Here is a 57,671-nt window from a genome sequence, read left to right on the forward strand (position 1 = left end):
GTGTGACCACAGTAGCATTCTTCTTCAGTGAGATAGCTCCTCCATATGCATCAGTTACCCACATATCCTCTGTCTTGAAGTATGGGCAGAATATGCCTGACTCCAGGGTATCTGTCTTGAGCCAGTACACTCCAGCATATGCACCGCATATGTATGTGCAGTAGTATTCAGCCTTTGGAGGTTTCTCTGTGAGCGGGCATGTAACCTTTCCTACCTCTGTCCTGTTCCCTATTGATGTGAATATGTAATCATAGCATCCTATGTGCTTTGTTACATTGAACTCCCATTTGTCTATCCCATATGAGCCATTGAATACGTACATCTGGTTTGGTTTTGCGAAGAAGTACGCGTTCACATTGCCCTTGAACCATGGAAGTGCATCTGCTGACCATATGTACGTCCAGCCATTTGAGTCTCCGGATACGTTGAATATACCCCAGGCTCCTGAAACAGGCGCTATTGTCTTGTTGAATCTGGCAGCAGCTGTCTTAGCGGCATCAGGATAGTGTGCGGATACTCCATTCTTTGCTGTTGGACCCCATAATGCCGTTATAGTGCTATCCGGTATCCCTCCTATCTCCATCGTTGTCGCGTTTGCCGTGAATTTTGTGGAATTAAAGGCTGCAATTATGACGCCAAATCCGGGAAGAGGTTTCCATAATCCGCTATCTATTGCAAAGTATGGAACTCCATAAACACACTCACTGTATTTAATGCCTCCTACATTCACTGTGCACTTAGTTCCAACATAAATATTGGGATCTCCTATCACTGTGACGTTACCATAGTCTCCATTATAATCCTCTCCTGTATATTCACTATTTGCTGTAATGTTAAGATATGCGACAACACTACCGCTGCTTGGATCTATCATTGTAAGCAGGGCGTAATTATGACTCTTATCGATCTTTACCATGTTTACATGCAGTTTAAATCCAAGCCAGGGTATGTTTATATCTCCCGTGGTATTTGAGAGCTCAACAGGATAGTACTGCAGGAAGAATCCTTTTCCAGAAAGTCTGTCTCCTGTCCCAGCATAGAGAGCAAGATCTCTGTGGAGGCTAGTGACATTCTCACCTAGTATATAGTGGAATGAAGCCGGGTATACCGACATCCAGTCAAGGGGCATTATTACATAATCGTAGCCTGCTTTTCCTACATCAGGGTTGCAGTGTATAACAGTTGTATCCTTTACTATTAACCCAGGTCCTGCCCTGAAGAACATGCCTGGTTTAGCATTTACTTTGGATCCTTCCTTCTCCGTTGTTGTATTCCACACAAAAGGCGTTCCATCGGTTGCATTAAGGATTAGGAACTTTGACCAAGCTATACTATAGCTGTCCACCTTAAGCCCACCATAGTACAGTGTGATTCCATGTGCTGCAGCATCCTCAACATCCACATATGGTGCATTAGTGTAGTACAGATGGGATCCAATCTTCATTGCAAGCATTGCAGCCCCTATCATGTCCACTGAAGCAGCCTTGTCGCCTATTATTATTGCCATTGTCGCCTTTCCATCTGCTGTGTATATTGTGCCCGCCTTAACAAAGGGCTCCGGGAACATGGATATCGGAGTTGCGGCAGCTGGCAGAGCCCCCACAAGAAGGGCCACCAGCAACAACATCGCTGCCTTCCTCATTTTCTCACCTTTTTGAGATGCCCTTTCGGGCACCCGATGCTGGCTGAAACAGTATATAAATGTTGTTGATGAAACGTTTCTGAAACGTTTTCAAGACAAAAGAATGTACTACCTGAATGAATCTAATGCATATATTTAAATTTTTTATATTTTCCTTTAAATTTATTATTATGATGTTGGATATTATATAATGCTAAAAATATTTATATAGGGCTAAGGGATAGATGATGAATCTACATTAAACGACAGATCCCAAGAAGAATAGTAACAGCCTTGATCTCAACGGCCCTTGAGTTGAAGGCCTACTCCAAGGATGAGCACTGAGGTATTTGGATAAAAAAAGTAAAACATAGAAAATAAAAACTTTTTTATCTAAAATGAAAAGCGTTGTTTTCCTGTTGTTGATCCTCCAGCTCTCCTTCCTCAGCCTTTGTACAGATCAGCTCTTCTCCATAAATCAGCAGCTCGACAGATCAACCGGAGGGTAATTGGAGGAAAGGAGGTCACTGTCTCAGTGGACTACAGGGTGATAATGGGGGCAAAGAAGACGAAGTACTGCGGATTGAACAACATACCGCCTCCATTTGACACTGATAACCAGATATCCCAGTGGAGGGCAGGCTTTTCAGTGAACAGGAGATGCCTATATCAATCATATAAAGAGCCCTCCGATCCTACATTTAGTTCTTCTAAAAGTCCTCTTATGCCTCTATCTGAATATCTTGAGGATGGCAACAGCAACAAGGAGGACAATTAGTAAGGGTATGAAGACAGGAACCTCACTGACCATTTCCCTTGATGTTCCGTTCTCTGATGTCTCATTCGTTGGCTCATTCTCCTCCAATGCCCTGACAGTCCTGTCAAGCCAAACCTTCTTGACCCATGGATGGCCAGCTATCCTCTCTATCTTCCCAGCTGGGGCTGTTCCGGCAACCGCATTTATTATCTTATAAACATGTGTCACATTCATCCCATCCCCTTTCAGCACCTCTATCTGCTCATTAGTAGGCCTCTCAAAGAGCTCAACTATTATCCTGACCTCAGATGATGGATTTTCCCTTATTAAACCAAGAAGGGCTGGATCTATCTTGTCCGACTGGGCTGCCAGGACAGTTAAAGGAATGAGGAGGATAAACAACGATACATACTCAACCTTCACAAGAAAACTTACATTTCAAGTATAAAAAGCTTGTGAAAGATCCTTCATTAGTAAATTTTATCTACTATTAAATCTTAAAGATACAAAACAATAAAAAAGAGGATTGGGAATTTTAAGTCATTCCTTGTATGTTGCAGGGAAGTAAACCCAGTACCAGCAGCCATCAACTCCATAATACATCCTGTTCTTTGAGTATCCTGCTTTCCACTGCTTTATTTGTTCATCGATGCTGTAGGCAGGGGGCATGTTTTCCAATCCACAGTAGCCAGTCTTCTCATATTTTATTATCGTCCTGTAGTCCACCACCACCTCAACAGTCTTTCCCTCGATCACCTTCCTGTAGACCACTGTTTTTCCAGTTAAATTGCCAAGATGATCCATGAAATACTGAATTGGAGGTATTTTTGGAATTACATTCAGAGTGTACACAGCCTCCCTCTTTAACCCTCCCCCTTCTGCCTCTATTTTAATTGTGTATGTCCCTGGTGGAGTAGATTCTGATGTTGATATCGTGAGTATGCTTGTGAACGTCGGATATCCCGATGAAGGGCTAAATTCCCCACTTGCTCCAGGCGGTATTCCCGTAGCTTTGAGGCTTACCAGCTCAGGTGAGCCACTTACAAGGTTTACTGTTATTTTTACCTGCTTGCTCACGCCCTGCTGAGCAGCATCTGATAAAGGGCTTATCTCAAGCGTGAAGTTGAATGGAGCAGCTGCTGCAGGCACAACAACAACTGCTGGTGATGGTGCACTAAGACGAACATCGACTCTTATTGTCCCCTCTCCTGTTGCTGAGGCAGTTCCAGAATATCCTCCCTTCGATGCCATCACCGTGACCGTTACAGGAATGCTCGACACTGTGAGGACAACGTGATACTGTCCGCTGCTGTCAGTTGTTGTGATTGCTGTGTCCCCCCCTCCTGATACTGTCACAGATGCTCCTGCTGCTGGACTTCCATCTGGCATGTACACATATCCATATACTCCAACAGGGATTCCCTGTGCCGAAGCTGAGACTGCAGAGATCGATAGGAGAAGGATTAAAAAAATTGGGAGAAGTTTTTGTCTCATTTTATCCCTCCTAGCCCTCGACCTCCACATACCTCTGCGGTGAGGTGAGGTGGATGAAGTAGCCGTAGCCCTGCGAGAACAGGAAGTCCTCCTCAGGCTTGCTCACCCCAGGAATGTACCCGAAGAACCTCTGCTTTCCTGTATCCCATCCAGCTATCAGTGTCACGGAGGGGCCTATTGCCCTCGCCACATCGGATGCCCTGTAGCTGGAAGGCACTGGGAGGAATGGGGCAATCAGATTGTACCTGTTGCTTAAAGTCCTGACGTAGAACCTCTTGTAGACCCATGGGCCTGATCCCGATGAGGTGAACGCCCTTATCCCTATCGTATGCATCCCATCGCTGTACGAGGTGCCGTTTATCGCTATCTCCACCGTGGTCGCCGTTACATTCCCAACTGGCACTGCTCCGGTTATGTTCCCATCGACTGAGTACTGTATCTGTGTTATCGGGGAGGTGCACTCCGCATACACTGCCATCTTTATGACGCCCTTATCGACGTAAGCACCCGCTATCTCCGCCATCGGAACTGATGGAAGTGCTGAGCGGATGTAGAACCCTCTCAGCACAGTGAAGCTCGATATCGTCTTGTTGTCGGTGAAGTTCACCCTTATGGAGACGTAGTTGCCCTCAGAGATGTTCTTCAGCAGGAACTTATAGTCTAATATGGATCCATACAATGTATTTATCCTTATGAGCTGTGTCTGAACTGTGCTCCATGTCTTGCCATCATCCAGCGAGTACTCCACCGATTTCACATTGAATGGGTATATGGGCCCTGAAACTAGGTGCCCTGTTACATTGCCCGGAGCATGAGAGTTGTTCATGTCAAGCCCCTCTATGTAGGGGATTATATCAAGCAATTTCCACCATCCCTCGCCCTTTGATATGTTGAACTTGGTGCTCATGTACGCATATCCAGAGAGCCTCATAAGACTCTCTCCTCTTAGATCAATCTCTATTTCTGCAGGAGGACTTATGCTAAGAGAAGTCCGTATCAGTCCCCATGTGCTTCTGTTATAGATTACCGTTCCATTTCTCTTCACGACGAGATTCAGCAGAGCTGACCCTAAGGGCTCATATTTATAGTATATCTCTCCTTTTGATGTATTGAGGTATGGACTCTCAAATACCCCAAGTACATCTAAGTAATCTCCGTACACCCCGAGTCGTAGGGCAGGACGCAGAGGATGTGCATTTGATGCTATCGAATATGTTCCCGGAATCGGGTATCCTTCCTCAGCCCAATAGCTGAAGTAGGGTGTTATAACACCGGGCTGATCGTTTCTCTTGTCATAGCCTGTCCAGTACATTCCGGGTGTGATGTACTCAGTCACCTGCCTTGGAGAGCTTATGGCCCATGAGAGGCTCGGCATCCCGAACGGATAGGTCCATCCTGAGCCCTTGTCCGTAAGTATGAGCACATAGTCCCTGTGCATCAAAGCACCTATCGATGGGGTGAGAGCAGTCCTATATTCCTTGATCACCTTCGCTAGATCCGCCTCATTGTATGTCAGCATCTCGTCTTTTGTCACATTCGTCTTGGAGAAGGCAATAGCATACAGTTCGGGTGAGATTAAAGTGCTCGGATCCACCACATTGATGTACTTCCTGTCGTAATACTGGTAGTAGAGGCCTAGCGTGAGATCTGTCTGCGTTACGTATATGTCCGTGACAGAGGGATAGTACCACCAGTTCCAGAATGCATAAGCAATACCCCGCATGCATGTCCTGTTTACATAGTAATAGAATAGACCATCGGAGAGCGAGGCTATCACATGGCCTGGAGGCGAGTACGACAGTTTATGGGCATTTCTCAGATCCAGTGTCACGCTCATGTCCCCTGTCACATTGGTCTTGTTGACAGCATAGGCATCGGCATAGTACTGTTTATACCAGTCGGCACCAATGATATAGTATGTGCCGGACCAAGGCAGGTTCAAATCTATCGCACCATTTTCATCCGTTATTCCCCATGTCCACCTTGCCGTCCCCCTTTCCATCTCCTCACAGGATGGATACGCCTTGAATGCACCGACAAATGCATTACCCAATGGGTTTCCATCGAGGCCGAGGAACCTGACATGCACCACGTTCATCCTCAAGAGGCCGAATATCACATGGACATCAGAGCCCTCAACCGTGTAGTTAGTCACAACAACACCACTATACAGGCCTGATGGCAAAGATGTTGCATTTATCTCCACATTGACTGCTTTTTGTCCACCTGCAGGGATATTCAGCTCAGTTGAGTTCAGGGACACCTTATCTGTCATATCATAGCCATAAAAGACCTCCTTTAGGCTTGGGCTCAGTGTTATGTTTATCCAGCTAGTTCCAGTGTTCCTGAAGGTTATGTTGAAGTTGTATACACCACCTGCAACTCCTCCCAAGCTGAACGTAGCAGGATCAGGTATAAGCTGTGTTTCCATGGCAGCTGGAACGTTTATCCTCCCTCCTCCCTGTGTGTAAACGTCGTATCCCAGATCCTTCGACGTGCTTATCAGCACGTTCTTCACCGTATTCGGATCAAATCCCCTCGCCTGCTTTATAAGTGCAGCCGCCCCAGAGACATGAGGAGTAGCCATGCTCGTCCCGCTGAGCCTTACGTAGTCATAGACTCCATCTCCATCGACATCTATTGCCGGAATCCGTCCGTTCATTGCCCATTTTTCAATCATCGATCCCCTAGCTAAAGCAGCCCATATTCTGTAGCCTGGAGCCACCACATCGGGCTTTATCCTGAAGTCCCTTGTGGAGCCCCTGCTGCTGAACCCTGCAATTTCATCCTGTTTTGTGCTCGCACCAACTGTTATGGCCTTCTTGGATGCAGCAGGAATTCCAACTGTGAAGTATCCAGCAACATTTCCGGCAGCGACAACAACTATCCTTCCAAGATCTACAGCTCTATCGCATGCAAGGGATAGGGGATCAGTCCCATCGCTCCAGTAAGATGCACCAAGGCTCATGCTTATTATGTCTGCCTCATCCCCCGTGTTTGCTTTTCCATCAGGACCCAGTGCTGCATATTCTATGCCACTAATTACCCAATCTTCATAACCCACCCCGTACCTGTTGAGCACTTTCACGTTCCACAGCGTGGCGCCAGGTGCAACTCCTCTGAATATAGGGATGGTTAAGAGGAAGATATCATTCTCTAAGTCGGAATTTATCCAGTTTTGAGCTGTTATGCAGAACTTGCCCAGATTTGCCGCATAAACAATAGAGGGAACAGCCAAATATTTGCCGGGTGTAAGTATCCTTGGCTGTGACCAAGTGTTATTTTGATACACCATGTACCATATGGTGTATGTTATGTTTCTAGCTAGATCATCGCCCTCAAACACCAGCATCATTGTGCCATCAGGTAATACAGCTGCTGATGGATTAACAAACCCTGACCCGCTGGCCAAGAGCCCTCCTGACCATGTTGTACCCATATCTGTTGAAACGTTGTAATATATTTGAGTAATTCCACCTATGTTGGTGGTGAAGTTAAAATGATATATGTCGTATATAAATGCCCAGATCCTTCCATCGGGAGATTGGACAATTGAGCTTGAGTATAACCACATTGTTGAGTTAGCGCTCGTTAGCCTTCTGTTGCTTACCCAGTTTAATGTATTACTGCTATCAAGATTTAAGATAGCGAACCATACATCCTCATTTGATGAGGCATTAGAGGTATATGTAATGGCTATTGAGCCATTTGACAGCTGAGTAACAGGAGAATATACATGCCAATCGGGACCTGTTGTCAAATGTTTATCTTGGCTCCACACTCCATTATCGTAGACCTTGTACCAGATTTGGTAATTTCCTGTTCTGTTTGAGGCCCATAAAACTAATATCCTCCCATCCTTTAGGAATGTGACAAAGGGATATACGTCAAGGTTTCCATCTGTTGTTAGTTGTTGTGGGGATGCCCAGTTATGCCCATCATACAATGAAAACCAGATATCCCAGTTACCAGAATAATAGGAATACCAAACCATGGCTATGTGTGTTCCATTGGTGGATATTCTAGCAAACCTGTCATCGTAAGATCTTGATATTGCAGATTGAATTTCTGAAACCATAGGTGTGATGATCGACTTCTCTCCTGTACCGGCAGCTATGCTTGCAACATGGGTTCCGTGGCCAAAGTGGTCAAATGTATCGTAATCATCCGTGAAATCCACCTCTACCTTTATTTTGCTCGTCCCGTTCGGGAAGAAGAAGTCCTCATGGTTCTTGTCTATGCCTGTGTCAAGTATCGCTATCTTAACCCCGCTTCCATTATACAGGCTCCAGACGGATGGGGCACCTATAAGCGGGACGCTTTCATTTAAATGCACATGAACCTTCCTGTCAAGCCATATCTTCTCCATATATGCATTGGAAACAAGATCCTTTACCACGTCCCTCGCTTTATTCACAGGTATCTTTGCAGCTGAGGCTGGAACAAGCCTGTAGACAGGGGCTATTTCCCCTCCTCTCTCGGCAATAAGAGAGCTTATAGAGGGATACCCCTCCCTTTTCATCTGTATTATCACAGGTATCTCGCTCTGGTTCCAGTATCCCTCCTCCACAAGATATTCCACGTTGAATAGCTCTATGTCGAACTTCCTGAGGTCCACATTGCTTGGTATCACGTAAAGACCTTTTCCATCCCTGAATACCCTGAACCCCTTGTTCAGCTCTGTTGGATCTACCGGCATTATTGCAAGGACCTGTAATGTCTTGTTCACCAGCCCTACCTTCACAACATCGCCGGTTATGAGCTTCACGTCATATGTCTTCTCTATTGTCCTCTGATTTACTGAGCTTCCCTGAAGTCCCCCTGTTCTATCTCCCTGTGTATATAGTGGAGTTGCTGTCTGAAACAGAAGAAGAGAGACCAGGACAAGGATACAGACCTTTCCCACTCCATTTCTGGACATCGTATCACCGCCCTTTAAGGGCGGGCAATCAGTTAACTTTTTTTTTTAAAAACTTTTCTGTCAGATAAGAAGCAAATACAGAGATCCTTTTCTTGAAAAAAGATTAAAAAGCAGGAATAATCTTTTCTCTTCCTCCTTAAAGATGGAAGTAGGCTGGAAACGCCGATATTTTGTAAATAAACCCGGATTTTATCCTATTTTCTTCGTCTTATGTCGATAAGAAAACCGATTTATAAAGGTTACTACTTTTCTCTTGAGTTTTAAACTTAAAGATTTCCTACATCTTGCACACATGCCGATTATTGGGATCAGTACACCGGAGATTATGCCTTTCAGGTCTCCTTGTGGGGTTTCACTCCTCAGCTTCTTGCCACATGCACGCTTTAAAGTTGAGCAAGGGTTTTCCCACACTTAGGACATAGAAATCTATCTCCATCTTCAGATGGTACTGGAGCCATCCACTCATAGCAAAAGGGACATAAAACTATCTCATCAGTTCTTAAAAGCTTGGCAATGGCATAAGCCATGGAGAAGAGGGAAAATCGGAGCTTTCCCATCATCTTGAGGAGATAATCCACCTTTTTGTCAATCTCGCTCTGAAGCTCTGCCAATTCGCTGAGCTGTTTCTCGATTCCACCGCCTAGGACTTGGGAGATTTCCCTGAATGAGACTCTCAGAGCTTTTGCTATCTCTCTTGTGCTTTTTCCCTCGGAATAGAGCCTTTTTATCTCCTCTATCTTCTCCTCAGTTAAGGGCATCGAGGAAAAGAGAGGAAGGAAAATAAAAGCCTTCTCTGTTTTTGTTTTGATCTGATATCATCCTGTTACTAGGTAATGTTGCCCCTGTTATTGCTTGCTTCCCTCTGTTACCATCTGATACCCTGCTATCAAAGAAAAGGGAGATCCCTGTAATATATGCTCTATTCCTAATATTCCCCAATATCTCCTGCTTTCCCCCATTACTTCCAAGAGTATTCGGTTGCACGCATAAAGATGCTAGAGCATTATTTTTAGCTAGGATGGGTCAAGCTTATGCCTGTATAGATCTCATAGTAACCTGTATCGATCGGATTTGCTTTATTGAACGTGAAGTAGGATGCAGCTAATTCATATGCACATGCGGATATAGTCAGATCTGCATATAGCTTTTAAGCGCACACAGGGAATGATGAATCCAGACAACCTTTCGCTTCTCAGGTAATCCCTTATCTTCCTCAGGTATCTGAGGAGGACAGACCTAAAAGGGATGACCTAGGTCTGACCTTCGGAATCGTCAGCTGACTCCTGCCCTGAGCAGCAAAGATATGGATATGTATTTCAAACATAGGACACTACAGAACATGCAGAAGTCAGCCATTATTAACCCTCATAGAAGCCAAAGTTATATAGGAGAAATAATAATAGCCGAAATCCGTATGTTCCGTAGAGCTATATGTTGACATTACTCTAATCCTGTAAATCCTCTTAGGTGATCAGGTAGCTTATCCCTCAGGATCTTTATCCCCTTATAGTATCTCTTACCTCTGTCAGCATAGCTGGTATGTTTTAGCCCAGCCATCCTCTCTGTGAACTTCCTCCTAGAAAGGCTATCGATCTCCTCATTATTACAGAACCTCAGATAGAGATCATAAAGGAAAGAAGCCTCTTCTCTGACTCCCTCTTCCTCAGCTAGCCATCCCTCTTCCTTTCCTGTCTCTATAAAGTTGAAAACCGAGTCGGATCTCCTCATCCACTTCCTCTTAGCATCTTGAGGTGTGTCCTGAAAACTGAATTTTCCCTCGATGTAGGCATTTCTTATTGCTAATAGACTAAAGGCTAATAGCTTAGGTGCTTCTTTTGGTAAAAGATCATCAATAATTGCTTTTTTAATCCCCTCATTTCTCTCAAATTTGTTCGGGAATTCCAGACAGACAGCCCTAGACCAGAAGGCATTGTCGGCATTCTCCACGATTGGCGGATTATTACACAGAAATATCAGTTTAGCATAGTTGTAGAAGTAGATCGGATCTCTGAATTTCCTCTCACCTTTAATTAGGCTCTCTCCTGTCATCTCCTTTATCCATCCTGTCTCATGAACAATTTTGTTGGGAAGGTCATCGCATATATTAGCTAACTTGTGATACAACTCTATTCTGGAAAATCTCATAGAACCTGAAGCTAAATCCTGAATTGGTGTGCTTGCTATGTTATCTTTTCCTAAAAGAGAGATTAAAAGCTGAGAAAATGTTGTTTTTCCTGAATCCCTGTCGCCCCAGATCACAAAAAGACTTTTTAACGGGTATTTTCCTGCTAAGAGGGGATATCCTGTTAATTCAAGGAGAAGCGGATACTTATCTCCTGCCCAATCCTCATAATATTTTGATATAGTGCATTCATTTCTAAAACCTTCTAGGACCTCATCATAGCTCTTATCACTATAGTTCACCAGAGTTTCCAGATCAATTTTGTGTGGTATTTTGTGGAATACATAGAGATCTGGGGACGGGAAGAAAGCATAGCTACTGAGGGAATCACTATGATAGAAGAAGGCTTCCCAATCGAGGACCATGTCCTCATAAAGAATAAGCTTCTCATTGAAATCCGCTTCGGTATATGTTGAATCCCTCAGTATGCTCATAAAGTCCGTTTTATATCCTACATATCTCCTACTTCTGTTCTCCATGCCCAGAAGAAACATAACCTTAGAGAAAAGCCTCTCTAGATCCTTCTCTCCCTCTCTGTAAATCCCCCTATCGTAGATAAAAAATCCCTATAACCCTGTCCTTAACGACAAAAGTCCGTATAGGAATGTATTCCTTGAGCTTCTCCGTTAAGACTCTAGCAAATTTATGAGGGGGAGGTGCTTTATTCTCAGTCAGCTCTTCCATCAGCTCATCTCTCAAATAATAGGCTATCTCCTCAGCTATCTGATCAAAATCTTTATATTCTTCTTCAGGCTTTTTATTATTGAGTTGTGTGGTCTCCATCGGAGATCACCTTACTTTCTTTTTTCCTCTCCCTGATGCTCACCTCCCCTTCCTTGCAAACCTACTAAGGCTCTCGACAATTTCTTCTTTTCTTCTGTAACACATTTCATTTAAACAACTTATGAGGGAGTTCAAAACGCTCCTGTATGGCTCTATTGCCCTTGAAACAGCGTAATCGAAGAACTCATGATAAAGAGTTTCAATCGCTTTTTCTTCATCCTCCTCATAGACATAGATTTTCTTCCCCTTAACCTCACCTGAGAGCTTGTTATCCTGAGGCATCCAAACTACATCAAGCTCAAATCCAAGCCCTGTATCTCTTTTGAGCCTTTCTAGCTCATGTCTAAGCCTTTCTTCTATGGGAAAATTTGGATATCCTGATCCCTTCTCACTCTGTCTCTCTTTACCCGCATTTTTACTCATACTCTTCCTCTGTAAGCTATTTTGATTATCTTCTATCATCGGGAAAAATAGGACTTTATGGCTTATAAGCCTTTATTCTTATATTTTAAGGCAAAACTTTTTATTTACAAGCTTAAATAAAAGTTTTTATTTGAGTTATAATATTTGATATTCAATATTATGCAGTTCTTTTTATCACTATTTTCCCTGATGGAAGTATCGTGTATATGTCCCATCCCTCCCTCAGGTATTTCTCTAAATCCTCCTCCCTCACTATCTTCTTCGGATCTCCAGATCCCTCCCTAATCTTCTTCATCTCGTTCTCTATAAGCATCAGCTCTTCCTCCTCCGTTAGCTTTCTACCAAGCTCCCTCTCCTTCTCTATCCTTATTCTCATTGGATCTATTCCCATCATCACTGCAAACCTCCTTATTGCCTCTATAACAGCCTCATTCTTTATCTTCTCTGGGCTCTCAGTCTTGTATATCGTTAGGAAAGGTTCAGCTTTCTTCCATTCTTCTATTAGCTCTGGCTCTGATGGTCTAAAGTAGCTCAGATCAAGTCCTGTAACCTGTCCCATCCAGAGGCTTATCGTTGTCCTTGATACCCCTGCTCTCTCAAGCTGAGTCCTGTAGAACTTCCTTAAGGAGTGAATATGAAGTTGGTATCCCCCGCTGCTGTCCCTGTAGTCCATTCCAACCTTCTTTATCGCTGAATACCAGTACTGCTGGGCATGGATTTTCCTGAGAAATTTATCGGGATCTCCCCTCCTAGGCCAGAGCCATTCACTTCTTACACCTTTCCTCTCTCTATCTTTTAGATATTCTTTTAATATCTCCACACACTCCTTTGTGAGGTAAACCTTCCTCACAATACCAGTCTTTGCGGTCCTTACGTCCACATATGGGGGATCTGATTCCATGTGGAGATCCGATACCTTGAGCTGAAGGCATTCAATTAGCCTCATCCCAGTCGATGCTAATGTTAAAAACAACGCCTTATTTCTTAACCCCATGACGCTGAGTATCTTCCTCAGCTCATCGACAGTTGGAGCCCTATCTGCTCTGACAGCTTTCGCAGGAGGAAGCATAATTCTATACCTCAGAATATCAGATCTTATCTCTGCACCTGCCATTCTCAGCATCCTTATTAGAAGGTGAAGGTAGAACTTCAGGGTCTTTGGCGCAAGTTTCTCCTCCTGTATCTTGGCAAGAAAGCTCCTTATTGTCTCATATGCATCCATCTTCCCCTTTACAATATCCGTTATTGCTTCTTTGTATCCCTTTCCCGTCACATCCTCCAAGATCCTCAGGACCTTCCTAACAGCGTATATCCTCCTGTCCCCTGTTGAAGCTATCGACTCCACTATCGAGTCAATATTTAAATAGCCTGAGCTCTTCCTCCTGTTGACCCTCCTCCTCGCCATATCTATCCTAGGTAGTAGGGGAGGAGAGTCAATATAAAGTTGAGCTACGTTGGGCCCGTAGCTCAGCAAGGATAGAGCGACGGCCTTCTAAGCCGTAGGTCGCGGGTTCAAGTCCCGCCGGGCCCGTTTTCTCAAAAACAATGTTAATTTAGGAAAAAATCCAAGATTAATTATTGGGACATAAAACCGGAGATCATAGGTTTTAGAGTTTTCTAGTGGGAATAGGCATAGAGTAACTGACAATAAGGAGCTATATAATGACGGCATAGTCAGGATAATTAGCTGAATGCTAATCGAAGGAAAAGCAGCGAATATAAAAATGCAAAGAGCCTAATTGGAGCCTTAGAGCTAATCAGCGAAAACGCCATTATCAGCGCCTTAGTAGTTTTACTATCTCCGAGGGATCTCCTGTTACAGGAACTCTCGCTACTCTTTCCATGCTAAGTTTTCCAAGCCATGGTATGCCGAACTGCTTCCCACTGTTGGGATCAACTATCACAAGATACTCCCTCTTTGGATCAAGTCCCAAGTTTATGTTCTTCGATAGCTCTAGCAGAAGCCTGTCAACTGCAGCAGCAATACCCTCGGATGAGTTGGCTGATACAACCATTTTTCTTCCGCTGAACTCCACTTTCTCCTCACCAGAGACAAAAATCAGATATAGATCTGCATTCTCCAGAGTGCTGCTCATGTTGACAACTGTCACATTCCTCAAATTACCCTTGCTGAGGATCGTAGTCAAATAGATTACCGATGTCTCCCCCTGTATCATGTAGTTTCCCGTGTCAGGCCTGTATAAGTGCTGATCAAATGCAACACAAAGCAATATCCCCTGCTGTTTGGGGGGATTTGATTGTTTTATAGATATACTGCCAGCTATTATGAGAACCAGCAGAATTACCACAGCAGCCAAAATTGCCGGAACATACCTCCTCAAAGGATCACCTCGCAGATTAGATGTTTACCTCCTCCTGAACCCCTTCTTCTCGAATTTAAGCTTGGGGATCCTCTCACTCCTTATCTTATATGACCTGTAGATCCTGAGCACAGCTATAGCTGCTATTATCAGAACAACAATTGATATTATTATCATTGCAAATGTGGACATTACCATGTCTACATAGGTCATTGCTGATAACCTATACTCATCAAGAAATCTCCCCATGTTGTCCTTGTATGAGAGCTCCGACTTCACATAGGTCTTGAGATCTAGTGATGGATATAAGTCTGAGGCCTTCGCTGCTACATATACTTTTATTGAGTTCATGGGGCTCAGGTTTCCTACGTACAGATGCACTGATCCATCCGGATCAACTCTTCCTCCTTTAGCTGAGAGGGAGATCCCCTCACCCGGAACAAACTTTATCTCAATATCCCTTGCCTCTGCATTTCCCGTGTTCTCAATCCTGAACGTCATGTTTCTCAGGGCACCCCACTCCATCCTCACCTGCTGATCTTCAGGTATGAGCGAGATCAAGGGCCTCGTTATGTTCACCTTTATCTGGGATTCTGTTGATCCAGTGGAGCCCAGTGCCTTAACATACTCTATTGATGTTGTAGATAGATTATTCACTCCTGGAGGTGGAGATGATGCCTTCACAGTATAAATGAAGGTAATCCTCTGCCATGGATCCATTTTCTCAAGGAAGTAGAAGCCCTTCTGCTGTGTTTGCACGACTATGGCTGTTCCATTGTCCTTTCCAATGACATCAAATCCAGCTCCAAGCCTCTCAGCTATCTTCACCTGAACCGCTGGAATATCTCCCTGGTTCTCAATTGCTAGTACAACTAAAGCAGTGTCCTTCAGGCTCATCGATTGCCTGTCAACTTTCTTCTGCACTATCGCTATATTTGCATCCCTCAAAACCCTTACTACGATTATTTTTGTGTAGAGGAACTCCTTTGTTAGGGGATCTATCAATGTCAGCCTTATCCTTGAGTCCCTAGGCTGCTGGAGCTTTGGAGGTGTCTTAAACTGAAGCTCAACTGAGCTGGATGAGCCGGGATTAATGCTCATGTCAAGGGATGCCTTACCGGTTATTGGATCTGATGGATCACTTAAAAGTTTCAGCTTCATTTCTCTCTCGAGGTTGTTCTTCACCAGAACCTGCAGTTTCAGGGTGGAGTTCTCAACTGTTTTATTTTCAGATATGAAGCCTGAGAGAGCTGAGACCATAACAGTTATGGATGAGGATCTAAGCCATGCCTCGAAGAACCTAAGCACATCGTAGGTCTCCTGGCATCTAGTCCATATGAATGGGGTATATCCATAAGGGGGAAGCCCATCCTTATTTACAGCTCTCGCTATGCTCACAGCTATGCCTGAGAAGCTGCTAAGCACATCCTCTGTATCAAGTATTCCAGCAGATGCCAGCCTGAGAAGGCCTCCAAACACGACTGCATTGTCTATTGTTGGAGCCGGGTTGCTCGTTATGTGCTGCTTAAGCTCGGATGCCACCTTGGAGAGCAGATTCTGATCAACATCAAAGCCGAGCATCTCAGCCTCTATCAGGGATGAGACTATTATCGAATCCTTGACCGGATCCAGCCATCCAGTTGATGAAGCCTTCTGCTCAAGGTAGGTTATCGCACTCCTTATATTATCATCCACATTTACATCATAGAGCTTTCTTACAGCAATTAAAGCTGATAGAACATATGATGTGGTGAGAGGATCAGGCTCTCTCTGGTAGTAGGACTCGGGCTGTGGGGCCCATCCTCCGCTTTTATCCTGAAGCTTCACTAAGGAGTATGCAGCGTTTTTTATCTCATTCTCTGCATCTATTATCCCAAGTGCTTGGGCATTTGAAAGGAGGAGCAGGACATTTGAACTAAATTTAACATCTATATAGTAACCTGATGCCTCGGATGTCCATAAGTTCCTTGTCCTCTTGCTGAGAAAGTAATCAACTATTCCCTTTATTTTCGCACTTAAATTTCCCTCATTAAAAGAGACAAATCCCTTGTGAAGGAGAGCTTCCGACATTATCAAGCCGGCATAAAGGTTTGAATAGTCATCTGGGACCGCTGAAAAGGCATATGGCTGATATGTGAATATTATGCCTCCAACCCATCCGAAGGCCTTGACATCTGCTATGTTGCTGTAAGATGGTATTGACAGGAAGTAGTGGGCCGAGAGCCTTATTCCCTCAGCTGAAAGGGCTAATGGATCCTGTTGTGCTAGAGCTGGCTCTAAAGGAAGGAGAAGGAACATGAGAGGTATGAGAAACAATCTGAATTTCATTGCCATATGGGGGATCAGCTGAGAAGCTATAAAAAGCAATCATAGACGATTGCAGAAATTTAAATAAAAAAGGAAGAAAGGGGGATCAGCCAGCCGCACCGGCTGGTATCGCAACTATCACTGGCATCAGCGCTGCAGGAGCTGTAGATGATACAAGCTTTGTCGGATCTGCTATGCAATTGATGTTGCCAAGAATCAAGGTATATTATAAGCATCTTTACGAAGCTGACTGCCTCTTCTTCAAGTTTCTGGTTGACACCAGCCGTTGTTGTTATATCTTTTGCATATGTGACATTTCCACTATCCTAGCATAAACCTAGGCTCCTAGGAGCTTTAATATTTAAAGATGCTTGGTATCCCGATGGCACTTAAACCTCAGGTATCATACAGCAGGCTCGTTGACATTTTCATTTCAGAGATCACATCACCCTACCTTTCAGATATTGAAAACGGGTTCTATGAAGAAGTAAAACACATGATAGCGAGGATGAGAGAGGGAGCTGATAGAAGCAACGATCTAATGGCTGAGATTTTGAGAAGAGAGGCTGAGATATGTGAGGAACTTCTCTTAAATATAGCCAGAATAAGGGCCTTGAAGAGAATAGCAGCAGGAACATTTGATGAAGCTCCTTCAGAGGAGAAGAATGCTATAAAGGGAAAAAGAGAGGAGATAAAAGTTGAGAGAAGGAGGAACTTTGTTCAGGTAATGTTTATAAAACCAGCTCCTAGCATAGTGGGGGAGGACCTCAGGATATACGGTCCCTTTAAAAAGGGGGATGTCGCCCTCATACCGAGGGCAAATGCTGAGGCCCTTGAGAAGAAAGGAGTGGTGGAGGTGGTTGAGTGAAGGTTCCTGAGGAGATGAGGACATACTGCCCGAAGTGCAACAGGCATACTGTGCACAAGGTCTCAATATACAAGGCAGGGAAGGCAAGAACCTTATCATGGGGGTTGAGGCAGCTTGAGAGAAAGAGATCTGGTTACGGGGGAGAGCCAAGAGGAAGGCTCAGAAGAAAGGCAAAGCTTACAAAGAAGGTAGTATTAGTGCTGACATGTAAAGATTGCGGGAGAAAGGTGATGAGAAATCTGGGAAGGCTTTCAAAGGTTGAGATTGCGCAAAGCTAAGTGGAGGTGTTTATATGAGTTGTTTCTACAGGGTTAGGTGCCCTAGCTGCGGGAATGAGCAGATAATTTACTCACATGCCTCAACTACAGTTAGATGCCAGATATGCGATGAGATACTGGCTGAGCCTAGGGGAGGAAGGGCGAAAATAAAAGCACAGATAACCTACATCTACGGGAAGAAAACCAGTTAAAGATACATATAAAATTTAAAAGAAGCCCCTTTTTAAGGTCAGATGCTTTGTTCAGAGGTGATCAAATGGAGGACTTTCCCAAGAAGAACGACCTTGTCATAGCGACTGTGAAGAGAATAGAGGAACACGGAGTGACAGTGACCTTGGATGAATACAACGGGATGGAGGCATATATACCGAGAAGCCATGCTGCCTCAGGAAGGATAAAGGACCTCAGGAGCATAATAAAGGAGGGAATGAAGGTAGTTGGAAGGGTTTTGAGATCTGACAGAAAGAAGGGGCAGGTTGACCTATCCCTGAGGTATGTATCCGATGAGGAAGCCGAGAGAAAGATGGAGGAATGGAAGAACAGGAACAGGGCAATATCCCTCTTAAAGCTCGCTCTCGGAAGCGCTGATGCCGCATATGATGCCTTCAAGAAGCTTGCATTGTACTACAAGGAGCCCCTTGATGCACTTGAGGATTGCCTTGAATCAGGCCCACAACCTCTGATAAAAGCTGGAATAGATGAAAGATCTGCTGAAAAAATAGCTGAGGTTGTAAAATCTCAGATAAGGCCCCCTATTTATGTGAGGAAATCGGTGATGAGGATAGTATCCTACAGGCCTGATGGAGTTGATGTGATAAAATCAATTCTAACTAATATAAATGCAAATATTTATACTATTGGAGCACCGAGATATGTAATAGAGGTTTCATCAGAGAACCCCAGATATGTGAAGAGGACATCGGAAAGAATAGTTGAGAGGATAGTGGAGGAGATAAAGGGAAAGGGAGAGGCCGAGCTCATAGAGGTAATAGAGCAGAGGAAAAGAGTTGAATAATTGCTCCACGAGAAGTCAGGAGTCTCCTAGTGTGATTTAAATTAACCTGTTGAATTATGAAAATCTTCTTGCTCTTCTGACAATAAAGCTTTTTCCACCTTTTTGGCTGTGACATTTAGCTTCTTATTGCTCATAGCTTTTCAATAATTTATTTTTAGGAGCAATTAACTATTTAAATGATAAAAGTGAATTTAGTGGATGAGCTCCCAGCTCAAGCAGAGATTCCTAAAGCTTCTAAAGGAGGATGAGGAGTTCAGATACGCTGTAGCCGGACTTCTTGGTCTAGAGGAAATTCTGAAAAGGCTTGATAGACATGAGGAGCAGCTTGTCAAACTTAGGGAAGATATGAACAAGCTTAGAGAGGATATGAATAAGTTAAGAGAGGATATGAACAGGGGATTTGAGCTTATAGAAAGGAGGATATCAGCCTTAGGGGCGAGATGGGGCCTTCAAACAGAAGAAGCTTTCAGGGAAGGTTTAAAGGGAATACTTGAGAAGGAGTTCGGTGTAAAGGTGGAGAGATGGGTTGAGAGGGATAAGGAGGGAATGGTTTACGATCATCCAAGTGACATAGAAGTGGATATAGCTGTTAAGGATGGAAAAACTATTTTAATAGAGGTATCCTCCAATATAAAGGCATCTGATATACCAATTTTCAGGAGAAAAGCCGAATTCTACGAGAAAGTAACTGGAGTAAAGGCTGATAGGCTGGTAATTGTCACCCCCTACGCGGATGATAAAGCCCTTGAGATGGCAAAAAAGTTTGGAATTGAAATATATACAAAGGTATAAACTAGATCTCCGCTTTTCCTCTCTCCCTGAGCACTATGAGAGCTGCTGCATATGCAGGAAGCTCCAGAACCTCATCTCTGCTGTATGGGCCAAAGACAAGCCCATTAATTGAGAATCTTGGCACTTTTCTCGTAATTCTCACCTTAACTGGACTGTCTGAGAGACCAACTGCATCTGTGAATGGATCAAATTCATCAAGCTCATCGTAAGTGAGCGTCATAGCTCTGAGGCCCGTCTTTCCGTGAAGGCTGTTTGGCACCCTTGTTAACCTCTGTATGTCGAATGTAACAGCTTCATCAACTGTTGCAGCTTCCTCCTTCATCCTGCTTACGGCTTTCTCCAGAATCCACCTTCTCTTCCTCATGAACCCTCTTTCTATCGTTTTCCCCTCCTCAATATCTCTGGCTATTTCATCCATCTTGTTCTCCCTTAGAACGGATATCAATGCCCTGGAGAACCTCCCTCTCCATCCTCCTTCATCAGGCTTTGGAAACTTATAGCCACCAGCTGAGCTGAAGACCTCATAATCAAAGCCCCTTGCGCTTATGTATCCTGCTATCTCGGCTCTCTCCTCCTTTCCCAGTTTTAAAAACTCCTTTGCCAGTATTCTTACGTGAAAACCCCTGTTTCCAGTGTATGAGACAAGAATTCCATCGTTTCCCAGTCCAAAATCCTCCCTGAGAATCTTTAACAGTTTTTTAACCTCAGCCTTGGCTGCTCTTATGCATGCCTCATCGAGCCAGTCCATCTTCTTTATCCTCTCAGATCCGCAGGATGGGCATCTTTGCATCTCCTTCTGCTGCTCATGTGAACATTCCTCACAGAAGTAGAGATCATAGGAACAGCCCTCAAGCCCTGTTGCATCTATGTCAAACAGGACCTCAGCTCCTTCAAAACCCCTCTGCTCCATCTTCCTCATCTCAGGCCTTTTATAAAGACCAACTGAGTAGTAAGCATGCCTTGGGACAATATCAGCCATGTATGTCCTGAGGGAATCGAGGCTCTTGAAGCTTATGTACCTCCTCACCACATCATCGAAGCCCATGAACATGAACTCCCTTTTCTCAACTTCAGGGGCGAATATCATCCTAGCCCTATCTCTGTAATAAAGCTGGAACTCCCTAATCAGCCTTTGCAACTTTTCTCACCCTGCATTCCCCCGGACAGAGGCCCCAAGATGTCATCTTCCTGCAGCTTGGAGGTCTATACCCTTTTTTCGCTATCTGCTCTATCTGATACCTAGCAACCTTCTCCTTGAAATCAGGAGAGTGTCTGAAGACATCCAGAACCTCCTCTGTGCTCCATCCGGCTGCTAAAAGGTGGCTTGCAAGGGCAAATCTGGCTACATGAGGCAGATTCTCCCCTCTCATTATCGAGTCAAGAAGGGATTCAACACAGGGCAGAAGCCCTTTCTTTCCCCTTTTTACAGCTTTTCTCGGTATTTTCAGCCCCTTTAATATCTCTAAAAATGGAGATGGAAGCTCAGGAACATCTATTTTTGAGAGAATTCTCTCCCTGACAGCCTCAGCAAGAAGCCTCCTTGCCTCATCCCTTGAGAGAAGAACATATCCTCCCTCTATCCTCCTGTTAACAGCTCTCCATTTTGAATCCTTCAGCCTCTTTGAAAGCCTTATGTAATCCAGAATCCAGACACGAAACTCCTCCTTGAGCTCCATTTTCACATTTAGATCTGATGCTATCCTGAGCAGGTTCTCATTGCTCTCCTCCTTTGACAAATGCATGAACCTCTTGCTCTCATATTCAGCAAGCAAGTTTCTGAGCATCTCATCCTTGGATCCCTCGACTATTATCCTAGCTATTATCAATGAGTATATTTCACTTGCGGGATCCAGAAGATCGGGTTGATAGAATGAGGATCTTGATACCGCCCTTTCAAGCCTCTCCTTGGCCATTCTTCTCGCTTTTGATAAAAGAGGATCGTATGCAAGCTCCTCTATTGAGAGCCCCTCTCTTTCAACGAGTTTTTTTGCCTCCTCAGAGAAAGGATATTTGGCCAAAAAACTCAAGGATGCTACCTCACTGATATGTGAGCTAGGTAGTAGGTTATCCCTGCATCAGGTATCCCACCTAGGGGATAGAAGAGCTTCATTGGCTTATCAGTGGCTATCTCCATTCTCAGCTCGCTCGCTATCTTTGCAGGCTCGGACATCCTATCCAAGTATGATATTGAATATGTGCTCCTGGATGGCTCAGTGCTCCATATGTCCATTACAACTGGATCATCCCTTGATAGGGTTATCTCAGCCTCCCCCCTATCGCTCTGCACCCTGAACTCCGCTTTCTCCGAGTCTATTGATATCTGAACATCTGTTCCCATCAGCTCTATGTCCGATATTATCTCCGGAAATCTCTTGCTCTCCATCCTTATCCCTGCTTTAAAGTCTACCTTTGGACTTTTCACTTCAAAGGGCTCTCCTGCTAAAAGAGGAAGCTTGAAGCTCTTCTTATATTCTCCCACAGTCCTTATCACAAATCTGCTCTCCTCAAATCTCAGCTCAACACTGCTCTCTCCCTTAACTCTCTTCAGAGTTCTCTCAAGCTCCTTGAAGTTTATGGAGTAAAAGCCCTCGTTCTCAACCTCGAATGCGGAGAAAAGATCCCTTGGCAGCATGAGCTGAACCATTGCTGTCTTTGCAGGCTCAAGAGCTGAAAGAACAAGGCCCTCCTTTGGGCTCAGTTTTATTGTTGCCTCATCAACAATGGCCGATATTGCCGAAACTATTCCCTTCAGGGATTTTGCATCATCAAATACTACTCTCATCACACATCCCTCCTCATCATCCTTCTCTCAATATCATAAACTTTAGCCATCAGCTCCCTAACCTCCGACAGATCCTTAAGGCTTATGCCCGATATATCGACAACAGCATCAGCCTCTATCTCCCTCATTCCCTCCTCAGCAGACCTGACTATGCCCGCTATGAGGACAGGAGTCTTTGGCTCGAATTTAGAGGCCTGATCGGAGTATATTCTAGCTCTTCCGGTTCCATCATCCACTATTATATAATTCTCTAGAGATTGCACGACTATGCCAATAAGAAGAGCCCTCTGCCCCGGGTAGATTTCAGAGATCATCGACACCTTCATCCAATCACCTCACAGAAAGCTTGACAATCCAACTTTTTTCGGCTTCTCAGTCTCAAGAAGCTCAAGCTTTGATTGATTGCTCTTGGAGAACATCTGCTCTGCCTCCTCCTGGAGCAACATCACCCTGTGCTCAAGGTATCCCTTTATTCCATATTTATTTATTATTTCTGCTGTTGGAATTAGGTATTTCACAGCAGTTCCCCTGTGCACTGTCAAATTGAGCTCCCCTCCGCACTTCTCACATCTCCCGCTTAGAGGGACTCTTCTGTATTTTGCATTGCATCTCATGCATCTGAACTGCTGTTGTGAGAACTTCCTCAGGTTTCCAGCTATATCCCTTATGAAGTGATGGGAGAGAGCCCTTGAGAGGGAATCCTCCAGATCCACAGCCCTTATCTTAGCCTCAAGTGCCACATGAGCCTCTAGCTTCTCCGCCATCGTGTTAAGCTTTCTGTACCTTGATTCCCTAGGTGCCTCAATGCTGATTACAGGTACTGTGAAGGAAATTCTCACCTCCTTTCCCTCCCTGTAATCCCGGCCGACTGTCCTTAATTTCACATTTGATGGGTCCTCAAACCTCCATGTTGCCTCGAAGAACTCCAGCGGATACCTGTCAACTGTCTCTATGTTGTAGGTCTCATCATCCACGTACTCCAGATCTATCTGCGTCACCAAGAGCAGGGGTGCATCCTCCCTCCCACCTGGCTTGTTCGGCAGATAGCTTCTGGAGAAGTTGAGAAGGGCATCTAATCCAAGTATTATCGAGTCCTCATCTCCATCAGCATTTCTCCTCTTTGCAGCATGGATAAATGGATGCGCCATAACAACAGATGCATCAGCGAAGCCAATCAACCTGACAGCATTTGCGACAAATGTGTGAGGGGATATAGTGAAGAACACATGTCCTATAAGATCCTCCGGCTTCCTTGCATTATAATATGGCCTCAGACCATAAAATCTCTCAAGAAGCTCATCCACAAATCCAGCAACCCTTAGAAAGTGATCTGCTGCCTCCCTCGGAAGGATTATGTCCTGAACCTTCAGCTCCAGAAGCTGGTCATCGGAGGTCAAAGGTCTTCCATATATGTCATGGGTGTATCCCAGTTCTTTGAGCTTCTCGACCGATGTCCCTATTTCCTTCGGTTTAAAGTGTGTGAGCACTGTGTTTGTTGAGTCGAATCTTATGGTTCCATCCTTGAAAACACTCAACCCATACTTAGCCCTCAGTATCCCCTTCTCCAATGGTTCTGGCACTTTATCCTTGCTCGTAAGCCCTATTACCCCTTTTAAGCCACTTATATCGTATTCCTGTCCTAGGCTCTCAAACGCCTCCTTTATCAGCTCCCTCATGTCGAGCATTGTCGATCTGTAGCAGACCACTTCTGCATCAGGATGCTGAGTACATCTATCCCTCACCTCCCTCCCGCACTTGCTGCAGAAGAGAATGGGAACTGTTCTTGATCCACAGCAGAAGTATCTAACCGTCACCTTTCCACAAGATGGACATTTTCTCAGGGCTACTTCCACAGTAACAGCTCCATTTGCCCTAGAAATCATCCTGCTTCTTCCTCTTAAATTTCCAACTGGAAATAGCAAGTTGACGGGGGGCTTCATTTTCCTCTGTTTCGCTTTTTCAGGCCTTCCAACTCTCATTCCGATGTAGTAAATGGCCTTTGGCATAATCCTAAATGCCGATATGTCGTTTATCGCTTCCATTGTCGAAAGATTCCCATACTTCCTCCTGTCAAACTTCTCCATGCCGCTTAAGCTGGCAAGAAGGGCCTTCGCATCATCCCCCTCGACAACAGCCTTTCCATTCTCCACTCTATGGGGTATGCAGAGCTTCTCCAGTATCTCCTTAACCCCCTCCAAGAATATCCTTCCATCTGAGCTATCAGCTTTCCTTACAGCCTCTATTAGAGAAGAAAGCTCATCTACTGTTATATCATGCCAGAAGTAGGTCCATCTGGGATGTATAGGCACATCATACTTTATGCTAAGCTTCATCGCCTCATCGAAGCTGTAATCCGCCCAGGGATCCACATCAACCCCCTTTGCCCTCAGCATCTCAGCCCACCACTCCTCAACCCATGGGGATGGTATCAGCTTGTGATTGTTCTCCAGAAACTCTCCGAAGCCTATCAGGACATCTCCCAGAAAGAGTATCTTCTCAACCTTATCTGCCAGCTTTTTTGCCTCCTCAGCGCTCTTAACCCTGACAACGCTTCCATCCCTCAGCCTGACAACAGGTCCCTCTATTGAATCAACTGGCATGACAACAGCGCTCTTTCCCGGCCTCTCTATCCTGACTTGAGTGCCTACTGCGAGAAACTCATCAAGTATTATCATAGTTGCCGGGCTTACTCCAACAGATGCCAATCCTGTGTCCCTTGCATGCCCATATCTTAGCCTGAAGCCTCCAGGCCTCGATGGATAGGATAAAATAGGCCTTCCAACAACAGCATCCTCCATGAACTTCTTTGATGGAACAATAACAGGACAGAGATCCTTGATATCCTCCTTTTTCTCCTCCTTTCTTCCAATGAAGTGAAGCCAGTTCCAGCTTGATGTGTCGAAATCTCCAAGCTTGCTGGATATCTCATCAACTAGTTTTGCCAGCTTTTTGGCCTTCTGAGCTATGCAATCGTTTATCACAAGGACTGCTCCTCCCCTTATCCTGTTCGTCTCTATTGATGGTATGTCCCTGTTCGATGAAACCTCCTCTTCCTCAGTTGGAGGACCTGTCACCTCAACCGGAAGGTTCTCAACAACCTTTTTTATCTCCTCTCCTGATGCATTATACTGCAGATGAGCGTATCTTCTGTAAAGCTCAACTTCCTCCAGATATCTGGAAACTATCTCCTTTCCCGGCTTGAACTCCTGAAGTCCCAGTTTTTGCCTCACATAATCAGCTATTAGAACGCTAATTGCTCCTTCAGTCCCTCCGGCAGTTCTTATAGGCCCATTATAGTAGACAGATAGATAGCTTCTGCCTCCTGCTTTTTTCACCACAACCTTGCTTATCCCCTCTACAGGAGCTGATACAACAGCATCTGTTATTATTGCAAGCCCAACTCTCACAGCAAGCTCAGCTGTCTCATTTATGTCCCTGCCCATCATGTTTGATGCTATCTCACCCGCCACCTTGAAGGCTGTTGTGTGCTTGTCCATCCCTTTCTCAAGCCAAAAAGATATCCTTTTTCCTATGTCCTCGTTTCCAAATAGAGCAGAAACCCTTTCAGAAAGGGAATTTGCCTTTTTTATCTCTACATCCTCCGATACATCCTTCCCTGTTCTTCTAGCAGCTCTTGCTACTTGTATTATCTCCTCAACTTTATCCTCTATATACATCATGGTATGTTGAGCGCTGGGTGTATAAAACTGGGAACTCCTCTTTCAGGTCCGGATAGGAAATCATGAGATCTTGATCAAAAATTTACGGCTTAAATATCCCCTGCTGAGGAAAAACTCATATTGGCTGTTATATCCTGGTGAAATCTGCTTCCCAATTCTCTGTATCTATGATGGCAGCTCTTCCCATGAACGCAGGACCGGGATTCACAACAACAGTATCATTCAGCCTGAATATGGCAGGACTCTCATGTATATGGCCACAAAGGCATGCTTTCGGCTTTAGCTCATTTATTGCATTCCTGATAATCCTGCTTCCAACATGCCTTCCGCTTGACGCAATATCTGCTTTTGTGTCAAGGGGAGGATAATGAGATACCAGAATCCAGTCCCCTTTTACCTCTTTCCTTATCCTGTTGAGATCATGCTCCTCCCTTCTGCCGATTCCTGCCAGAAGGATCCCCTCCACATCTAGGACCTCCCCGTCTAGCAGCATTCCCAGCTCTCTTGCTGTCTCAACAACAGAAATGCTGTCCATGTTGCCCGATACATAAAAAACTCTTGTCCTTCCTGCTAGATCCCTTAATAGACTGGAGCTCTCCGAATCGCCACTTATCACTATGATATCTGCCTTGAGCTCATTAAATGCCCTCAGTATCCTCTCCAAGTCCACTCTTCCATGTATATCGGATAGATGGAGCAATCTCATAGAGGATCACCAAACTTTTAGGAAGATCAATAAAAATCTACTTTAAGGATAGTCCATTCAAACTACATTTAAAGCAGCTCTAGAGTTCAGGACAGACGACAGCCACCTTCTGGTTCTAGAGCAAGCTTCTGGTGCACTTCTTTATCTTTCTGCAGATGCATTCTGCTTTATTTTCATCGCTTAACTTAAAGTTTTTACTTACCCTATCTATTTATTATTAGGATTTTATAAAAAGCTAGCTTCCCATTAAAGAGCTTCTTAGCGTTTCCTCTATTGAATCAAGCTTGCACTCCGGACGTATTTTGCGGGAGAAATCCCTCAATATTTTGATCAGATCCTCTAGGAGTTCTTCCTTCTCCCAAGGAGGCATCTCCCCTTTTGCCACATCTATCTTCACGCCGTATCCTCTTAGAAGCCTCTCTATGCATTTAAAGTGGAATCTGAAGAGCCTGTCGCTGTAGGCAACCACTATTACATCGACCATCCCATTCAGAACCATGTCTATGATCTCTGATATTCCTTTTCTCTCATCATCCAAGCAGGATGATACCTCCTCTATCACCCTCACTACTTTATATCCCTTTTTCTCACAATAGTTCTTTAAGAAAGACACTTGTCTATCTACCTCATCCCTAAGATCCCTGAAACATGCTCTTGCATATATGACAGCCCTGAGCTTTCCCCTTTTACCTCCTTCAAGTATTCTCTCTACCTCGCTTTTTGGTATCCTGTAATGTCCTCCTCTTGTCCTCACAGCCTTTAGATATCCCGACCTTATCCAACATCTTACAGTTGATTGATGTATTCCCATCATATCAGCTAACTCACTCACTTTTAAATATCCCCTAATGTTGATTTTCTCGATTTCATTCATGAATCTCACAATTTTTTCAGGAAACCTTTATAATTAAAAGTTTCTCCTAGACAATGGGTGATAGCAGATGTTGAGGAGGAAGGAAAAGAAGGAGGAGAAGGAAAAGGAGGGAGAAAAGAAATCTAGCGAGGTTAAGGAGGCAGTAGCAGGCCTTATCTATGGAATGTCTGCTCACGCTGTCACAAGACAGATGCTGAAGACAAGAATGTATCTAGAGCACCTCTTCATGCTGATAACATTAGGAGATATGATGGGGATCCCTATTCTTCCACCGTATTACTCATTAAAGCTCCTTCCATATGCAGTGCCCAACGTGAAGACATGGAAGAGGAGCATGCTGAAGGAAAGAGATGTCACGGATATGCTGTACTGAGGTGTCCTCATGCTCTCCCTGAAGGAGTTCTTCGAGAAAAAGCCCAACATAAAGGTCATAGTGAATGCGGGAAAGGGAGGGCTTGGAAAGACTACTTCTAGCGCCGCAATGTCCTACTGGTTTGCCAAAAATGGGAAGAAACCACTTTGCTTCAGCACAGATCCTCAGGCCTCCCTGAGCGATATATTTGAGATGGATATATTCGGAAAGGGGATCATAGAGATCGAGAAAAACCTGTTTGTAGTCGAGATAGATGCAGATAAAAGGATAAAGGAGTTCCAAGAGGAGGTCAGGAACAAGATAAAGACGATGTATGGAATAGATGAGATACCTGAGGAGATAGATGAGTACATAGAGACCTCCGCTTATGAGCCGGCAATGCATGAATCAGCTACATACGATGCAATGGCTGATCTCCTGTCAAAAGGGGAGTTCAATCCATATGTGTTCGACATGCCCCCCTTCGGCCATGGAGTTAGGATGGTGAGCATGGCAAGAATACTCGATGCTTGGATAGACAAGATGGAGGAAACTAGGAGAAAAGCAGCTGAGTACGCACAAGCAGCTGCTTATCTGAAGGGAATTAGCTCCAAAACCGAGGAGGATATCCTGAAGGAGCTGAGAAGCATAAGAGAAAAACTGGATTTCTTCAGGGAAGTTCTCACAGACCCAGATGCCTGTGCATTCTTCATGGTCATAATTCCTGAGAAAATGGCCATATTGGACACAGAAAGAGCTATAGAAATGTTCAGAAAGCTGGATATAGAGATGGCCGGTGTTATAGTAAATCAGGTGTATCCGAGAGAGCTTCTTGAGAGGCCTGATGTGGGGGAGTTCCTGAAGAGGAGGGTTGAGATGCAGCAGGCATATCTTAAGGAGATAAAGGAGAAGTTCGGGGATTATGTGAGAGCAGTTGTTCCAATGTTTGATAGAGAGCCAAAGGGAATGGAGATGATAGCCAAGGTAGCTGAACATCTATTTGAGAAACCAGGTTTGGAGGTGTTTGAATGACAGTTGTTGCGGAGAAGCCTGTTGGTTTTAGGGAATATGTTGAGAGCCACGAGACCCTGAAGTACTTCTTTACAGGAGGAAAAGGGGGAGTGGGAAAGACTATAGCTGCCGCCGGGATAGCAGCTTACTTTGCTAACAATGGAAAAAGGGTTCTGCTGGCATCTCTCAACCCTGTTCACTCTCTCTCCAGCTTGTTTGAGCAGGATCTTTCAGGAGGATTGATAAAACCTGTCAAGGGAATCAGAAATCTTGATGCAGTGGAGGTGGATATAACGGACAAGGTGAACAGCTACAAAAAACAGCTGGCTGACAGGCTCACTTGGTTCCTGAAGTGGGCTGACATACCAATGAAGGCCTCTGAGTTCATAGATATCGCAGCTACAAACCCGGCATTTGAGGAAAGTGCTATGTTCGATGCTGTTGTTGATATAATATTACAGCAGAAAGAGAATTATGATAAAATAGTATTTGATTGTGCAGCAGTGGCAAATGCAGTCAGGCTTCTCGGCCTGAACAAGATTTATGGTCTCTGGCTGAGGAGGATGATAAAGAGCAGGGAGGAGGCTTTGTCACTTAGGGTAAAGCTTTCATTCAGGAAGGAGAAGGCTATGGAGGAGATAAAGAAGGATCCATTAATGGCAGACTTGATAGCTCTGGAGGGAAAGATAAATAAGGCTAGTGCTATTCTGGGTGATCCAAGCCAGACTGCGTTCTTCTTTGTCACTCTACCGCTTGCCCTGCCGATATCTGTTGTAGAGAGATTCATAAACATGGTGAGAGGTTTCAACATAGCGATAGGAGGGGTTATAGTGAATGGAGTTCTTAGAAAGGATCTTGTGGCTGAGGGAGGGACTGAGTACCTGAAGAACAAGTACGAGGAGCAGAAGAGATACCTGAAGATTATAGAGGAGAAAATGGGGCCTCTTGTGAGGGCTGTGATACCACTTTATGAGACTGAGATTGCAGGAATAGACATGATAATGAGAATATCTGAGGATCTTGCAACATGGACTCCTGAGAAAGGACTCCTCCTCTAATCGGGTGAGCTCACGAGGAGGGTAAGGGAGTTTCTGCATGGCTTTGCTGTGCTGCCTCATATAAAGACCCTTGAGAAGCTGAAATTTGAGGAGGATCTGAATTTCATGACTCTGACTGTGGGAGATCTGATAGGTCTTCCCACAGTTCCTTTTTACAAACTTGCACTCTTACCTTACTGGTTTCCTCTGATAGACAAGTGGAGGGAACATGTCCTATCAGAGAGAGGAGCCTTGGAGAAAATTCAGGAATGATTCTGGGTGAGCTTAGGTGGGCAGAAGAACTGTCAACCTTGAGGCAGGAAACATTTTGATGGGAACCACCTCATTTCTCTCTTTTAACATACCGGAGGACTGGAGAGCATTTCCTATCGGTGTTGCTGAGGTGGAGAGCTCTAGAAGAACTGGGGATCGCAGTTGGGTGACTAATGGCTACATTATGGTGGGCCTCTCTTCTGAGAGAGGAGAAGAGGTTTTAATGACGATCAAAACATCAGAACCCATTAAAAAATTTGATATTGAGAGATGGATTCATGATAAAGCCAGAAAGGGAATGTTGCATGGAGTCATCATGGTCAATGGACACAAATGCGGCTATATGATGAACAGAATTGAAAAAGGCATTATCAAAAGGGAAAAACTGATTGAGCTCACTCTCTGCTTTTTCTGTGATATCACCAAAAGAAAAATAGAGATAAAACTTACTGGAAGAAAAGAAGAAAATGTTATGCTGTTTAAGGAGCTCATAGTCGATCTTTCCTGTCATTAGGACAGCATGCTGATGCTATTTTCTCAGCAAGAGGAACTAGAAGCTTGAGAGTATCTTCTTCGACATCGCATCTCATTATCAGATGAGGTTCCTCCTTGGATATAGAGAGCCCTTTCACCTTTATCCTGTCAAAAAGCTCCTTTATCTCGCTGTTCAGCAGTATTCTTGCAGCTTTCGATGCATCATCCGAGAAGAACCTTAGATCACCTAAAATGCCCCATTCAAGCGGTTTTAAGCCATCCCCAGTGCTTGAAAGCCTGAAAGATGGATTGCAGGAGAAGGATGCCTTCAGGTATACCTCATCTTTTTTCCCAGAAGCTTTCTGAAAGATATAGTGGAGGAAATTCTCCCTGTCCATTAGGACAAAGGTCACCTCTACCTTAAAAAGAGGAGATTTCCCATGAAAACTTATTTGAAATCCGCTAGATCCAAATCTCCTAAATCCAACTTTTCTAGTATATCCTTTTATATATGGGGACAGAGCTCTCCAGAGCTCATTTTGCCTCTTCAAATTCATCCTTTTTGCTATAGCATACCATATTGTCATAAAAACTGCTAACAGCAATACTACCAGAAATCCTATCTCCATCTTCACCACTCTTGATTTTATCGATTTTAGCCAACTATATCGGTATTTTCTTTAACTAATTAATGGAAAGGTTTTTATCTAATAAGGATGCAGTTGACATGCGCCGATGATGAAAGAGGAGGTAGTCGAATATGTATCCCGTCTGGTTCGTGATTCTGGCCATAGTGGCGTACTTGCTAGCATACTATGCCTACGCCAAGTGGTATGACAGGAAGGTCTGGGAGCCTGATCCAAAGAGGGCAACTCCGGCTCACATGTACATGGATGGAATAACATTCTTCCCTGTGAGCAAATATGTGCTCTATGGGTTTCAATTCAAGGGAATAGCCGGGTTAGGACCAATATTAGGGCCTTTCGTAGCCCTGTACTATGGATGGATCCCAGCCCTAATATGGATAATCCTTGGTAATTTCTTCATAGGGTGGATACATGATTACACATCCCTCTTCCTCTCGGTGAGGAATGACGGGAAATCGATGGGTCCGCTCTCATATGAGTTGATAAGCCCAAGAGCTAGAACATCCCTGCTTGGATTCCTGTTCTTCTATCTCATACTGATAGTAGCAGTTTTTGCAGTTCTCTGCAGCACTTTCTTCCTCAAGTTCCCTGAGACAGTCTTGGCCACAGTATTCCTGTATATAGGAGGGATAGTGAGCGGCCTTCTTTTGTACAAGGCAAAGACCGGTGTTATAACATCGACAGTAGTGGGTCTTATCATAACAGCTATCGGAATAGTTGCAGGCATGTACTTCCCACTGCCATATCCGCAGCTTGAGCTCTGGATTGTATTTACTTCAATTCTGCTCTTCATAGGGGCAACTATATCCTTGATGTATGTGACACAACCTATCACCTATATTGCATCCTATCCGTGCTTGTTCGGCATAATCCTGTTGATATTGGGTGCTCTGATATCTCCCATAACAAATGTCCCGATACAGCAAACCGCCTGGGGAGGATTTCTGGGAACAACAAATGACTTCTGGAGCCCTGGCCCTATATGGCCCATTCTCACAGTTTCAGTTGCCTGTGGAGCGATATCAGGTTGGCACAGCCTGATAAGCACGTCTGGATCAGCTCCTCAGCTTGATGTTGAGACAGATGCCCTCCCCGTTGCAGCAGGCTCGATGCTCACGGAAGGCCTTCTGGCACTTGCATCCGTCGCTGCTTACATGGTATTAACTCCTGCTGATCTCAAGACTGCTGGAGGGATAAACTGGGCTTCTTTAGTTCTCGGAGCTGTGAAGCTTATCTCACCGTACACAGGAGGAGCTGCTGCAGCACCCTGGATAAGAGCCTTCTTCGGGATGTGGCTTGAGACATTTGCCATAACAATAGGCTTCTTAGCAGTGAGGTTCTTCTGGCTTGTATGGGCTGATGTAGTTGGCGGAAAGAGCCCACTTCTGGGAAACAAGTACGTCGGGGCAATAGTAGGGCTTGTGATAGCGGATATATTTGCATACACAGGAGCTTGGCAAAACATATGGCTGCTGTTCGGAGGGTCGAATCAGCTTCTTGCAGGCCTAGCCCTCACCTTGGTGACGATATACTTAGCTAAGCTGAAGAAACCAACTGCATACACATTCTGGCCAGCAATATTCATGATAATAACCTGCGAAGCGGCCCTTCTGTTTGAATCAGCTGTTTTCTTCAGAGCAGTAGCCATAGGGAAGCCTCTAGGAGCTGGAATGATGCTGAAGTATCCTGGAATTGCCCTTACTCTGAATGCAATATTTGGAATAGTTGGCCTTGTGCTATTTGTGCTGGGGCTTGTAGTGGCTTATGACGGATTGAAGAGGTACTCTGAATACAGGAAGGCTGCTAGCAAGACCTCTTAGCTTCCTTTTCTTCTTTTTTATTTTTATAATCTCTAGGGAAGCTTTTTAATGTTCCCTTAGATCCCGTGAAGGAGGTGATAATCTGGGAAGGAAGAAGAGAAGGAGGACCTTTGCTCTCAAAAGGGTTAAGAGACAGTCATCCATGTTCAGATGCCCCTCATGTCAGCACACTTCTATTGTGATAGATATCGATAGAAAAGCTGGAATTGCAAGGATAAGCTGCATAAACTGCGGCTTGAAAAGGACGATTGAGGTGGGAGAGGAGGAAGAACAAGTAGATGTATACGCTAGGTTCTATGATTCTTTCACAGAGGGAACATGAAAATAACAAAATTCAAATCATTTTTTACTATTTCTTGTTAAAAAAATAATAATTAAAGTTCGATTACTTTGGTTTCATTATAAGCTCTTTCAGCCGCATCGATGTTTATCTTGGCTATTCTTGGGCCAAGCACATCCAATATTGCTTTCTTCACATTTTCAAGGCTTATTAACCCCGTTACTTTGGAAAATGCTCCCACCATAGCTGTGTTAGGCCTAGGTAAGCCCTCTGAAACTAGGCCAAGGTCTAAGGCTATTCTAGTTGCGTTCACTATTGCTATCTTAGATGGCCTGCCCATTGGCTCCAGCTTCTCCGAGTTTGCCACGACAATACCCCCGTTTTTCAGCCCCTTCCATGAATCTTCCGACCTAACAAGAGCTGGATCCATTATCACAATTATATCTGGCTCATATATCTGGCTTCTGAGCTTTATCTCCTCCTTTGATATTCTGGTGAATGCCGTTACGGGAGCTCCTCTTCTCTCAGCTCCAAAGAATGGAAAGGCTTGGGAGTAATACCCTTCATAAAAAGCAGCTTTTGCAGCTATTCTAGAGGCAACAACTCCCCCCTGTCCACCTCTTCCATGCCATCTTATCTCGATCAATATAGCACCCCAGCCCTCTAGCAGGTTTTGGTTAAAAATGTTGATGAAAAATCCGCATGATTCATAATTAAATAGTGCAGCGGGGTTATTCGATTAAAATTAGATTAATAGACTTTTAGGTAATTATTTATAAAATTTACGTATGGAAGTTTATAAATGATCACCTATATATCAAAGAATAAATTTTAAAGTTACCAGAAAATATCTTTATATAGCCCCTAGAAAACTACTCCCATTGAGTGGGTGAGGGTGTCCCAGGCTTGGCCAAGAAATCCACTAAACCCAGGAAAAAGAGGGTTAAGAAGGGAGTTAAAGAAGTTCCGGCTGAAAAGAAGGTTTTAAAGAAGGAAAAAGTTGTGATTGGGGCTGAGAAGAAGGAGGCCGAAGCGGAAATCGACATATCATCCCACATTCTTGTGCCGAAACATATAAAGCTGAGCGAGGAAGAGGTAAAGGAGCTGGAGAATAGGATAGGAGATCTCCAGTTGCTGCCCAAGATAAGGATAGATGATCCCGCTATAGCGAAGCTTAAGGCCAAGCCTGGGGATGTGATAAAGATACTAAGACCTGATGAACCTGTTCCATACTATAGAATAGTTGTTGCCTGAGGGAGAGATATGAGAAAAACTGTTGAGAAATCAGTTGTTGAGGAGGTTGATTTTTACCCTTTAGTTTTGGCTTTCTTCAGGGAGAGAGGTCTCGTTGATCCCCAGATAGAGAGCTTTAACAGATTTCTGGATAGAGGACTTCAGGAGGTTATAGAAACTTTCAAGGAGATAGAGCTGATAGAAGGATACAAGCTGGTGCTCAAGGGAATCACAATTGGAAGGCCTGAGATAGATGAATATGATGGAGCAAAGCTTCCAATACTTCCTGTTGAGGCAAGGCTCAGAAATGCCACATATCAGGCCCCGATGGAGCTAGAGATCTCAGTTTATTCATCTGGAATGGAGCTTAAGACTGAGAAAATACCGATAGGACATCTCCCTATAATGGTGAAGTCAAAGGCCTGCAGGCTTTATGGCTTGGATTATGAGAAGCTTGAGGAAGTGGGTGAGGATCCTCTTGATCCAGGCGGCTACTTCATAATAAATGGATCTGAGAGAGTTCTTGTGATAAGGGATGATGTGGCGCCAAATAAGGTGATAGTGGAGGAGACTAGAGCTGAGAATAAACCCTACTCCCACTCTGCACAAGTAGTCTCGGAGCTTGCTGGATTTAGGAGCAGACTTTTCATGGAGTACTATTTGAGCGATGGAACAATAAAGGCATCCGTTGGAGGTCTGAGGAAGATACCCGTTGCAATATTCTTCAAAGCCCTGGGAATGATGAAGGATTCTGATATACTTGCCAGCATATCCTCAAATCCTGAGATACAAAACGAGTTCCTATACAGCTTAGAGGATGCTCAAAGAGCTCTTAGATCAGAGGGCACTATTTCAGAAGAGGATGCGCTTGACTTCATAGGAAGAAGGCTTGTTCAAAGCGCTCCCAAGAGGGATAGGATAAGGATAGCCAAGGACTACCTGAAGAACAGGTTTCTACCTCATATGGGCACTAGAGAAGAGGATTTCAAGGCTAAGGCTTATTTTCTAGCTAAAGCAATAGAGAAGCTGATAAGAGTTGTGAGAGGAATGTGTGAACCTGATGATAAAGATCACTTCTCCAACAAAAGGCTTAGGCTTGCTGGAAATCTGATGCAGGAGCTCTTCAGAGATGCGTTTTACCAGTACATAACTAGGCTGAAGGAAAAAGCAGAGGAACAGCTATCCCAAGGAGTGTATGACATAGAGCTAAGGAGAAAGGTCGTGGGAGAGTTATACATAACTAAGAGAATGTTAAGAGCAATGGCAACTGGGGCATGGCCAAGAGGAGAGCTGGGAATAAGCCAAAATCTTGATAGAACGAATTATATGGCTACTTTACATCATGTGAGGAGGGTGAGCTCCAGCCTTCCGCCGGGCCTTCCTCTTCATGAGATAAGGCAGATACATGGAACCTCCGTTGGCAGGCTCTGCCCTCTTGAAACCCCAGAGGGGACAAATGTGGGGCTTGTGAGGAGCTTGGCCCTGATGGCCTCTGTCACATATGGAATCGACATAGAGCCGATAATAAGAAGCCTTAGAGAACATGGGATGAAGCCCATTGAGGAAGCCACTCCAGTGGAGGTCGGATCTCTAGTGCCTGTTTACGTCAATGGAAAGTTAGTTGGTCTAACAGATGATCCAGAGGAGCTTGTGAGCTTCATGAAGAAAAAGAGATTGGAGATAAGCCATGAGATAAATGTAGTCTACATGGCTGAGGAGAATGCAGTTCACATAAATGCTGATTCTGGGAGAGTTCAAAGACCATTGATACCGGTCAACAGGATAAAGGATGCAATATCTCTCTTGGATAAGGTGAAAAGAGGCGATCTGACATTATCTGATCTCTTCAGAATGGGGATAATTGAGTTTCTAGATCCTGATGAGGAGGAGAATGCCGTTGTTGCCTATGACATAAAGAAGATAGGACCTGAGCACACTCATCTGGACTTCGCACCCTATGCAATGCTCGGGGCTGCGGCAAATCAAATACCATATGCAGAGCACAATGCTATACCGAGGGACATAATAGGATCCAACATGGTTAGGCAGGGAATTGGTGCTTACGCATCGAACTGGAGGTTGAGGACTGACAGCAGATCTTACATCCTTTTTTATCCACAGAAACCAATAGTCTACACTAAAGGAGCTGAGATAGTTGGATATCATCTAAGACCAGCAGGCCAGAATTTAGTAGTTGCTTTGATGCCAATGGACGGTTACAATATGGATGATGCTGTTGTCCTAAACCAAGGAGCAGTTGACAGAGGAATGGCAAGAATAGTGGCATTTAGAACGTATGAAGCTATTGCAAAAAGACAGGCTATAATAGAGGGGGATAAGATAGAGAACCCACTTCCATTGAAGAATGTCACTGGAAAACTGGAGGAGCAGAAGTACCAAAAGCTGGGAGATGATGGAATAGTCGATCTTGAGACTTATGTTGTGGGAGGAGATGTGCTCATAGGAAGGACAAGTCCTCCCAGATTTGCTCACAGCTTAATGGGAGTTTCAGGAGGAATGGCCCTTTCCTTCGAGAGAAGGGATACCTCAGTCCTCATGAGGACATGGGAGGAGGGAATTGTAAACGATGTTCTACTTGTCACAACTCCATCTGGAGAGAGACTTGTGAAGGTAAGAGTCAGGGAGGTAAGGCCTCCGATAATAGGTGACAAATTTGCGACTAGGCATGGGCAGAAGGGGGTTGTTGGAATGATATTCAAGGAGGAGGACATGCCCTTCACATCAAGCGGCATAGTGCCTGATATAATACTTGATCCTCATGCAATACCATCCAGAATGACAATAGGTCAGCTAATAGAAATACTTGCGGGCAAACTTGGAGCTCTTAAAGGCACCTTCATAGATGGAACCCCATTCATGAACGAGAAAGTGGACAACATAATGGAGGGACTGAAGAAGCTGGGCTTTGAATACAGCGGGATGGAGATAATGTATGATGGCAGGACAGGCAGGATGATAAAAGCACCTATATTCATAGGGGTGGGATTCTACCAGAGATTGAAACACTTGGTAAGAGATAAGATCCATGCCAGAGCCAGAGGGCAGGTACAGCTCTTAACTAGACAGCCCGTTGAGGGAAGAGCAAGAGGGGGAGGTCTAAGGCTTGGAGAAATGGAGGGGGAGGTTCTTATATCCCATGGGGCTGCTGCTGTTCTATATGACAGGTATGTGGAGAACTCGGACAAAGAAATAGCTTATATCTGTAAGAGGTGTAATTCTCTTGCTTACTTCAATGCGATAACAAACCAGTTCTACTGTCCTAGATGCAAGGACAATGTAGAGGTTTATCCTGTTGTAACAACACACGCAACTACTCTAATGGTGAAGGAGCTCATGTCAGGACTCATAGATGTCAGGCTGAGGGTTGAGGAGATATAGGGGGGTCATCATGTCGTTCACAGGGCCTATCACAGTTGAGGAGGCTGCCCCTTATAGGATAAAGGAGGTTATATTTGGCCTTCTATCTCCCAGCGATATAAGGAGAATAGGGGAGATAGAGATAACAGAGCCAAGCGTTTATGACGAAGGAGGACTTCCCATACAAGGAGGAGTACTAGATCCAAGACTTGGGTCTATAAATCCAAGACAGAGGTGCCCTGTATGCGGGAATATTGCCCAGAGGTGCCCCGGTCATTTTGGAAGACTCGAGCTCGCAAAGCCTGTGATACATATAGGATATGTGAGGCACATACACCAGATTCTCAACATGACATGTTCAAGCTGCGGAAAGATCCTAGTTCCTGAAGAGAAAAGGCAGGCATTGATACAAGAGGCAAGGGAATATTGGGAGAGGAACGATGCTGAGAAGATAGATGATGAGCTTTATAGGAAGGTGAGAAAAGCTGTTAAGAGCTATTTGAGCAAACATGACACATGTCCTCATTGCGGAGCTCCTGTTCAAAAGGTAGCCCTTACTGAGGTATATAAGTTTATGATAAAGGAGCCGGAACCCAGAAAGCTCTGGCCCACTGAGATAAGGGAGTGGCTGGAGAAGATACCGGATGAGGACGTGATGGTTCTGGGATTTAACCCCGAGAGAGCAAGACCCGAGTGGGCTGTTATGACTGTTATGCTAATTCCCCCGATAACAATAAGGCCATCCATATATCTTGAGGCAGGAGAAAGATCTGAGGACGACTTAACCCACATACTAGTTGAGCTGGTAAAAGCCAATCAGAAGCTGAAGGAATCCATAGCCGGAGGCTCACCAAACAGTGTGGTTGAAGGAGAGTGGGAGTTTTTACAGTACTGGACCAGCGTGTTCTTCTATAATGCAAAAGCTCAGCTGCCAACTGCAACTCAAAGAGGGACGAGAAGACCATTGAAATCCGTGTTTCAGAGACTTTCAGGAAAGGAGGGTAGATTTAGGAAGAATCTAATAGGAAAAAGAGTTAATTTCAGCAGTAGAACTGTGATATCCCCAGATCCGATGATAGACATAGATGAAGTGGGAGTTCCGATAGAGGTTGCCATGACCTTAACAGTGCCTGAGTTCGTCACAGAGCAGAATATAGAGAGGATGAAAGAGCTTGTGATGAGAGGACCTGATCAGTATCCAGGAGCAAATTATGTGAGAAAAGGAGGGCAGCACATAAGTCTAAAGGCAATAAGTAGGAAGGGAAGGGAATATCTGAAGCAGATGGCTGAAAGCTTGGAGCCTGGGGACATAGTAGAAAGACATCTCATGGACGGTGATTATGTCATATTCAACAGACAGCCATCCCTTCACAAGCTCTCTATTCTAGGGCACAGAGTAAAGGTTCTCCCCGGATCCACTTTCAGGCTAAATCCAGCTGTCTGCGTTCCTTATAATGCTGATTTTGATGGAGATGAGATGAATCTACATGCACTTCAGCTTCTGGAGGCAAGAGTGGAGGCAAAAGAGCTGATGAGCGTGACCAAGAACATGATATCTCCGAGAACTGGAGGTGCTATAGTTGGGGCAAGGCAGGACATGATAACAAGCCTCTACTATATAACAAAGAAGGACTCTCTTTTCACAAAAGATGAGGCCGCAAGGATGCTCGCAAGAGCGGGTGTCGATCTGCTGCCGGAGCCTGCAATTATCCATCCAGTTGAGCTTTGGACTGGAAAGCAAATAATATCCCAGCTGCTGCCTAAAGATCTAAACTACACTAATGTGGCAAAAATGGCGAGCTCAAAGTCAGAATGCAGAGATCCAAGCTGTCCTGAGGATTCTTTTGTCCTTATACTGAATGGAAATCATCTCTCTGGAGTTTTAGATGATAATTCCATGGGAACCCTTGTCAAGGGAGGGCTTACGCTAACAGATGTAATCATCAGGGATTACGGTCCAGATGTGGCAGCTGATTTCCTCAGCAGGATATTGAAAATGGCAGCTAAGGAGGTGACTCTGCTGGGAATATCATCATCGATGAAGGAGATGCTCCTTCCACCGGAGGCAAAGAAGGAGATGGAGGATAAATTTGAGAAAGCCTTCAGCTTAGTTACAAAGAGAATAAAGGAATTTGAGAAGTCTGGGGCTAGGAAAAAAGCGGTTCATAGAACGAAGGAGGAGCTTTTGGGGACTTTGCTTGAAGAACAAATGCTGGAATTCGAGATAGTGCAGATACTGGATGGAATTAGATCTCAAGTAAGTCCAATAATAAAGAAATATATTGATCCAAGATCTAATGTTATAATAATGGCTAGAACAGGTGCCAGAGGCTCTATGACCAACTTAGCCCAAGTGGTTGGAACTGTTGGGCAACAAATGGTGAAGAGCAGACTTGGCTTTGTCCTAACTAGTGGGAGACCTAGAAAAGGATTCAGAGGAAGGGTCTTGACATACTTTATGAGAGGAGACTTAAGTGCGGAGGCAAGGGGATATGTCAAGAGCAGCTATTATGATGGCCTTAATCCAGCAGAGTTTGTCTTTCATGCAATGAGCAGCAGAGAATCCCTGATAGACAAGGGAAGGAGAACTGAGGACAGCGGATACTTCTACAGAAGAGTGGCAAACTCACTTAAGGACATGTATGTGAGCTATGACGGAACTGTTAGGGATTGGAGCGGTAGAATAATACAGATGGCTTTTGGAGGGGATGGATACGATCCTGTTAAGCTGTTCAAGGGAGAGCCTGTTAACATAGATGCCTTGATAAGCAGATTTTCTGGATCAAGAGGAGCTAAAATTTCTGAAAAGGATGCACAGAAGCTTGTTAGCAGTGCTAATCTTCCCTCTTGGGTAGCAGAAAGGATAGCAGGCAAGGTGCCGGTTTCAGCCGCAAAGGATGTGATTAAGGAGATAAGGGAGGCATTTGACAGGGCAAAGATAGACCCCCTCACCCCAATAGGAATAATATCAGCTCAGAGCATAGCCGAGCCAACAACTCAGATGGTGTTGAGGACATTCCATGCCCCAGGAGTTCTGGAGATGGACGTCACATATGGAGTTGAGAGGTTTAAGGAGCTTGTCTTTTACGCATCAACAAGCAGACCGTCCATGACGATATACTTGAAGCCAGAGTACTCAAAGGATGAGGAGAAGGTGAGAAAAATAGCTAGCAAGATAAAGGAAGTCAGAATAAGGGATCTCTTGAGCGAGTTCTCGGTGGACAACATGAGTTTCTCCTTAACGATGAAGGTCGATAAGGATGCATTAAGAGCGAATGACATGACGCAGGAGGATCTTGAAAGCGCTATATCTAAAATAATAAAGGCAAAGAAAGGAGATATCACGGTGAAGGGGGATAGCATAACAGTATCTCTGATAGAAGCTGCCTCGAAGGAGAGGCCTTATCAAGCTCTGAGAACATGGGCTATAAGAATTCTTGAGAGGAGAATAAAGGGGATTAGGGGAATAAGGAAGATAAGAATAGAGAAAGAAGGGGATGAATTCGTAATAAAGACAACTGGATCAAATCTAGAAGCTGTCCTAAAGATCCCACAGGTAGACATAAGTAGGACAACCACAAATGACTGTAAGGAGGTTGCAAAAGTGCTTGGAATTGAGGCAGCTAGGGCATGCCTATTCAGAGAGCTCATGAAAGTTCTGGAAGAGCAGGGATTAGAGGTAGATCACAGATATGTCAGGCTTATAGCCGATGCAATGACTTATCAGGGCTCTTTAGAAGCGATAAGACTACAGGCCTTGGGAATTCCATCAGGCTTCTTCAGTGAGATGAAAACTCCTCTCAGCAAGATGGCATTTGAATGGACATATCATGTGGCATTAAATGCAGCTAGAAGAGGGGATAGAAATCCTGTAGAAAGCCCATTGGATGCCCTTATAATGGGACAGTTGCCCACAACGGGCACAGGTAAGGTAGCTCTTAGGTGGAAGCTTGAAAAACTCATGCCAAGGGGTGTTGCAGATGGAGGATGAGGTGAGACTTGCATATTCCTCTGGAAAGGTTATAATAGGATACAGGAAGGCAGTAAAGTACCTTAAGACTGGAAAAGAGAAGCCAAAAGCAATCGTCATAGCTGAAAATATGCCAAGCCACATGAGGGACATGATACTTTACTTGGCTAAAATGAGCAATGTTCCGGTGATAAAATATCCTGGCAAGTCCATAGATCTAGGAAGAGCTGTAAGAAAGCCCTTCTTTGTCTCAACAATAGTAATAATAGATCCAGGAGAATCAAGAATACTGGAGTTAGCTGAGCAGAAGGAGGGATCCTGATACCGGATAGGAAGGTCACAATAGATCAGGAGCAGCTTAGATATATGGCCCTCTTCGAGAGCATGCTGGGAGTTCCTGCAATGGATGTAGTTGAGGATGAGGAAAATGGAAGGCTCATATTTCTAGTTGGGAAGAACATGCTCGGAAGGGCTGTTGGAAGAGGTGGAAGGAAACTTAGGGCTTTTAGAGACATGATACTTAAGGAAGTGGGAAAGAACGTTGAGGTGGTTGAGTATAACGAGAATCCGGAGATATTTCTCAGGAATTTATTCAGTCCAGCGAGAGTTACCAAAGTTATCATAGATGAGAAAGAAAAAGTGAAAACTGCCAATGTTTTTGTGAAAAAAGAGGATAAAAGCATAGCAATAGGACGAAATGGAAGGAGAATAAAAAGAGCCAGACTGCTTGCAAAGAGGTGGTTGGGGATAGAAAATGTTAAAATAGGGGAGGAGTTATAGCAGAGGGGGTAGTGTTAGTTGGCCAAGAAATCTCCCATGGGTCTCTATGCTGCTAGAGTACTTAGAGAGAAGTATGAAGAAAAGAGATGGCATTCTTGGAGATACAAGAGAAGAGTGCTTGATTTGAAAAGGAAATATGACCCGCTAGAAGGAGCACCGATGGCTAGAGGAATAGTGCTGGAGAAAATAGGACTTGAGGCAAGACAGCCTCATTCTGGGCTGAGAAAAGCAGTTAAAGTACAACTTTCCAAGAACGGGGTTATAGTCACGGCATTTGCCCCAGGAGATGGAGCTCTTAATGTCATAAATGAACATGATGAGGTTATAATAGAGGGGATTGGGGGATCTAAGGGAAGAAGCACAGGTGATATACCCGGAGTTAGATATAAAGTTATAAAGGTAAATGGAGTCAGCCTTCAGGCCATTCTCTCCGGAAAGAAGGAGAAACCGACGAGGTGATTAATTGGACATAAAGTTATTCGGAAAGTGGAGTTTTGAAGGTGTTGAGGTAAAGAATCAGGCCCTAAAATCAGTCATATCACTAAGACCTGTTTATCTCCCCCATACAGGAGGAAGACATGAGCACAGGAGGTTCTGGAAGCTAGATATTCCAATAGTGGAAAGATTGGCCAACAGGCTCATGGGACAGGCTATGAACTATGTTAGAGAAAAGGATAGAACGAACAGCAAGAATGGAGGAAAGAAACTCAGGGCAATGAAAACTGTGAAACTGGCATTTGAGATAATTGAGTTAAGGACGGGAAGAAATCCAATACAAGTTTTCATTGATGCGATAGAGAACTCAATAGTCAGGGAGGAGGTGACAGCAATAGTGTATGGAGGAATAAGGTATTTCCATGCTGTTGACACGTCCCCAGCTAGAATGGTGGATCTTGCCATAAGGTTTATAGCAAGCGGCGCTGCTATGAAGGCCTTTGGAACAACAAAAAGCTTAGCAGAAGCCCTTGCGGATGAGATAATAGCAGCTGCTGAGGAGGATAGAAACAGGAGTTATGCTATAAGGAGAAAAGAGGAAATAGAAAGAATAGCAATGAGCAGCAGATGAGAGGTCCTTTTCATGAAGGACAGCTCCACAAAAGCATATATTATGTACTGGAATTTGAAGAGGAGTGATAAACAAGGTTTAAATATAACCCCTCTTCGAATCTTCGGGATGCTTCCTAGACAAGTGGATGCTGGAATTCCTGCTTCTGAAGAATATTTAAGACCTGCTGAAAATCATGTGATTCCGCTGTGTAAAGCTGTTATAACTCCAATTAGCTTTGTAAGAAGTCAGAAATACTGTCATTCTTGGATTTTCACGCAGGAAGATCCCGTTAAAAGGAGCTATCTGTTCGAATATGCGGAGGGATTTTGTTGAAAGAGGAGGTGACATCACCCCTTTCCTTTCTTAAGCATGCACATGGAAAGGAGGTAACCGTCAGGTTGAAGAATGGAGTTGAAGTTGTAGGAAGGCTGACAGTGTACGATGAAATGATGAACTTAGTGCTCACATCAGCAAGAGAGAGGGATCCAGAGTCAAAACAAATAATAAGAAGTGTTGGAACGCTTTTCATAAGAGGTAATAATGTGCTCTTGGTCACACTAGAGGAGTAACCTGCTCCACGACTGAAGTCGGGAGCTTTGTAGGTTCATCCGCAGTCCCCTACGGGCATGGTTACGATGCCCTGCTAGGAGGGACTTGGCCCTCCTAGCTATATCCCTAGGACAGATAGCTTCAGGGCAACCTGCCCCAGCTTTAGAAGGGAGAAATATTTAAATCTTACTGCGATTCCTCTCCTCGGCTAAAGGTCGGGAGTCTCCTCACATTGATCTTGATGAACTACCTTCTCAAGGAAATTATGGTGTACGTATCAGTTATATACCATCTTATCTGGTCTCTAAACCACTTCCAGAACTCAGCGAAAGCATCCATGCTATCTGACTCGAGCATCAGGAATCCATTATAGTTAGTTCCCCATGCATGATCGAATACGCCGAGAAGTCTGACCTTTGCGGGCCATTTTTCTATTATCTCAGTCCACTGCTTTCTGGCTTTCTCCTCCTCCTCTTCTGTCATATATTTCAACTTATAGAAAACTATATACACGTAAGTTGGCATCATGACACCTTCCCATATGCCATCAAGGGACTTATTAAACATTCCTCTGATGGGCCGGGTGGGACTCGAACCCACGGCCTCCGCCTCGTAAGGGCGGCGTCATACCACTAGACCACCGGCCCATTATTTTACAAGCCCCGGGCGGGATTTGAACCCGCGACCTGCCGCTTACCAAGCGGCCGCTCTGACCGCTGAGCTACCGGGGCATAACACTCGTTACAGGAATTATTATTTAAATCTAATCCTGACTGAGAGCCTGATGTACATAGGCTATCTCTTATGTTATAAAAATGTTTTATGTTATATCTTGATTCATTGCGATTTCAGTAGGCAAGGTGATCTCTCAATCCTATTTGAGACTAAGCTGAAATGAACGCCGGGGGTGGGATTTGAACCCACGCGGCCCAATGGGCCACTGACTCTCCGCATACAATAGCAGGCCAGCCCCCTACCGGGCTAGGGCACCCCGGCTCCCAAGTTAATAATAACAACCTTTTATAAACATTTCTCAGAGCTGCTCTGAGTTTTTTATAAGAGATAGAGCTTCCTTCATCATCTTTATCATGTCCTCGATCGCATACTTCTCGTCTTCTTTGTTCTCCGGCACCAGCATAGCGCCGCATATCTCGCACACAACCTCTTCGCCGGAGGATATCCTTCTCAGTACCTCATCAAGAGGAAGTCTCATATGAGACGGATCTGAAGCGCAAACATAGTGCTCGGTGGAATCCTGATCCATTACATGCCTTGAAAGAAGATTCATAGCTTCTTTTATTCTTCTCTCAACATATTCCTTAAAAATACCCCTGTTTAGCTTCCAGTAAACCCTTCTTATTCCCTCCTCTCTGTTGACTTCTGTTCTAAGCTGAAGAGCTAGGTTTTCTCCCTGTAATATATAGAGAACTTTCCTTAGATCCTGAGGGCTCATACCAGTGGCTGATATTATATCACCCTCCTCCATCTCCCTTCCATCCATAGCTTCAAGTATCTTTTTTGCTATTCTTCTATCTCCTATTGCCATGGTGAGTGCTATCTTTGAGTAGTCCATAGTCCACCTTAGATTTTTGGTGTTAGGTAAGATATAGAGTTTGCTTTTATAACCTAAATTATATAAGAGGGAGTTAATATTTTTGATAGAATAGTATGCTTCAGAGTGACCAATGGAGAGGATTTTTCTGTGAATTAAGAGAATCATCGTCATAATTTTCTTAAAAAGATAACTTAATTTAAAATTAATATTGAGTTAATGAATTTAGCGGCACCAACTTTATATTAGCTGTTAATCATATCATGGTGCCCCGGTAGCTCAGCGGTCAGAGCGGCCGCCTCGTAAGCGGCAGGTCGCGGGTTCAAATCCCGCCCGGGGCTTGTTTCAATACAAATAGGATTGAAAGATGATTTAAGGGCTCCCATCACACTGGAATTAGATCTTTTTATCCAGCACAAAGTTTATTAATTGATTAGCTTAATTTCACTAAAGGCTCGGAATAGAAGTGTAGATCCTAGGAAAAATCGGGAATATATGGATTCTGTCCATTCTCTATGAGAGGAGAGGCCTAGCATTATTTCAATAATGCTAGGCTAGGAGAATGAGATGTTCCTATGCAAAATGTGAGAAGGATTTATGGGAGTGGCCAAGAGACAAGTATAAAAATAGATGGATGATGATTTATGCTTAACTAGAATAGCTCTATGTTGTTGGAAAGGAGAGTGATGATATGGTTCTTGCCACATCTCTGGGTGTAAAATTCAAGAATGGTGTTGTTTTAGCTGCTGATAGAAGGGTATCCTATGGAGGATTCATACTCAGCAAGGCTGCTAAGAAAGTGATGAAAATAAATGAGCGTGTTGGTCTATCCATGAGCGGATTACCTGCAGATTTTCAGGAGCTTTCAGAAATTCTCAGCTATAATATAGCTCTTTATGAAATGGATATAGAGAGAAAAGCAACTCCAACGAATATTGCAAGACTTCTCTCGATAATAATGTATCAGAGGAGGTTTTATGGCCCCTTTTATGCCGAGATATTGGTTGGAGGATTGGAACAAAATAACATGCCTAAGATAATAGTGCTCGATCCAGCTGGAGGAATGCTGGAGGAGGACTATGCAGCCACTGGTACAGGAGCTCAGATGGCGACTGGAATATTGGAGAGATATTTTAAAAAGGATCTTGAGAAGGATGAAGCAGTGGAAATAGCCGAGAGGGCGATGAGAGCTGCTATAGAGAGGGATGCGCTATCAGGAGATGGTATAGATATTCTGATAATATCAGATAGCGGAACAGAGGAGAAGTTCGTTCCCGCTAGGATAGAGTGGAAGGATGTCGGGAGGAGATCATAAAAGTGGATAGGAGTAGCCTCTTGAGCGAGCTTATAAACCTGATCAGAATAAAAAGTTTTTTTAGAAGGGAGTCTGAAATAGCTAGCTATCTAATTGACAGACTCTCGAGAATAGCAGATAGAGTTGAGCTTCTACCTGTACCGGAGTGCGGAGGAAATGTCCTAGCGAGTTTTGGAGGGGAGAGAAGATATCTTCTCCTCACTCACATGGACACCATTGAGCTAATGGGAGAATGGACGAGGAATCCATGGGGACAGATAGATGACAATGCTGTTTACGGCTTGGGAGCGCTCGACTCAAAGTCCTCGTTAGCCGCCATGATAGAGGCCATAAGAAATTTGAGGGAGAAACAGCCCCTCGATGGAGTTGTCCTTGCAGCAGTTTGTGATGGAGAGGGATTTAGCAGAGGGACTTACCATCTTATAAAATCGGGGAAGTTAAACGGCATAAAAGGGGCCATAGTTGGAGAGCCAACTGGCTTAAAGATAATGAAGGGAGCTTATGGGAGGATAGTTTTAGATGTAGAGGTGAAAAGTCGGCCTGGAGTTGGGGTTGAGCCCTTTACAAATGCCATAGTTGAGGCATCCAAGATAGTGCTTCATGCAACAAGATATCCGGAGATAAGTCCGGGGACAATAGCTCCTCTCTCCATAAAATCCCCTGAGCTCATAATGGATCATCCTGGCATATGTCTGTTGAGAATAGACCACCACTATCCCCCAGGAGAGACCGAGGATGAGGTTAGGAAGAGGCTTATCTCATATCTCCAGAGGACAGAGGGGCTAAAGGCAGAGGTATCTATAAAGCCGATGAAGAGACCCACTCCCTTCATGGAACCATATTTACTCGATGAGAACTCAGATCTCCTGAGGGTGCTAAGGGATTCTTTTGCCAGATCCCTCAACAGCGAACCTATTGTTGATGTACACAGATCAGTAAGCGAGGCAAACTACTTGAACAATATAGCCAAGATACCATCTGTCATAATAGGACCGGATGGCGGGAACAGACACTCAAGCGATGAATTTGTGTATATAGATTCTGTAGTGAAGCTTACAAATATATTAGAGATGGCCCTTTCCATTCTTCTCAATAAGAGGTGATTTTTCCTGAGCCTAGATTTCTTTTTCTACTTAGCTATCTTCTGGATTATCCTCTACGCAGCAGGCAGAATAGTTAAGCTGAAGAGGATCAAAATATCACCTTTTTATCTCCAAGTGGATCTTCCTGCTGATTTTATAAATAAATTAGATAAAAATAAATTTTCTTGGATGAGAAAAATTTCCACAGCATCGATCTGGATTTCAATTATAATGGGCTCAATCACGCTGATATATCTATTTATCTCATTTTTCAAAACTCTTTTCCAGAGCAGCCAAGCATCTATCTCGGTCATCCCTGTTATACCTGGGATCACAGTCAGCTTGACCCCTGCTGTGATAATCTCCATATTCCTGCTGGCAATTGTCCATGAGCTAGCTCATGGCTACTCATCAGTTGTAGAAGGAATATCGGTGAGAAAGCTTGGCTTTTTCATCCTATTTGTCATACCCGGTGCTTTTACCGAGCCGGATGATGCCGAGATGAAGAAAGCTGAGCCGAAAAAAAGAGCCAGAATAGAAGCAGCTGGTTCAGCATCAAATCTAGCACTTGGTTTGCTGTTCTTGATAATAGCAGTTCTCATATTTCAAGGATTCCCTACATCTCCTCATGGCGTTCTAGTATCAGATGTGATGAAGGATGGACCATCTTACGGCAAGTTAAGGCCAGGAGATGTGATAATTGGGATCAATGGGACGAGAATCAATAGCATGGATCAGCTTCAGAAGCTGAAGGAAGGAATGAAACCGGGACAGACTGTCGTAATACAGACACTTGACAGAAATGTATCTATTGTGCTTGGGGCTTCAAACAACTCCACTCAGCCACTAATAGGGGTTCTTCTTTCCCCCCTCCCCTATTATAGGACATTCCTTCCGATCAATATCGCTATGCCACTTGAAGAGTTTCTCTTCTGGGCCATAATTCTCAATTTAGGGGTGGCTATGTTTAACTCTCTCCCGCTAGTGCCTCTCGATGGTGGACTCATAGTAAGAGATCTCTTGGAGATTGTTTATGGGAAAGAGCGGGCTGAGTATCTTATAAAGGCAATATCCCTGATGACAGCTGTTGTACTTATCTTCGACATGGCTAGTTCTCTCATAATGTTGAAGTGAACAGAATGAATCCATTTGAAAAGATTCTTAGGCCTCCTGAAGTTGAGAGAATTGTCGATATTTCAGCAAGAAGAGGAATGAGATCCTCTAGAGGAGGAGTAGGTTTAAGCTCTGCTAGAAGAAGGGAGATAGATAGGGTCAGAAGAATGATGGATACATCAAGCGCTATTTTAATGTCTGTTGTCAGATCATATCCAAACTTAGACTCTATCGACAGATTCTATCTGGATCTTCTGGATTCCCTCGCGGATAGAAATAAGCTAAAGCACAGCTTGGGTGCGCTGAGCTGGGCGTCAACAACTATAAGAAAGATAAAGAGGGAGATAATATCCTCCCTAAGGCAGACATCAGATCCGGTGGAGATGGAAAGGCTGAGAAACATGGCAATAGCTAGAATGAACTCTATTTTGAGGAGGATAGAACCGGAGATAAACTATCTCAGGGATATTTATTCAGAGTTAAGAAAAATACCTGATATAAGAACTGATATTCCCTGCGTGATACTTAGCGGAATGCCAAACACAGGAAAGAGCAGCATAACACAGAGGATATCTACTGGAAAACCAGAGGTGGCTCCCTATCCATTCACAACAAAGGGGCTTCTTCTGGGTCACATGGATCTTGGAAACTTCAGAATGGCTCAAGTGATAGATACCCCGGGATTGTTGGACAGACCCTTAAACAGGAGAAACAAGCTCGAGCTTCAGGCTATAACAGCACTAAAGAACCTCCCCGGAATAATTCTCTTCGTTTTGGATCCAACAGAAACCTGTGGTTATTCTGTTAGAGAGCAGATGAATGTTCTAAGAGATATTTCAAAGACTTTTTCCGAGAAAGGACTGATAGTTGTGCTAAACAAGAAGGATATATGGGGTGATTTCCCCGATAAAGTGAGGGAGACATTGGCATTTTTAAGTGGATATGAGTACATAGAAGTATCTGCATTAACTGGGGATGGGATAGATAATTTAATTGAAAGAATAAGAAATCTCCTCAGATCCTTCTGAGTTCACATTTCTCACTCCTTTTTAACTCTGTTCATCAAGGTTTCCCTTGCCAGTTCGTTTACTTTTATCACCTTGGTTCTTTTGAGATCCTCTCTTACCACTAGGCCCATGTTATCCAATTTCTTCAGAATTCTGGATACCTTTGCTTTAGAGAATCCAACAAGCTCTGAGAGATCCTTTTGCTTCACTCCATTCCTGTTTTCAGCTACCTTCATGAGGACTTTGAGCTCATCTTCATCTAATGAGTTTATCCTTGCCTCTATTTCTTTTGGATGCGTTATCTCAATCCTTCCCTCTTTCTTCCTTCTTCTAAGTAGAATTAACGCTGAAAGAAGTATTATCAGAGCAGAAAATGCACCAATAATCAACGGAAGTATATTTGGCGATGGTTGAGGTGGAGGCTGTATGTTGTTTGATGTCTTCGGCGGCACCCAGACATAATTTATTGTGTACACGAATTGTTGATACCCTGCTGCTGTTGGCCATATAAGAGCTGGATCCAAGAACTCCACCAGAACTCCATCCGATGTCTGAGTTGCTGTAAAGGGATTTTTAACCTCAGACGGTCTTATAAGACTTCCCTGTGGAAGTAATACTGCTGCATTCAGATTTTCTTTTGGAAGCGTAGCATTGGGGGATATGACATAGAACAACAGGGTGAAATTCCCTCCTTCCCCTCTTGGTATCACAAAAAGACTCCTGCTTATATTTACCGTGAAACTGAACTTCTCACTGCTTCTTGGTCTGACCGGCTCCTTAAATGTAACAAGGATGTTCACAGCATAGTATGTTGTGTTAACAATGGCAACATCCACGTTCTCCGAGCGATTTATCACATCGACTCTCCTGACATCTGGAGATGCCATCCACCTGTTCCACTCCATGAGCGGGAATATAAGAGATCTGACTGCAGTATCTCCAGCGGTCAGCTCACCATAATAGCTAAGCTGGGCATAGTTACCAGTGGAAATGGTGAGTTTAACTTTAATTAATCCTGCTCTTGCCCCCTGTTCCCCCATTATTCCAATTATTGGTGGAGAAAGCAGGAGGATCAGCAGAAGCAATGTTCTGCAGTTCATCATGCGACCACTGGAGGACATCTACTTAAATAGTTGCACATCATATATAAGGATGGGATCTACGTAATGAGAAGAAAACATAAGACTAGAGTCGATGTAATCGAGTGGATATCTGAGATAGAAAATGCATCTAAGGAAGGAGCCATTATAATCGTTGAGGGAAAAAAGGATAGGGATTCCCTCAGATCCGCTGGCATCTCGGGGAGGATAGTTTACGTCAAGGACATAGAAGCTCTAGTGAAAAAGGAGGGATTAAGTATTTTCAAAGGAAAGAGCTTCATAATTTTGACTGATTTTGATCGAGAGGGCTCGGAGATGGCATCCAAGATATCCAGAGAGATAGAAAGCGGAGGAGGAAGAGTAATAAAGTGGATTAGGTATCAGTACAGGGCTCTGGGTCTCCCGGATAAGGTAGAAGATTTTTATAAGGTGGTTGATGATGATCTATATAGAGGTCTGGACAAGAGCATTTCCTTCGGAGAGCGCTGAAAGAGTCCTTATGGCTGTAAAAAACGTGATTCCATTTGATGAAAGCTTGGATGATGTGGAGATATCAGGGGAATCTGTGAAGGAGATAAGAGTTTCATCAAACAGACATGAATGTCTGATTAAGCTGAGGGATAGCTTGAGAAGCAATAAAATCTTGGATACTGCAAGGATGTTGCTTAAATCCAATGTTCACGGAGATGAAACAGAAATACTGCTTCATAAACAGGCTGCTTTTAATGGAAGAGTCCATCTTTGTGAGACAGAAGAAGAATCTCCATTAGGTGCAATAAAGGTTAGTATAAGAGTTCCTGGTGCAATAAACGCTTTTATAGACTGGCTTGCTCCAAAAACTGAGAAGGGGAGAATAGTTAAGGAGTTAAGCACTGAGGAGTTTCTTTCCATGATCAAAGATCTATGACCATGAGATCTCTCGCAAAAATCACATTCTCGTATTTCTCCCTGATCTTTGTCTCCATTTTCTCCAAGTCCTCCTTTTTGTACCTAGCGCTGAAATGAGTTAGCACTATCTTCCTCGCCTTAGAGGCTATTCCAACTTCTATAGCCTCTGATATAGTGCTATGACCTGTTTTCTCCGCCCTGTCTTTTTTATCATCATCGTATGTGGCCTCATGTATGAGAACATCTGCGTTTTCTGCCTCTTTCAGCAGTGAATCGCATGGACGTGTATCAGAGGAGAAAACCACCTTTGCCCCTTTTCTCGGAGGACCCATCACATCCTCTGGTCTTATAACTTTTCCATCTGGCAGCTTTATCGGTATGCCTTTCTGAAGAACTCCTCTCAGCTCAACTGGCACACCTAGTTTATCTGATTTCTCGGGATCGAATCTCCCCGGTTTATCATCCTCTTTTATCGATATGCCATATGTCGGCGTGTTCCCATGGCATACAGGAAACATCTTGAGCGTGCAGTTAAGCAGCCTGAATTCATTTTCTCCATTAACCTCTGTAATTCTCACTTCATATGAGGTAAGAGTTGGTGTTATCTCTTTTAAGGCTTTATATATCGAGCTGAATCCCGCTGGTGCAATTATATCGAGTGGGCTGCTTCTGCGCAGTATGCTCATCGTCTGAAGTAACGGAAAGATGCCAAAGTAGTGATCACCATGAAGATGAGTTATTATTATCCTGGATAGCTTGCCGAATCCAAGTCCAGTTAGCATTATCTGCTTCTGAACACCCTCTCCGGCATCTATTAGGATGTATTCCCTGCCCATATCTACTGCTATAGATGAAAGAGACCTATCTACTGTGGGGACAGCCGCGCTTGTTCCAAGAAATATTATCCTCATCTAATCACCTCCTAAGCACGATTATATTCCTAGAAAGACCCCTGTTGATTCTCATTCTGTGCTCCTCTATAAGAGTTAGATTGTAGTCCCTCATGATATCTCTAGCATCAAGCCAGTGAGGAAGGGATATAACTAGATGTCCCCCTCTCTTCAAGCATGAAAGGATGTTCTCCAGAACATCCCTAAGGAGATCCTCTAACCTCTCCCCTCTCAGACTGCTTCCCCTTCCATATGGAGGATCTGTCACTATCGAGTCCAGTTCCTCGTCCAGCTTTACAAGTCTAGAGTCTCCGCATATTATCTTGAAGTCCTCCTCGGAGAATCCGTAGGAAAACATGTTTTCTTGAGCCCCTTTAGCAGTCCTCTCATCTATTTCTATTCCTATAACTCTAATTCCCATCATAAGAGCTTCTAAAGCTATTCCACCAGCCCCTAGGAATGGATCTAGCATTAGATCTCCCTCCTTCACTCTGGAGAGATTTACCATCGCTCTTGCGAGAACTGGACCCATTGATGATGGGTGCTTAAAGGGTCTAGCAGAAACCTCTCTTATTTTTAGAAGAGACCTATCCACTTTTTTCAGACTTTTACCCACGACTACCATATCTGATAGGAAAACTAGCACCTCTTCCTCTGGATTGTTTAGATCCACTCTCAAGTTAGGATTCTGTGAGAGCAAAATTCTTCCCAATTTTCTCTCAACATCACTACAAGATAGATCCCTCATTGAGCCTCCTATCCTTATACATCTCACTCTGAAGCTTTTAGAAAGCCTTATTTTTAAGTTCTCCACATCAGAAATTGTTTTTCCAATTCCCTCCACAGAAAATATCTCCTTTGTGTAGGCAGACCTCCTAGATACTATATCAATAGCTCTCTCATCAGTTCTAATTAGGAGAAGCTGCTTTACTCTGATCTCTTCCTCATATGGAAGACCATAGGTCTCCAATATAGACTTCACCTCGGAAAATGGCAGGGTATCATGCTCACCTGATAGATAGAAGCCAAGCATATCGCTCAAGTTCTCTACCAATTTTCTTAAAAATAATTCAGCTCATATCGTCAAACTGGATAAAGAGAGGAAGGATGGAAAATCCTAAAAGAGTGCGGGGGGTGGGATTTGAACCCACGAACCCCTCAGGGAGCGGATCTTGAGTCCGCCGCCGTAGACCTGGCTTGGCTACCCCCGCCCTCTTCTATCAGATAGCCAGTTTGCACTCTTTGACATTCTCCACGGCTAAAGCCGGGAGATTCCCGGCTTGTCGGCCTGAGGCCTCATCCTACCGGGTTCAGGGCTGTGTCAAGACCAGGGCATAATGCCCTACCAGCCCCTGCTATGGGCATGTAGCCCATAGCCCGCATGGAGCGACTCGCTTAACACAACTATCATGAGCTGATATTTAAGCTTATCGACAATTCATCTCACGGTTAAAACCATGGGCTTTCTTGTCGATTTTCTGTAAACTAAAGATTGTGCAACTCTGCTTTTTTCCTTACTCTATTTATAATCCTCCTGTAAAAGTATCTTGGATCATCGGATAAAGTTGCCAGCATAAATCCCTCACTAGCTAGACTGAGGATCACTTCTCTAGCCGTTAAACCTCTGTAAACCCCATCGGGCACCACCATCATCTCTGAATCAGAGGATATTGTTATCTCGACACCCTCTGGAACGACTATTGGATTCAGAGGTATCTCAGAACTAGGAGGCCAAGGAGCTATATAAGCTAGTATCATGGCATTTACTCTGGGATCCAATATTGGACCATTTAGTGATAAAGAGTAAGCCCATGAGCCCATCGGTGTAGCAGCAACAATGCCATCCGCTATAAAGCTGTTTATTCTTTCCCCTTCGACATATAGCTCTACTTTCATTGATTTCCCTTTCTCCTGATTTGTAAGAAGAATCTCGTTAAATGCTTTCTCTTTTAGATTTTTCGCCTCAACAGATGGAACAATCATAACGAAATATTCTCCTCTTACAATTCTTCTGAGACCATCTGCTATATTTTCATGGTTCAGCTCCATTAGAGTTCCATAAGTGCCGTTTTTCACCCCTATAACTGGCACATTTCCACTAGATTCATGAACTGCTTCCAGAAAGGTTCCATCTCCGCCTATTGCTATTATCACGTCGGCTTCTAAAGGATCTTCAACTATGTGCACATCTGCCTCAGATAACATCCTTCTTACAGATTCTTCTATCTCATTTAAGCCGGAAAAGTCCGGTCTTATCGTCAAGAAGATATTATTTGCCGGTTTTCCTTTCTCTATCCTCATCTGATATCACTCCCAGAGAGGATGTAGTGGAATATGCGCCCACTCAAATTTAAAATCGAGATATCCACCTTTTCATGAGATAATATGCTCCTGCTTCCAGTGCTCGATGACAAAGGCATAAAGCTTTTGGAGCTTATAGAGAGAGTAGATGCAATAATTAAGGAAGATATAGGTTCCTCTGACCTGCTGGAATGGAAGCTCATCAAGGGAAATAGAGTTAAGATTCCTCTTTGGCTTTTTGAAATACTGGAAAGGCGAAATTTGGTTGAAGTTCAGGAGAGGATAGATCTAAGATATCTTGACAGCTTGCTCTTAGAAGAGAAGAACTCTCTCAGACCAGTTCAGATAAGTGAACAGTTGTTCAGATGGGTAAGGAATACAATAATTGAGCTTAAAAAGGATCCTGCGAGAGCAGCTGAGCTTGAAAGAGCAAGAATAGATCTTGATGACATATTAAAAGCCAGATTTGGAAAGTTGGCAAAGTATGTAAACTTCCAAGGACCGGAAACAAGCTTAGAGAAACTAGTCGAGAAGCTGAATCCGGAGGAAGCTGTGTTATTCCGCTCTATCCTCTCTTTGATGAGGCATTATAGCAGGGTTTTGAGAGGGGATCCTGATGATAACAGGTGAACCCAAGATAGTGGATGAAGTAAAGCTTAAGGAGAAGTATCTTGAGTTTTTGAAGACTTTTAAGGACGAATCCGGATCCCGAAAGTATGAAGACCTGGCCCTAAAGGCGGTAGAGTCGAAAAAGAGATCCCTTGTTATAGATTATGGTGATCTATTTGCAAATATAGAGACCAGAGATGTGGCATTAGATCTTCTTGAAAGACCTATTACCAACATAAGAGCAGCATCTCAAGCAGTCAAAGAGTTTCTGAGAATGAACGCAGGACCTCTCTCTGATGACATTATATACTTCAGTAAGCCCTTTCATGCCAGGTTCTCAAACATTCCAATAAGAGTTGGGATAAGGGAGATACCAAGTTACTCCCTTGGAAAAATAGTCTCAGTTGAAGGCATAGTTACAAGAGTTTCAGATACCTATGATAAGTTAGCAGAGGCAGTTTACACATGTTCAGGTTGTGGTTACGAGGTGTCTATGCCAGTTGAGGACGATATAATGCCTAAACCTCCAGCTAGTTGTCCTAACTGCGGTCAAGTCATGAAGTTCAATCAAGAGAGAAGCAGTTTCATAAACTGGCAGTACATAAGGATTCAGGAGAGACCTGAGGATCTTCCACCAGGAGGCATGCCAAAGTACATAGATGCGATTCTCCTAGATGATATAGTGGATGAAGTGAAGCCTGGAGATAGAATAAAGACCTCTGCAATAATAAATTTGAGAAAGAACAGAAAGAACATCGGAGATGCTCTATTTGGACCTCTTTTCAGGAGATTTCTTGAGATAAACTTTGTGGAGACATCCAGCAAGGAGTATGAGAGAGTTGTCATAACTCCTGAGGACGAGGACGAGATAAAGAAGTTGTCAAGAGATCCACAGCTGGAGGAAAAGATAGTAAAGTCAATAGCTCCGTCAATATATGGACATGAAACGATAAAAAGGGCCATAGCTTTAGCTCTTTTTGGAGGAAATGAGAAGATACTCAGGGATGGAACTAAGATAAGAGGTGAGATAAATCTTCTGCTTGTGGGAGATCCTGGAACTGCTAAATGCATAACAGGAGATTCTTATGTTCTCTTAGAAGGAGATCTGAAAAAAGTTGAGGAGTTAATTCCGGAATATGAACCTATTCCTGACGGGGG

General features: G+C 44.0%; 56 protein-coding genes and 6 tRNA genes (1 of these 62 running past the window's edge). 32 read left to right on the forward strand and 30 right to left on the reverse strand.

Annotated features, from left to right (window positions below):
- Nucleotides 1–1,642 (reverse strand): hypothetical protein (locus D6D85_RS07160; protein WP_133308298.1); only part of this gene is annotated, 1,642 nt, incomplete at its 3' end.
- A gap of 430 nt (nt 1,643–2,072) precedes the next feature.
- On the opposite strand from D6D85_RS07160, the gene D6D85_RS07165 reads away from it, so the two are divergent.
- Nucleotides 2,073–2,399 carry a hypothetical protein gene (locus D6D85_RS07165; RefSeq protein WP_125671386.1) on the forward strand — a complete coding sequence of 109 codons (327 nt, stop codon included), beginning with the start codon at nt 2,073–2,075 and terminating at the stop codon, nt 2,397–2,399.
- On the opposite strand, the gene D6D85_RS07170 is transcribed toward D6D85_RS07165, so the two are convergent.
- The 8 genes from D6D85_RS07170 to D6D85_RS07205 form a co-directional block, all read right to left on the reverse strand.
- Nucleotides 2,352–2,801, reverse strand: coding sequence for a protease inhibitor I9 family protein (locus D6D85_RS07170; RefSeq protein ID WP_125671387.1), 450 nt, complete (start codon nt 2,799–2,801; stop codon nt 2,352–2,354). The genes D6D85_RS07165 and D6D85_RS07170 overlap by 48 nt on opposite strands.
- 117 nt (nt 2,802–2,918) lie before the next feature.
- Nucleotides 2,919–3,902 carry a COG1470 family protein gene (locus D6D85_RS07175; RefSeq protein ID WP_125671388.1) on the reverse strand — a complete coding sequence of 328 codons (984 nt, stop codon included), beginning with the start codon at nt 3,900–3,902 and terminating at the stop codon, nt 2,919–2,921.
- Nucleotides 3,883–8,793, reverse strand: coding sequence for a S8 family serine peptidase (locus D6D85_RS07180; protein WP_125671389.1), 4,911 nt, complete (start codon nt 8,791–8,793; stop codon nt 3,883–3,885). Before D6D85_RS07180 ends, D6D85_RS07175 begins: the two co-directional genes overlap by 20 nt.
- Nucleotides 8,794–9,176: 383 nt before the next feature.
- Complete coding sequence (locus D6D85_RS07185) at nt 9,177–9,551, reverse strand: hypothetical protein (RefSeq protein ID WP_125671390.1); 375 nt, start codon at nt 9,549–9,551, stop codon at nt 9,177–9,179.
- 682 nt (nt 9,552–10,233) lie between these two features.
- Nucleotides 10,234–11,454, reverse strand: coding sequence for a DNA primase family protein (locus tag D6D85_RS07190; protein ID WP_161969742.1), 1,221 nt, complete (start codon nt 11,452–11,454; stop codon nt 10,234–10,236).
- A 67-nt stretch (nt 11,455–11,521) separates the two neighbouring features.
- Nucleotides 11,522–11,758 (reverse strand): hypothetical protein, encoded by a 237-nt coding sequence (locus D6D85_RS07195; RefSeq protein WP_125671392.1) that lies wholly within the window; start codon nt 11,756–11,758, stop codon nt 11,522–11,524.
- Nucleotides 11,759–11,797: 39 nt separating this feature from the next.
- Nucleotides 11,798–12,220 carry a hypothetical protein gene (locus D6D85_RS07200; RefSeq protein WP_125671393.1) on the reverse strand — a complete coding sequence of 141 codons (423 nt, stop codon included), beginning with the start codon at nt 12,218–12,220 and terminating at the stop codon, nt 11,798–11,800.
- A gap of 118 nt (nt 12,221–12,338) precedes the next feature.
- On the reverse strand, nt 12,339–13,586 hold the full coding sequence (locus tag D6D85_RS07205) for a tyrosine-type recombinase/integrase (protein WP_125671394.1): 1,248 nt from the start codon (nt 13,584–13,586) through the stop codon (nt 12,339–12,341).
- 51 nt (nt 13,587–13,637) lie between these two features.
- Between D6D85_RS07205 and D6D85_RS07210 the strand changes: the two genes are divergently transcribed.
- Nucleotides 13,638–13,712: transfer RNA gene (locus D6D85_RS07210), tRNA-Arg, on the forward strand.
- Nucleotides 13,713–13,956: 244 nt separating this feature from the next.
- On the opposite strand, the gene D6D85_RS07215 is transcribed toward D6D85_RS07210, so the two are convergent.
- Both D6D85_RS07215 and D6D85_RS07220 read right to left on the reverse strand, forming a co-directional pair.
- The gene (locus tag D6D85_RS07215) at nt 13,957–14,523 is read right to left on the reverse strand and encodes a hypothetical protein (RefSeq protein ID WP_125671395.1); all 567 of its coding nucleotides are present in this window, start codon (nt 14,521–14,523) and stop codon (nt 13,957–13,959) included.
- 24 nt (nt 14,524–14,547) lie between these two features.
- Nucleotides 14,548–16,836, reverse strand: coding sequence for a hypothetical protein (locus tag D6D85_RS07220; RefSeq protein WP_125671396.1), 2,289 nt, complete (start codon nt 16,834–16,836; stop codon nt 14,548–14,550).
- Nucleotides 16,837–17,191: 355 nt separating this feature from the next.
- On the opposite strand from D6D85_RS07220, the gene D6D85_RS07225 reads away from it, so the two are divergent.
- The 5 genes from D6D85_RS07225 to D6D85_RS07245 all read left to right on the forward strand — a co-directional run bounded on the left by D6D85_RS07225 (nt 17,192) and on the right by D6D85_RS07245 (nt 19,762).
- Nucleotides 17,192–17,677, forward strand: a complete 486-nt coding sequence (locus tag D6D85_RS07225; protein WP_125671397.1) for a DNA replication complex subunit Gins51 — start codon at nt 17,192–17,194, stop codon at nt 17,675–17,677.
- The gene (locus tag D6D85_RS07230) at nt 17,674–17,955 is read left to right on the forward strand and encodes a 50S ribosomal protein L44e (RefSeq protein ID WP_125671398.1); all 282 of its coding nucleotides are present in this window, start codon (nt 17,674–17,676) and stop codon (nt 17,953–17,955) included. The genes D6D85_RS07225 and D6D85_RS07230 overlap by 4 nt, the downstream gene beginning before the upstream one ends.
- 14 nt (nt 17,956–17,969) lie before the next feature.
- Nucleotides 17,970–18,146: a 30S ribosomal protein S27e gene (locus tag D6D85_RS07235; RefSeq protein WP_125671399.1), complete on the forward strand. Its 177-nt coding sequence runs from the start codon at nt 17,970–17,972 to the stop codon at nt 18,144–18,146.
- A gap of 65 nt (nt 18,147–18,211) precedes the next feature.
- Nucleotides 18,212–18,970: a S1 RNA-binding domain-containing protein gene (locus tag D6D85_RS07240; protein WP_125671400.1), complete on the forward strand. Its 759-nt coding sequence runs from the start codon at nt 18,212–18,214 to the stop codon at nt 18,968–18,970.
- Nucleotides 18,971–19,168: 198 nt separating this feature from the next.
- Nucleotides 19,169–19,762, forward strand: coding sequence for a PD-(D/E)XK nuclease family protein (locus D6D85_RS07245; protein ID WP_125671401.1), 594 nt, complete (start codon nt 19,169–19,171; stop codon nt 19,760–19,762).
- A gap of 1 nt (nt 19,763) precedes the next feature.
- Here D6D85_RS07245 and D6D85_RS07250 read toward each other — a convergent pair whose 3' ends face one another.
- The 7 genes from D6D85_RS07250 to D6D85_RS07280 all read right to left on the reverse strand — a co-directional run bounded on the left by D6D85_RS07250 (nt 19,764) and on the right by D6D85_RS07280 (nt 27,804).
- Complete coding sequence (locus D6D85_RS07250) at nt 19,764–20,900, reverse strand: DNA primase small subunit domain-containing protein (RefSeq protein ID WP_125671402.1); 1,137 nt, start codon at nt 20,898–20,900, stop codon at nt 19,764–19,766.
- Nucleotides 20,884–21,780, reverse strand: coding sequence for a hypothetical protein (locus D6D85_RS07255; protein ID WP_125671403.1), 897 nt, complete (start codon nt 21,778–21,780; stop codon nt 20,884–20,886). Before D6D85_RS07255 ends, D6D85_RS07250 begins: the two co-directional genes overlap by 17 nt.
- A gap of 14 nt (nt 21,781–21,794) precedes the next feature.
- A complete protein-coding gene (locus D6D85_RS07260) occupies nt 21,795–22,544 on the reverse strand; it encodes a hypothetical protein (RefSeq protein WP_237558787.1) in 750 nt (249 codons plus the stop codon).
- Complete coding sequence (locus D6D85_RS07265) at nt 22,544–22,870, reverse strand: hypothetical protein (RefSeq protein ID WP_125671405.1); 327 nt, start codon at nt 22,868–22,870, stop codon at nt 22,544–22,546. The genes D6D85_RS07260 and D6D85_RS07265 overlap by 1 nt, the downstream gene beginning before the upstream one ends.
- A 9-nt stretch (nt 22,871–22,879) precedes the next feature.
- Nucleotides 22,880–26,224, reverse strand: coding sequence for a DNA polymerase II large subunit (locus D6D85_RS07270; RefSeq protein WP_125671406.1), 3,345 nt, complete (start codon nt 26,222–26,224; stop codon nt 22,880–22,882).
- A gap of 127 nt (nt 26,225–26,351) precedes the next feature.
- A complete protein-coding gene (locus D6D85_RS07275) occupies nt 26,352–26,930 on the reverse strand; it encodes a metallophosphoesterase family protein (protein WP_125671407.1) in 579 nt (192 codons plus the stop codon).
- Between the two features lie 235 nt (nt 26,931–27,165).
- Nucleotides 27,166–27,804, reverse strand: coding sequence for an IS607 family transposase (locus D6D85_RS07280; protein ID WP_125671408.1), 639 nt, complete (start codon nt 27,802–27,804; stop codon nt 27,166–27,168).
- 67 nt (nt 27,805–27,871) lie between these two features.
- Between D6D85_RS07280 and D6D85_RS07285 the strand changes: the two genes are divergently transcribed.
- The 5 genes from D6D85_RS07285 to D6D85_RS07300 all read left to right on the forward strand — a co-directional run bounded on the left by D6D85_RS07285 (nt 27,872) and on the right by D6D85_RS07300 (nt 30,991).
- Nucleotides 27,872–28,177: a hypothetical protein gene (locus D6D85_RS07285; RefSeq protein WP_125671409.1), complete on the forward strand. Its 306-nt coding sequence runs from the start codon at nt 27,872–27,874 to the stop codon at nt 28,175–28,177.
- Nucleotides 28,178–28,186: 9 nt separating this feature from the next.
- Nucleotides 28,187–29,188, forward strand: coding sequence for an ArsA family ATPase (locus tag D6D85_RS07290; protein ID WP_125671410.1), 1,002 nt, complete (start codon nt 28,187–28,189; stop codon nt 29,186–29,188).
- The gene (locus D6D85_RS07295; RefSeq protein ID WP_125671411.1) at nt 29,185–30,225 is read left to right on the forward strand and encodes an ArsA family ATPase; all 1,041 of its coding nucleotides are present in this window, start codon (nt 29,185–29,187) and stop codon (nt 30,223–30,225) included. Before D6D85_RS07290 ends, D6D85_RS07295 begins: the two co-directional genes overlap by 4 nt.
- Nucleotides 30,226–30,330: 105 nt before the next feature.
- The gene (locus D6D85_RS16250; RefSeq protein WP_161969743.1) at nt 30,331–30,477 is read left to right on the forward strand and encodes a hypothetical protein; all 147 of its coding nucleotides are present in this window, start codon (nt 30,331–30,333) and stop codon (nt 30,475–30,477) included.
- 16 nt (nt 30,478–30,493) lie between these two features.
- Nucleotides 30,494–30,991, forward strand: coding sequence for a hypothetical protein (locus D6D85_RS07300; protein ID WP_125671412.1), 498 nt, complete (start codon nt 30,494–30,496; stop codon nt 30,989–30,991).
- Here D6D85_RS07300 and D6D85_RS07305 read toward each other — a convergent pair.
- Entirely contained in the window at nt 30,966–31,580 is a 615-nt protein-coding gene (locus D6D85_RS07305; RefSeq protein ID WP_125671413.1) for a hypothetical protein, read from the reverse strand. The two genes, D6D85_RS07300 and D6D85_RS07305, sit on opposite strands and share 26 nt — an antisense overlap.
- 131 nt (nt 31,581–31,711) lie before the next feature.
- On the opposite strand from D6D85_RS07305, the gene D6D85_RS07310 reads away from it, so the two are divergent.
- A complete protein-coding gene (locus tag D6D85_RS07310; protein WP_125671414.1) occupies nt 31,712–33,418 on the forward strand; it encodes a carbon starvation CstA family protein in 1,707 nt (568 codons plus the stop codon).
- Nucleotides 33,419–33,500: 82 nt separating this feature from the next.
- Nucleotides 33,501–33,740, forward strand: a complete 240-nt coding sequence (locus D6D85_RS07315) for a transcription elongation factor 1 family protein (RefSeq protein ID WP_125671415.1) — start codon at nt 33,501–33,503, stop codon at nt 33,738–33,740.
- A gap of 52 nt (nt 33,741–33,792) precedes the next feature.
- Here D6D85_RS07315 and D6D85_RS07320 read toward each other — a convergent pair whose 3' ends face one another.
- Nucleotides 33,793–34,344 carry a 2-oxoacid:acceptor oxidoreductase family protein gene (locus tag D6D85_RS07320; protein WP_125671416.1) on the reverse strand — a complete coding sequence of 184 codons (552 nt, stop codon included), beginning with the start codon at nt 34,342–34,344 and terminating at the stop codon, nt 33,793–33,795.
- A gap of 239 nt (nt 34,345–34,583) precedes the next feature.
- Between D6D85_RS07320 and D6D85_RS17215 the strand changes: the two genes are divergently transcribed.
- The 9 genes from D6D85_RS17215 to D6D85_RS07365 are packed head-to-tail and all read left to right on the forward strand — an operon-like array spanning nt 34,584 to nt 44,676.
- Nucleotides 34,584–34,952 carry a DNA-directed RNA polymerase subunit RpoH/Rpb5 C-terminal domain-containing protein gene (locus tag D6D85_RS17215; RefSeq protein WP_373695743.1) on the forward strand — a complete coding sequence of 123 codons (369 nt, stop codon included), beginning with the start codon at nt 34,584–34,586 and terminating at the stop codon, nt 34,950–34,952.
- 9 nt (nt 34,953–34,961) lie between these two features.
- Nucleotides 34,962–38,330: a DNA-directed RNA polymerase subunit B gene (locus tag D6D85_RS07330; protein ID WP_125671417.1), complete on the forward strand. Its 3,369-nt coding sequence runs from the start codon at nt 34,962–34,964 to the stop codon at nt 38,328–38,330.
- 10 nt (nt 38,331–38,340) lie between these two features.
- Nucleotides 38,341–42,300, forward strand: coding sequence for a DNA-directed RNA polymerase subunit A' (locus D6D85_RS07335; RefSeq protein WP_125671418.1), 3,960 nt, complete (start codon nt 38,341–38,343; stop codon nt 42,298–42,300).
- A complete protein-coding gene (locus tag D6D85_RS07340; RefSeq protein ID WP_125671419.1) occupies nt 42,290–42,601 on the forward strand; it encodes a 50S ribosomal protein L30e in 312 nt (103 codons plus the stop codon). The genes D6D85_RS07335 and D6D85_RS07340 overlap by 11 nt, the downstream gene beginning before the upstream one ends.
- Nucleotides 42,602–42,621: 20 nt before the next feature.
- On the forward strand, nt 42,622–43,059 hold the full coding sequence (locus tag D6D85_RS07345; protein ID WP_272914423.1) for a NusA-like transcription termination signal-binding factor: 438 nt from the start codon (nt 42,622–42,624) through the stop codon (nt 43,057–43,059).
- Between the two features lie 36 nt (nt 43,060–43,095).
- A complete protein-coding gene (locus D6D85_RS07350; RefSeq protein ID WP_125671442.1) occupies nt 43,096–43,518 on the forward strand; it encodes a 30S ribosomal protein S12 in 423 nt (140 codons plus the stop codon).
- A gap of 4 nt (nt 43,519–43,522) precedes the next feature.
- A complete protein-coding gene (locus D6D85_RS07355) occupies nt 43,523–44,125 on the forward strand; it encodes a 30S ribosomal protein S7 (RefSeq protein WP_125671421.1) in 603 nt (200 codons plus the stop codon).
- A 12-nt stretch (nt 44,126–44,137) separates the two neighbouring features.
- Entirely contained in the window at nt 44,138–44,440 is a 303-nt protein-coding gene (locus tag D6D85_RS07360) for a hypothetical protein (RefSeq protein ID WP_125671422.1), read from the forward strand.
- Nucleotides 44,437–44,676, forward strand: coding sequence for an LSM domain-containing protein (locus D6D85_RS07365; protein ID WP_161969744.1), 240 nt, complete (start codon nt 44,437–44,439; stop codon nt 44,674–44,676). Before D6D85_RS07360 ends, D6D85_RS07365 begins: the two co-directional genes overlap by 4 nt.
- A gap of 226 nt (nt 44,677–44,902) precedes the next feature.
- Here the strand turns inward: D6D85_RS07365 and D6D85_RS07370 are convergent, their stop codons facing one another.
- The 5 genes from D6D85_RS07370 to D6D85_RS07390 form a co-directional block, all read right to left on the reverse strand.
- Nucleotides 44,903–45,256, reverse strand: a complete 354-nt coding sequence (locus D6D85_RS07370; RefSeq protein ID WP_125671424.1) for a hypothetical protein — start codon at nt 45,254–45,256, stop codon at nt 44,903–44,905.
- A tRNA-Val gene (locus D6D85_RS07375) sits at nt 45,232–45,303 on the reverse strand. Before D6D85_RS07375 ends, D6D85_RS07370 begins: the two co-directional genes overlap by 25 nt.
- Nucleotides 45,304–45,314: 11 nt before the next feature.
- Nucleotides 45,315–45,387 (reverse strand) — tRNA-Thr (locus tag D6D85_RS07380).
- A gap of 168 nt (nt 45,388–45,555) precedes the next feature.
- Nucleotides 45,556–45,652 (reverse strand) — tRNA-Ser (locus D6D85_RS07385).
- Between the two features lie 37 nt (nt 45,653–45,689).
- Complete coding sequence (locus tag D6D85_RS07390; RefSeq protein ID WP_161969745.1) at nt 45,690–46,229, reverse strand: hypothetical protein; 540 nt, start codon at nt 46,227–46,229, stop codon at nt 45,690–45,692.
- A gap of 247 nt (nt 46,230–46,476) precedes the next feature.
- Between D6D85_RS07390 and D6D85_RS07395 the strand changes: the two genes are divergently transcribed.
- The 5 genes from D6D85_RS07395 to D6D85_RS07415 all read left to right on the forward strand — a co-directional run bounded on the left by D6D85_RS07395 (nt 46,477) and on the right by D6D85_RS07415 (nt 50,746).
- Nucleotides 46,477–46,549: transfer RNA gene (locus D6D85_RS07395), tRNA-Thr, on the forward strand.
- A gap of 350 nt (nt 46,550–46,899) precedes the next feature.
- Nucleotides 46,900–47,523, forward strand: coding sequence for a proteasome subunit beta (locus tag D6D85_RS07400; RefSeq protein WP_125671426.1), 624 nt, complete (start codon nt 46,900–46,902; stop codon nt 47,521–47,523).
- A 20-nt stretch (nt 47,524–47,543) separates the two neighbouring features.
- Nucleotides 47,544–48,626 carry a M20 family metallopeptidase gene (locus D6D85_RS07405; RefSeq protein ID WP_125671427.1) on the forward strand — a complete coding sequence of 361 codons (1,083 nt, stop codon included), beginning with the start codon at nt 47,544–47,546 and terminating at the stop codon, nt 48,624–48,626.
- A 168-nt stretch (nt 48,627–48,794) separates the two neighbouring features.
- The gene (locus D6D85_RS07410; RefSeq protein ID WP_125671428.1) at nt 48,795–49,739 is read left to right on the forward strand and encodes a M50 family metallopeptidase; all 945 of its coding nucleotides are present in this window, start codon (nt 48,795–48,797) and stop codon (nt 49,737–49,739) included.
- 5 nt (nt 49,740–49,744) lie between these two features.
- Nucleotides 49,745–50,746: an NOG1 family protein gene (locus D6D85_RS07415; RefSeq protein ID WP_125671429.1), complete on the forward strand. Its 1,002-nt coding sequence runs from the start codon at nt 49,745–49,747 to the stop codon at nt 50,744–50,746.
- Nucleotides 50,747–50,757: 11 nt separating this feature from the next.
- On the opposite strand, the gene D6D85_RS07420 is transcribed toward D6D85_RS07415, so the two are convergent.
- Nucleotides 50,758–51,846, reverse strand: a complete 1,089-nt coding sequence (locus tag D6D85_RS07420) for a helix-turn-helix transcriptional regulator (protein ID WP_125671430.1) — start codon at nt 51,844–51,846, stop codon at nt 50,758–50,760.
- Nucleotides 51,847–51,858: 12 nt separating this feature from the next.
- Between D6D85_RS07420 and D6D85_RS07425 the strand changes: the two genes are divergently transcribed.
- Both D6D85_RS07425 and D6D85_RS07430 read left to right on the forward strand, forming a co-directional pair.
- Nucleotides 51,859–52,314, forward strand: coding sequence for a toprim domain-containing protein (locus tag D6D85_RS07425; protein ID WP_125671431.1), 456 nt, complete (start codon nt 51,859–51,861; stop codon nt 52,312–52,314).
- On the forward strand, nt 52,265–52,732 hold the full coding sequence (locus tag D6D85_RS07430) for an RNA-binding domain-containing protein (protein ID WP_161969746.1): 468 nt from the start codon (nt 52,265–52,267) through the stop codon (nt 52,730–52,732). The genes D6D85_RS07425 and D6D85_RS07430 overlap by 50 nt, the downstream gene beginning before the upstream one ends.
- Here the strand turns inward: D6D85_RS07430 and rnz are convergent.
- The 4 genes from rnz to D6D85_RS07450 form a co-directional block, all read right to left on the reverse strand.
- Entirely contained in the window at nt 52,719–53,624 is a 906-nt protein-coding gene (gene rnz / locus D6D85_RS07435) for a ribonuclease Z (protein WP_125671433.1), read from the reverse strand. The genes D6D85_RS07430 and rnz overlap by 14 nt on opposite strands.
- A 4-nt stretch (nt 53,625–53,628) precedes the next feature.
- The gene (locus D6D85_RS07440) at nt 53,629–54,636 is read right to left on the reverse strand and encodes a DNA methyltransferase (RefSeq protein ID WP_237558788.1); all 1,008 of its coding nucleotides are present in this window, start codon (nt 54,634–54,636) and stop codon (nt 53,629–53,631) included.
- Nucleotides 54,637–54,729: 93 nt separating this feature from the next.
- A tRNA-Leu gene (locus D6D85_RS07445) sits at nt 54,730–54,814 on the reverse strand.
- A gap of 274 nt (nt 54,815–55,088) precedes the next feature.
- On the reverse strand, nt 55,089–55,904 hold the full coding sequence (locus tag D6D85_RS07450; protein WP_125671435.1) for an NAD(+)/NADH kinase: 816 nt from the start codon (nt 55,902–55,904) through the stop codon (nt 55,089–55,091).
- 84 nt (nt 55,905–55,988) lie between these two features.
- Between D6D85_RS07450 and D6D85_RS07455 the strand changes: the two genes are divergently transcribed.
- Both D6D85_RS07455 and D6D85_RS07460 read left to right on the forward strand, forming a co-directional pair.
- Nucleotides 55,989–56,534, forward strand: a complete 546-nt coding sequence (locus D6D85_RS07455) for a hypothetical protein (RefSeq protein ID WP_125671436.1) — start codon at nt 55,989–55,991, stop codon at nt 56,532–56,534.
- Nucleotides 56,521–57,671, forward strand: the beginning of a protein-coding gene (locus tag D6D85_RS07460) for an ATP-binding protein (RefSeq protein ID WP_125671437.1). Its footprint extends 2,182 nt past the window's final position; only the first 1,151 of its 3,333 coding nucleotides appear in the window; its start codon is at nt 56,521–56,523; the stop codon falls past the right edge of the window. Before D6D85_RS07455 ends, D6D85_RS07460 begins: the two co-directional genes overlap by 14 nt.

It is taken from the genome of Candidatus Methanodesulfokora washburnensis (genome assembly GCF_003947435.1).
Lineage (GTDB): Archaea > Korarchaeota > Korarchaeia > Korarchaeales > Korarchaeaceae > Methanodesulfokora > Methanodesulfokora washburnensis.

What these genes read in the sequence shown, in the direction of transcription:
- D6D85_RS07430 (WP_161969746.1), top strand. Translation starts at nt 52,265, where the DNA reads ATGATCTATATAGAGGTCTGGACAAGAGCATTTCCTTCGGAGAGCGCT.
- D6D85_RS07410 (WP_125671428.1), top strand. Translation starts at nt 48,795, where the DNA reads ATGAGAAAAATTTCCACAGCATCGATCTGGATTTCAATTATAATGGGC.
- D6D85_RS07240 (WP_125671400.1), top strand. Translation starts at nt 18,212, where the DNA reads ATGGAGGACTTTCCCAAGAAGAACGACCTTGTCATAGCGACTGTGAAG.
- D6D85_RS07450 (WP_125671435.1), bottom strand. Translation starts at nt 55,904, where the DNA reads ATGAGGATAGAGAAAGGAAAACCGGCAAATAATATCTTCTTGACGATA.
- D6D85_RS07245 (WP_125671401.1), top strand. Translation starts at nt 19,169, where the DNA reads ATGAGCTCCCAGCTCAAGCAGAGATTCCTAAAGCTTCTAAAGGAGGAT.
- D6D85_RS07195 (WP_125671392.1), bottom strand. Translation starts at nt 11,758, where the DNA reads ATGGAGACCACACAACTCAATAATAAAAAGCCTGAAGAAGAATATAAA.
- D6D85_RS07340 (WP_125671419.1), top strand. Translation starts at nt 42,290, where the DNA reads ATGGAGGATGAGGTGAGACTTGCATATTCCTCTGGAAAGGTTATAATA.
- D6D85_RS07455 (WP_125671436.1), top strand. Translation starts at nt 55,989, where the DNA reads ATGCTCCTGCTTCCAGTGCTCGATGACAAAGGCATAAAGCTTTTGGAG.
- D6D85_RS07350 (WP_125671442.1), top strand. Translation starts at nt 43,096, where the DNA reads ATGGGTCTCTATGCTGCTAGAGTACTTAGAGAGAAGTATGAAGAAAAG.
- D6D85_RS07310 (WP_125671414.1), top strand. Translation starts at nt 31,712, where the DNA reads ATGTATCCCGTCTGGTTCGTGATTCTGGCCATAGTGGCGTACTTGCTA.
- D6D85_RS07260 (WP_237558787.1), bottom strand. Translation starts at nt 22,544, where the DNA reads ATGAGAGTAGTATTTGATGATGCAAAATCCCTGAAGGGAATAGTTTCG.
- D6D85_RS07205 (WP_125671394.1), bottom strand. Translation starts at nt 13,586, where the DNA reads ATGGCGAGGAGGAGGGTCAACAGGAGGAAGAGCTCAGGCTATTTAAAT.
- D6D85_RS07275 (WP_125671407.1), bottom strand. Translation starts at nt 26,930, where the DNA reads ATGAGATTGCTCCATCTATCCGATATACATGGAAGAGTGGACTTGGAG.
- D6D85_RS07305 (WP_125671413.1), bottom strand. Translation starts at nt 31,580, where the DNA reads ATGGAGATAGGATTTCTGGTAGTATTGCTGTTAGCAGTTTTTATGACA.
- D6D85_RS07225 (WP_125671397.1), top strand. Translation starts at nt 17,192, where the DNA reads ATGGCACTTAAACCTCAGGTATCATACAGCAGGCTCGTTGACATTTTC.
- D6D85_RS07295 (WP_125671411.1), top strand. Translation starts at nt 29,185, where the DNA reads ATGACAGTTGTTGCGGAGAAGCCTGTTGGTTTTAGGGAATATGTTGAG.
- D6D85_RS07420 (WP_125671430.1), bottom strand. Translation starts at nt 51,846, where the DNA reads ATGTCCTCCAGTGGTCGCATGATGAACTGCAGAACATTGCTTCTGCTG.
- D6D85_RS07285 (WP_125671409.1), top strand. Translation starts at nt 27,872, where the DNA reads ATGTTGAGGAGGAAGGAAAAGAAGGAGGAGAAGGAAAAGGAGGGAGAA.
- D6D85_RS07360 (WP_125671422.1), top strand. Translation starts at nt 44,138, where the DNA reads ATGAAGGACAGCTCCACAAAAGCATATATTATGTACTGGAATTTGAAG.
- D6D85_RS07290 (WP_125671410.1), top strand. Translation starts at nt 28,187, where the DNA reads ATGCTCTCCCTGAAGGAGTTCTTCGAGAAAAAGCCCAACATAAAGGTC.
- D6D85_RS07190 (WP_161969742.1), bottom strand. Translation starts at nt 11,454, where the DNA reads ATGGAGAACAGAAGTAGGAGATATGTAGGATATAAAACGGACTTTATG.
- D6D85_RS07265 (WP_125671405.1), bottom strand. Translation starts at nt 22,870, where the DNA reads ATGAAGGTGTCGATGATCTCTGAAATCTACCCGGGGCAGAGGGCTCTT.
- D6D85_RS07220 (WP_125671396.1), bottom strand. Translation starts at nt 16,836, where the DNA reads ATGGCAATGAAATTCAGATTGTTTCTCATACCTCTCATGTTCCTTCTC.
- D6D85_RS07390 (WP_161969745.1), bottom strand. Translation starts at nt 46,229, where the DNA reads ATGGACTACTCAAAGATAGCACTCACCATGGCAATAGGAGATAGAAGA.
- D6D85_RS07185 (WP_125671390.1), bottom strand. Translation starts at nt 9,551, where the DNA reads ATGCCCTTAACTGAGGAGAAGATAGAGGAGATAAAAAGGCTCTATTCC.
- D6D85_RS07415 (WP_125671429.1), top strand. Translation starts at nt 49,745, where the DNA reads ATGAATCCATTTGAAAAGATTCTTAGGCCTCCTGAAGTTGAGAGAATT.
- D6D85_RS07400 (WP_125671426.1), top strand. Translation starts at nt 46,900, where the DNA reads ATGGTTCTTGCCACATCTCTGGGTGTAAAATTCAAGAATGGTGTTGTT.
- D6D85_RS07200 (WP_125671393.1), bottom strand. Translation starts at nt 12,220, where the DNA reads ATGATAGAAGATAATCAAAATAGCTTACAGAGGAAGAGTATGAGTAAA.
- D6D85_RS07330 (WP_125671417.1), top strand. Translation starts at nt 34,962, where the DNA reads ATGAGAAAAACTGTTGAGAAATCAGTTGTTGAGGAGGTTGATTTTTAC.
- D6D85_RS07180 (WP_125671389.1), bottom strand. Translation starts at nt 8,793, where the DNA reads ATGTCCAGAAATGGAGTGGGAAAGGTCTGTATCCTTGTCCTGGTCTCT.
- D6D85_RS07175 (WP_125671388.1), bottom strand. Translation starts at nt 3,902, where the DNA reads ATGTGGAGGTCGAGGGCTAGGAGGGATAAAATGAGACAAAAACTTCTC.
- D6D85_RS07270 (WP_125671406.1), bottom strand. Translation starts at nt 26,224, where the DNA reads ATGATGTATATAGAGGATAAAGTTGAGGAGATAATACAAGTAGCAAGA.
- D6D85_RS07440 (WP_237558788.1), bottom strand. Translation starts at nt 54,636, where the DNA reads ATGCTTGGCTTCTATCTATCAGGTGAGCATGATACCCTGCCATTTTCC.
- rnz (WP_125671433.1), bottom strand. Translation starts at nt 53,624, where the DNA reads ATGAGGATAATATTTCTTGGAACAAGCGCGGCTGTCCCCACAGTAGAT.
- D6D85_RS07235 (WP_125671399.1), top strand. Translation starts at nt 17,970, where the DNA reads ATGAGTTGTTTCTACAGGGTTAGGTGCCCTAGCTGCGGGAATGAGCAG.
- D6D85_RS07280 (WP_125671408.1), bottom strand. Translation starts at nt 27,804, where the DNA reads ATGAATGAAATCGAGAAAATCAACATTAGGGGATATTTAAAAGTGAGT.
- D6D85_RS16250 (WP_161969743.1), top strand. Translation starts at nt 30,331, where the DNA reads ATGACTCTGACTGTGGGAGATCTGATAGGTCTTCCCACAGTTCCTTTT.
- D6D85_RS07335 (WP_125671418.1), top strand. Translation starts at nt 38,341, where the DNA reads ATGTCGTTCACAGGGCCTATCACAGTTGAGGAGGCTGCCCCTTATAGG.